Annotated in this window: 45 protein-coding genes and 1 pseudogene (2 of these 46 running past the window's edge); 25 read left to right on the top strand and 21 right to left on the bottom strand. The window is 66.8% G+C overall.

All coding sequences use genetic code 11. The annotated features are described in order from the left end of the window. Positions 1-539, bottom strand: partial view of a hypothetical protein gene (locus tag ACXJLH_RS09065; protein WP_457443542.1) — the 5' portion only. The gene continues 337 nt to the left of window position 1, outside the view; 539 of the gene's 876 nt are visible here — the first part of the coding sequence; its start codon is at positions 537-539; the stop codon falls past the left edge of the window. A 63-nt stretch (positions 540-602) separates the two neighbouring features. Between ACXJLH_RS09065 and ppk1 the strand changes: the two genes are divergently transcribed. Together ppk1 and sixA are read left to right on the top strand one after the other, a co-directional pair. Beyond that, positions 603-2,663 carry a polyphosphate kinase 1 gene (gene ppk1 / locus ACXJLH_RS09060; protein WP_457443540.1) on the top strand — a complete coding sequence of 687 codons (2,061 nt, stop codon included), beginning with the start codon at positions 603-605 and terminating at the stop codon, positions 2,661-2,663. A 7-nt stretch (positions 2,664-2,670) separates the two neighbouring features. Continuing rightward, positions 2,671-3,132: a phosphohistidine phosphatase SixA gene (gene sixA, locus ACXJLH_RS09055; RefSeq protein WP_056198599.1), complete on the top strand. Its 462-nt coding sequence runs from the start codon at positions 2,671-2,673 to the stop codon at positions 3,130-3,132. Here sixA and ACXJLH_RS09050 read toward each other — a convergent pair. The 3 genes from ACXJLH_RS09050 to ACXJLH_RS09040 are packed head-to-tail and all read right to left on the bottom strand — an operon-like array spanning position 3,129 to position 5,590. Beyond that, positions 3,129-3,533 (bottom strand): GFA family protein, encoded by a 405-nt coding sequence (locus ACXJLH_RS09050; RefSeq protein WP_056198595.1) that lies wholly within the window; start codon positions 3,531-3,533, stop codon positions 3,129-3,131. The genes sixA and ACXJLH_RS09050 overlap by 4 nt on opposite strands. Positions 3,534-3,578: 45 nt before the next feature. Then, on the bottom strand, positions 3,579-4,103 hold the full coding sequence (locus ACXJLH_RS09045) for a hypothetical protein (RefSeq protein WP_457349456.1): 525 nt from the start codon (positions 4,101-4,103) through the stop codon (positions 3,579-3,581). Then, positions 4,100-5,590, bottom strand: a complete 1,491-nt coding sequence (locus ACXJLH_RS09040) for a Ppx/GppA phosphatase family protein (RefSeq protein WP_056198589.1) — start codon at positions 5,588-5,590, stop codon at positions 4,100-4,102. The genes ACXJLH_RS09045 and ACXJLH_RS09040 overlap by 4 nt, the downstream gene beginning before the upstream one ends. Before the next feature lie 62 nt (positions 5,591-5,652). Here ACXJLH_RS09040 and ACXJLH_RS09035 point away from each other — a divergent pair, with 62 nt between their 5' ends. The 7 genes from ACXJLH_RS09035 (at position 5,653) to ACXJLH_RS09005 (ending at position 24,921) form a co-directional block, all read left to right on the top strand. Beyond that, entirely contained in the window at positions 5,653-6,513 is an 861-nt protein-coding gene (locus tag ACXJLH_RS09035) for a dienelactone hydrolase family protein (protein WP_457443538.1), read from the top strand. Positions 6,514-6,582: 69 nt separating this feature from the next. Next, positions 6,583-7,365: a ZIP family metal transporter gene (locus tag ACXJLH_RS09030; RefSeq protein WP_056198584.1), complete on the top strand. Its 783-nt coding sequence runs from the start codon at positions 6,583-6,585 to the stop codon at positions 7,363-7,365. Beyond that, on the top strand, positions 7,352-8,398 hold the full coding sequence (locus ACXJLH_RS09025; protein WP_457443536.1) for a helix-turn-helix domain-containing protein: 1,047 nt from the start codon (positions 7,352-7,354) through the stop codon (positions 8,396-8,398). Before ACXJLH_RS09030 ends, ACXJLH_RS09025 begins: the two co-directional genes overlap by 14 nt. 96 nt (positions 8,399-8,494) lie before the next feature. Next, positions 8,495-9,529 carry an alpha/beta hydrolase family protein gene (locus ACXJLH_RS09020; RefSeq protein ID WP_457443535.1) on the top strand — a complete coding sequence of 345 codons (1,035 nt, stop codon included), beginning with the start codon at positions 8,495-8,497 and terminating at the stop codon, positions 9,527-9,529. 75 nt (positions 9,530-9,604) lie between these two features. After that, positions 9,605-23,683 carry a hypothetical protein gene (locus tag ACXJLH_RS09015; RefSeq protein ID WP_457443533.1) on the top strand — a complete coding sequence of 4,693 codons (14,079 nt, stop codon included), beginning with the start codon at positions 9,605-9,607 and terminating at the stop codon, positions 23,681-23,683. Between the two features lie 13 nt (positions 23,684-23,696). Next, entirely contained in the window at positions 23,697-23,912 is a 216-nt protein-coding gene (locus ACXJLH_RS09010) for a zf-TFIIB domain-containing protein (RefSeq protein WP_457443531.1), read from the top strand. A gap of 130 nt (positions 23,913-24,042) precedes the next feature. Further along, positions 24,043-24,921 carry a transposase gene (locus ACXJLH_RS09005; RefSeq protein ID WP_457443529.1) on the top strand — a complete coding sequence of 293 codons (879 nt, stop codon included), beginning with the start codon at positions 24,043-24,045 and terminating at the stop codon, positions 24,919-24,921. A 19-nt stretch (positions 24,922-24,940) separates the two neighbouring features. Here the strand turns inward: ACXJLH_RS09005 and ACXJLH_RS09000 are convergent. The 6 genes and pseudogenes from ACXJLH_RS09000 to ACXJLH_RS08975 form a co-directional block, all read right to left on the bottom strand. Continuing rightward, positions 24,941-25,536: pseudogene (locus ACXJLH_RS09000) on the bottom strand (transposase); the annotation flags it as partial. Between the two features lie 113 nt (positions 25,537-25,649). Continuing rightward, on the bottom strand, positions 25,650-26,072 hold the full coding sequence (gene trxC, locus ACXJLH_RS08995) for a thioredoxin TrxC (RefSeq protein ID WP_457443527.1): 423 nt from the start codon (positions 26,070-26,072) through the stop codon (positions 25,650-25,652). A gap of 134 nt (positions 26,073-26,206) precedes the next feature. Next, positions 26,207-26,641, bottom strand: coding sequence for a universal stress protein (locus ACXJLH_RS08990; RefSeq protein WP_056198567.1), 435 nt, complete (start codon positions 26,639-26,641; stop codon positions 26,207-26,209). A gap of 90 nt (positions 26,642-26,731) precedes the next feature. Beyond that, entirely contained in the window at positions 26,732-27,568 is an 837-nt protein-coding gene (locus ACXJLH_RS08985) for a sulfurtransferase (protein ID WP_457443525.1), read from the bottom strand. Further along, a complete protein-coding gene (locus tag ACXJLH_RS08980; protein ID WP_056199684.1) occupies positions 27,565-28,449 on the bottom strand; it encodes a DMT family transporter in 885 nt (294 codons plus the stop codon). Before ACXJLH_RS08980 ends, ACXJLH_RS08985 begins: the two co-directional genes overlap by 4 nt. 19 nt (positions 28,450-28,468) lie before the next feature. Beyond that, positions 28,469-29,683 (bottom strand): aromatic ring-hydroxylating oxygenase subunit alpha, encoded by a 1,215-nt coding sequence (locus ACXJLH_RS08975; protein WP_457443523.1) that lies wholly within the window; start codon positions 29,681-29,683, stop codon positions 28,469-28,471. A 235-nt stretch (positions 29,684-29,918) separates the two neighbouring features. On the opposite strand from ACXJLH_RS08975, the gene xseB reads away from it, so the two are divergent. The 3 genes from xseB to dxs are packed head-to-tail and all read left to right on the top strand — an operon-like array spanning position 29,919 to position 32,967. Then, positions 29,919-30,179: an exodeoxyribonuclease VII small subunit gene (xseB, locus tag ACXJLH_RS08970; RefSeq protein WP_056198557.1), complete on the top strand. Its 261-nt coding sequence runs from the start codon at positions 29,919-29,921 to the stop codon at positions 30,177-30,179. After that, the gene (locus ACXJLH_RS08965; protein ID WP_056198553.1) at positions 30,176-31,063 is read left to right on the top strand and encodes a polyprenyl synthetase family protein; all 888 of its coding nucleotides are present in this window, start codon (positions 30,176-30,178) and stop codon (positions 31,061-31,063) included. The genes xseB and ACXJLH_RS08965 overlap by 4 nt, the downstream gene beginning before the upstream one ends. Before the next feature lie 11 nt (positions 31,064-31,074). Then, positions 31,075-32,967, top strand: a complete 1,893-nt coding sequence (dxs, locus tag ACXJLH_RS08960; RefSeq protein WP_457390239.1) for a 1-deoxy-D-xylulose-5-phosphate synthase — start codon at positions 31,075-31,077, stop codon at positions 32,965-32,967. Here the strand turns inward: dxs and ACXJLH_RS08955 are convergent. After that, entirely contained in the window at positions 32,918-33,823 is a 906-nt protein-coding gene (locus tag ACXJLH_RS08955) for a LysR family transcriptional regulator (RefSeq protein WP_457443521.1), read from the bottom strand. The genes dxs and ACXJLH_RS08955 overlap by 50 nt on opposite strands. Positions 33,824-33,893: 70 nt before the next feature. On the opposite strand from ACXJLH_RS08955, the gene lysA reads away from it, so the two are divergent. The 5 genes from lysA (at position 33,894) to ACXJLH_RS08930 (ending at position 39,818) form a co-directional block, all read left to right on the top strand. Next, positions 33,894-35,129, top strand: a complete 1,236-nt coding sequence (gene lysA, locus ACXJLH_RS08950) for a diaminopimelate decarboxylase (RefSeq protein WP_457443519.1) — start codon at positions 33,894-33,896, stop codon at positions 35,127-35,129. Between the two features lie 48 nt (positions 35,130-35,177). Continuing rightward, the gene (locus ACXJLH_RS08945) at positions 35,178-36,308 is read left to right on the top strand and encodes an HD domain-containing phosphohydrolase (RefSeq protein ID WP_457443517.1); all 1,131 of its coding nucleotides are present in this window, start codon (positions 35,178-35,180) and stop codon (positions 36,306-36,308) included. Between the two features lie 117 nt (positions 36,309-36,425). Then, a complete protein-coding gene (gene ahpC, locus ACXJLH_RS08940; RefSeq protein WP_056198538.1) occupies positions 36,426-36,989 on the top strand; it encodes an alkyl hydroperoxide reductase subunit C in 564 nt (187 codons plus the stop codon). A 140-nt stretch (positions 36,990-37,129) separates the two neighbouring features. After that, positions 37,130-38,686 (top strand): alkyl hydroperoxide reductase subunit F, encoded by a 1,557-nt coding sequence (gene ahpF, locus ACXJLH_RS08935; RefSeq protein WP_457443515.1) that lies wholly within the window; start codon positions 37,130-37,132, stop codon positions 38,684-38,686. 58 nt (positions 38,687-38,744) lie between these two features. Further along, a complete protein-coding gene (locus tag ACXJLH_RS08930) occupies positions 38,745-39,818 on the top strand; it encodes a hypothetical protein (RefSeq protein ID WP_457443513.1) in 1,074 nt (357 codons plus the stop codon). Here ACXJLH_RS08930 and rarD read toward each other — a convergent pair. After that, complete coding sequence (gene rarD, locus ACXJLH_RS08925; RefSeq protein ID WP_457443511.1) at positions 39,733-40,614, bottom strand: EamA family transporter RarD; 882 nt, start codon at positions 40,612-40,614, stop codon at positions 39,733-39,735. The two genes, ACXJLH_RS08930 and rarD, sit on opposite strands and share 86 nt — an antisense overlap. 89 nt (positions 40,615-40,703) lie before the next feature. On the opposite strand from rarD, the gene ACXJLH_RS08920 reads away from it, so the two are divergent. Continuing rightward, the gene (locus ACXJLH_RS08920; RefSeq protein WP_056198526.1) at positions 40,704-40,973 is read left to right on the top strand and encodes a MoaD/ThiS family protein; all 270 of its coding nucleotides are present in this window, start codon (positions 40,704-40,706) and stop codon (positions 40,971-40,973) included. Positions 40,974-40,976: 3 nt separating this feature from the next. After that, entirely contained in the window at positions 40,977-42,047 is a 1,071-nt protein-coding gene (locus ACXJLH_RS08915) for a WD40/YVTN/BNR-like repeat-containing protein (RefSeq protein ID WP_457443508.1), read from the top strand. Here ACXJLH_RS08915 and ACXJLH_RS08910 read toward each other — a convergent pair whose 3' ends face one another. Then, on the bottom strand, positions 42,048-42,914 hold the full coding sequence (locus tag ACXJLH_RS08910) for an ADP-polyphosphate phosphotransferase (protein WP_457443506.1): 867 nt from the start codon (positions 42,912-42,914) through the stop codon (positions 42,048-42,050). 99 nt (positions 42,915-43,013) lie between these two features. Here ACXJLH_RS08910 and ACXJLH_RS08905 point away from each other — a divergent pair, with 99 nt between their 5' ends. Both ACXJLH_RS08905 and ACXJLH_RS08900 read left to right on the top strand, forming a co-directional pair. Next, the gene (locus ACXJLH_RS08905; protein WP_457443504.1) at positions 43,014-44,945 is read left to right on the top strand and encodes a CocE/NonD family hydrolase; all 1,932 of its coding nucleotides are present in this window, start codon (positions 43,014-43,016) and stop codon (positions 44,943-44,945) included. 53 nt (positions 44,946-44,998) lie between these two features. Continuing rightward, entirely contained in the window at positions 44,999-45,745 is a 747-nt protein-coding gene (locus ACXJLH_RS08900) for a substrate-binding periplasmic protein (protein ID WP_457324179.1), read from the top strand. 31 nt (positions 45,746-45,776) lie between these two features. Here the strand turns inward: ACXJLH_RS08900 and ACXJLH_RS08895 are convergent, their stop codons facing one another. The 5 genes from ACXJLH_RS08895 to ACXJLH_RS08875 all read right to left on the bottom strand — a co-directional run bounded on the left by ACXJLH_RS08895 (position 45,777) and on the right by ACXJLH_RS08875 (position 51,344). Continuing rightward, positions 45,777-46,775, bottom strand: coding sequence for a zinc-dependent alcohol dehydrogenase family protein (locus tag ACXJLH_RS08895; protein WP_457443502.1), 999 nt, complete (start codon positions 46,773-46,775; stop codon positions 45,777-45,779). An 80-nt stretch (positions 46,776-46,855) separates the two neighbouring features. Continuing rightward, positions 46,856-47,560: a pseudouridine synthase gene (locus tag ACXJLH_RS08890; protein WP_457443500.1), complete on the bottom strand. Its 705-nt coding sequence runs from the start codon at positions 47,558-47,560 to the stop codon at positions 46,856-46,858. After that, positions 47,557-47,970, bottom strand: coding sequence for a YchJ family protein (locus ACXJLH_RS08885; protein ID WP_457443499.1), 414 nt, complete (start codon positions 47,968-47,970; stop codon positions 47,557-47,559). The genes ACXJLH_RS08890 and ACXJLH_RS08885 overlap by 4 nt, the downstream gene beginning before the upstream one ends. After that, the gene (locus ACXJLH_RS08880; RefSeq protein ID WP_457443497.1) at positions 47,874-50,243 is read right to left on the bottom strand and encodes a putative bifunctional diguanylate cyclase/phosphodiesterase; all 2,370 of its coding nucleotides are present in this window, start codon (positions 50,241-50,243) and stop codon (positions 47,874-47,876) included. The genes ACXJLH_RS08885 and ACXJLH_RS08880 overlap by 97 nt, the downstream gene beginning before the upstream one ends. A 156-nt stretch (positions 50,244-50,399) precedes the next feature. Next, positions 50,400-51,344, bottom strand: coding sequence for a bifunctional helix-turn-helix transcriptional regulator/GNAT family N-acetyltransferase (locus tag ACXJLH_RS08875; RefSeq protein WP_457443495.1), 945 nt, complete (start codon positions 51,342-51,344; stop codon positions 50,400-50,402). A 93-nt stretch (positions 51,345-51,437) separates the two neighbouring features. Between ACXJLH_RS08875 and ACXJLH_RS08870 the strand changes: the two genes are divergently transcribed. Continuing rightward, complete coding sequence (locus ACXJLH_RS08870; protein ID WP_394326334.1) at positions 51,438-51,698, top strand: hypothetical protein; 261 nt, start codon at positions 51,438-51,440, stop codon at positions 51,696-51,698. 2 nt (positions 51,699-51,700) lie between these two features. Here ACXJLH_RS08870 and ACXJLH_RS08865 read toward each other — a convergent pair whose 3' ends face one another. After that, positions 51,701-52,438 (bottom strand): DUF481 domain-containing protein, encoded by a 738-nt coding sequence (locus ACXJLH_RS08865; protein WP_457443493.1) that lies wholly within the window; start codon positions 52,436-52,438, stop codon positions 51,701-51,703. A 105-nt stretch (positions 52,439-52,543) separates the two neighbouring features. Here ACXJLH_RS08865 and ACXJLH_RS08860 point away from each other — a divergent pair, with 105 nt between their 5' ends. Then, positions 52,544-54,931 carry a UvrD-helicase domain-containing protein gene (locus tag ACXJLH_RS08860; protein WP_457443491.1) on the top strand — a complete coding sequence of 796 codons (2,388 nt, stop codon included), beginning with the start codon at positions 52,544-52,546 and terminating at the stop codon, positions 54,929-54,931. Between the two features lie 151 nt (positions 54,932-55,082). Here ACXJLH_RS08860 and ACXJLH_RS08855 read toward each other — a convergent pair whose 3' ends face one another. Beyond that, complete coding sequence (locus ACXJLH_RS08855; RefSeq protein WP_056198489.1) at positions 55,083-55,895, bottom strand: class I SAM-dependent methyltransferase; 813 nt, start codon at positions 55,893-55,895, stop codon at positions 55,083-55,085. Between the two features lie 65 nt (positions 55,896-55,960). Here ACXJLH_RS08855 and ACXJLH_RS08850 point away from each other — a divergent pair, with 65 nt between their 5' ends. Beyond that, positions 55,961-56,383 carry a PaaI family thioesterase gene (locus ACXJLH_RS08850; RefSeq protein WP_457443489.1) on the top strand — a complete coding sequence of 141 codons (423 nt, stop codon included), beginning with the start codon at positions 55,961-55,963 and terminating at the stop codon, positions 56,381-56,383. 17 nt (positions 56,384-56,400) lie between these two features. Here ACXJLH_RS08850 and lgt read toward each other — a convergent pair whose 3' ends face one another. Beyond that, entirely contained in the window at positions 56,401-57,327 is a 927-nt protein-coding gene (gene lgt / locus ACXJLH_RS08845) for a prolipoprotein diacylglyceryl transferase (protein ID WP_457443487.1), read from the bottom strand. Positions 57,328-57,530: 203 nt separating this feature from the next. On the opposite strand from lgt, the gene ACXJLH_RS08840 reads away from it, so the two are divergent. After that, a protein-coding gene (locus ACXJLH_RS08840; RefSeq protein ID WP_082567421.1) for an HPF/RaiA family ribosome-associated protein crosses the window boundary here: on the top strand, positions 57,531-57,671 show its 5' end (the start). 264 nt of this gene lie beyond the right edge of the window; only the first 141 of its 405 coding nucleotides appear in the window; its start codon is at positions 57,531-57,533; the stop codon falls past the right edge of the window.

Here is a 57,671-nt window from a genome sequence, read left to right as displayed (position 1 = left end):
AGCATCTGGGCCTCGTTCTGCCAGCGGCGCAGCACGCGGCTTTGCGGCAGCCAGGGCTCGATGGGCCGGCCGCCGGCGCGCTCGATGCTGGCAGCGCGCAGGTCATCCAGCGCTGTGGTGTGGCCGATGGCCCAGTGCGTGGCGTCCATCAGCCGCCATTGCCAGCCTTCGGACTCGGGCCAGAGTTCGCGCAGCAGCGCCGTGAAGCGCGCCGCGTCGGATTCGGACAGCCGCAGCGCCGCGGGCGGCAGCACATCGACGCCATCGCTGCCGACGGCCAGGTGCACGGGGCTCATCAGCGCCCAGGCCAGTTCGGGCCCGGCCTCGACGGCCCAGGCCGCGGCGCTTGGCTCGGCTTGCTGGCGCAGCGCTGCCAGCGCGATGTGATGCGGCGGCTGCGGCGATAGCTCGTCGCTCCCCCAGGTCTCGGCCGGAGTGAGCCGGTTCAGCTGCGCAGCCAGGTTGGGCAGGGGCAGGGTGCCGAAGGCATGCCGCGCGGCTTCGTCCAGCGCGCTGGCATGGGGGATCATCAGGTGCATGGGCCTGGATTATCCCGGGGGCATTTCAAGCCGTTGTCACACAAGCTTCATACACTTTTCTTCATGACCGACCCGACCCCGCTGAAGCTGCTCAACCGTGAGCAGGCCATTCTTGAATTCAATCGTCGCGTCCTTGCCCAGGCCCAGCGTGAAGATGTGCCGCTGCTGGAGCGGCTGCGCTATGTCTGCATCGTGTCGAGCAACCTGGACGAATTCTTCGAGGTGCGCTTTGCCGACATGCTGGAGGCCGTGCGCGATCCGCTCAGCACCGTGACAAGCCAGGACGTCGAACGCGTCGGCCGCGCGGCGCACACGCTGATCGACGAGCAATACCTGATCTTCAACGAGCAGCTCACGCCGCTGCTGCGCAAGCGACGCATCGTCGTGCTCAACCACGCCGACCGCGACGAGCCGCAGCGGCACTGGGTGGCCAAGTATTTCGAGCGCGAGGTCAGGCCGCTGCTGGTGCCCGTGGGCCTGGACCCGGCCCACCCCTTCCCTCAGGTGGCCAACAAGTCGCTGCACTTCATCATGCGGCTGTCCGGCAAGGACGCCTTCGGCCGCGACAACCGCATTGCCATCGTCAAGGTGCCGCGCGTGCTGCCGCGCGTCATCAAGCTGCCGGCCAACCTGAGCGACGGCCGCCAGGCCTTCGTGCTGCTGACCAGCGTCATCCGCGCCCACCTGGAAGATCTCTTTCCCGGCCGCAAGGTCGAGGCCTTCTCGCAGTTCCGCGTCACACGCGATTCCGACCTGGAAGTGGATGAGGAGGAGATCGCCAATCTGCGCCACGCGCTGCGCTCCGGGCTGACGACGCGCCATTTCGGCCGCGCGGTGCGGCTGGAGGTGGTCAACACCTGCCCGGCCGAGCTGTCGGAATTCCTGCTCGAGCAGTTCGGCCTGCCGAATGCGGCGCTCTACCGCGTCAACGGCCCCGTCAATCTGGTGCGGCTGAACGAGCTGATCGACCAGACCGACGCGCCGCCGCTGCGCTTCACGCCCTTTGAACCGGCCTGGCCGACCGGCCGGCTGCCGCGCCACAAGTCCATCTTCGAGAAGCTCAAGAAGGGCGATGTGCTGCTGCACCATCCCTTTGAAAGTTTCGACCCCGTCGTGCAGATGCTGCGCGAGGCGGTGGTCGACCCCGAGGTGCTGGCCATCAAGCAGACCATCTACCGCACCGGCGCCAAGTCGGAGCTGATGGACCTGCTGATCGAGGCGGCGCGGCGTGGCAAGGAGGTCATGGCCGTCGTGGAGCTGAAGGCGCGCTTCGACGAGGAAGCCAACATCAACTGGGCCGAGCGGCTGGAGGCCGTCGGCGCCCAGGTCGTCTACGGCATCGTCGGCTACAAGACCCACGCCAAGCTGCTGCTGATCACACGGCGCGAGAACGGCAAGCTGCGCCGCTACGGCCACATCTCCACCGGCAACTACAACCCCAAGACGGCGCGCCTGTACACCGACCTCGGCCTGCTGACGGCCGATGCCGACCTGACGGCCGATGCCGATTCGGTGTTTCGCCAGCTCGCGTCCCTGGGTAAATTCAAGGCGCTGCGACGCATGCTGCTGGCGCCCTTCAACATGCACAGCCGCATGCTGGAGCTGCTGGCCCAGGTGGAGGCCGCGGCCCTGGCCGGCTACAAGGGCGCGCGCGTCGTCGTGAAGATCAACGCGCTGACCGATGCCGAGCTCATCCACGGCCTGCTGCGCACGGCCCAGGCCGGCGCCAAGGTCGACCTCATCGTGCGCGGCGCCTGCATGCTGCCGCCGGGCCTGCCGGGCATCAGCGACAACATCGTCGTGCGCTCCGTCGTCGGGCGCTTCCTGGAACACACGCGGGTGCTGTATTTCCGCTGGGCAGAGGGCACCGAGGCTGACCCTGGCGAGGCGCTCTTCCTGTCCAGCGCCGACTGGATGAGCCGCAACATGTTCCGCCGCATCGAGGTGGCCTGGCCGGTGCAGGACGCGCGCCTGCGCCAGCGCATCGTCGACGAGGCGCTGCAGCCCTATCTGCACGACACCATGGACGCCTGGCAGCTCGGCCCGGATGGCCGCTCGGCGCGCATCAGCGACAGCGGCGTCAGCGCCCAGCAGGCCCTGATGCGGCGCTATTCAGAAGGGTAGACCCGCCATGGACCTGATCCTGTGGCGCCACGCCGAAGCCGAAGTCATCGCCCCTGGCCAGGATGACCTGCAGCGCGCGCTGACCCCCAAGGGCGAGCGCCAGGCCCGGCGCATGGCGGCCTGGCTCAACCATCGCCTGGCCGCGACGACGCGCGTGCTCGTCAGCCCTGCGCTGCGCTGCCGGCAAACGGCCGAGGCGCTGGGCCGCGAGGTGCGCATCCTGCCGTCGATTGCGCCCGATGCGCCGATCTCGGCCCTCATCGAGGCCTCGCGCTGGCCCAAGTCGGTTGAGCCGGTGCTGATCTGCGGCCACCAGCCGACGCTGGGCCTATTGGCTGCCCATTTGCTGGCCGGCGTGGACCAGGAGTGGGCCGTCAAGAAGGGCGCCGTGTGGTGGCTGCGCTGGCGCCAGCGCGACGGCGAACCCGAGGTGACACTGCACGCCGTCCAGGGGCCCGACGCGCTTTAGAGGTGACGAACCTCTTCGGGCTTGTTCCACCAGTTGTTGTGCAGCCCGTCGTAGTACTGCACCGGCGCCGCGACCAGCTCCTCGGCCGGCACATCATCGAGGCAATTCACCTTGACCGACACGAAGGCGCCGCCGACCTGTTCGATGTAGCCGTGACCATAGGAGCGCACGCCGCAGGTCTTGCAGAACAGGTTGTGCACGCTGTTCGAGCCGAACTGGTAGTCGCTCTGCGCGTCCTCGCCGGCCAGCAGCCGGAAGGCGTCGGGCTTGACGCTGGCGCTCCAGTTGCGCGTCTTGAAGCAGATCGAACAGTTGCAGCGGCCGGTGCCGGCGGCGAGGTCGAGGTCGACTTCGAAGCGCACGGCCTTGCAATGGCAGCTGCCGGTATAGGTCTTGAGCATGGCGGTCTCCGGGTGTGGAGCCGGCATGTTCGCTCAGTCGTGCTGTCAGCGGCTGGCAGCAGAGGCTGGTGCCGCTGGCGGAGTGAGGACGACGCGCACGCGCGAGCCCGTGCGCGGCACATGGCCCATCAGTTCCTGGCGCTGCCAGGCATAGAACTCGGCGATGCGCAGCTTGGCCGGGGGCTGTTTCCAGCTGCCGCGCCAGTGCACGGTCCAGACGTACTCCGGCAGATAGCCGGCAGCGTCGATGCGCATCAGCGTGTCCATGTAGGCGTTGGACTTGGGCGCCTTTTGCAGCAGCTCCCGCCAGATGACGAGCAGCGTCCGGCGCGCGGTCATCTCACCTTCGAAGCTGGGTTCCAGGATGCCCAGCGGTGCCTGTGCCAGCGCACCGCTCTGGCTGGCCCAGTTGGCCAGACCGACGCCATAGGCCAGCCAGACGACGCTTTCGGTGGGGTCGTCCGACGAGTCGATTTCGATCGCGGTCGATTTGCCGGCGTCTTCGCCCCAGGCGGGCAGCGCGACGCAGAGCGCCGCGAGGCAGGCGAGCAGCCGGCGACGCGAGCTCACGCCACGACGAGTTCGAGCAGCCCGCTGCGGGCCCAGGTCTCGGCCTCTTCCTTCAGCAGGAAGCGCGTGCGCGCTTGGCCGGCCGACCCGCCCTTGGGCAGTTGCAGCGTGAGCCGCTTGCCGTCGCGCGCCAGTCCGGGGCTGCCTGGTGCCTCCGTGCGGGCATGGCAGAGGATGACGGCCAGACGCAGCGCAATGAGCTGGTCCAGCAAGCTGGGATCGCTCAGCTGCGCTTCCAGCTTGCGCAGGCCACCGCGCTGGCCCAGGGCCAGGCCCGCCAGCCGCTGCAACTGGTTGGTTGAGAAGCCCGCCGCGTCGACATGGGCGATGACATAGGCGCTGTGGCGGTGGTGGTCGTGGTGGGAGACCAGCATGCCAACTTCATGCAGGGCCGCGGCCCAGCTCAACTCGCGCAGCAGCTCAGGCGCGGGCTTGAGCGTGAGCTGGTGGTAGAACAGCTCGGCCTGGCTGGCCACACGCTCGGCCTGCGCCATGTCCACGGCAAAGCGCTCCTGCAGCTCGGCGACGGAGTCCGCCCGCGGGTCGCGCGCGCCGCTGGGCTGCAGGCGCTCTACCAGATCGAAAATGACGCCCTGGCGCAGCGCGCCCTTGGTGGGCAGCAGCTCCTCGATGCCGAACTGGTTCAGCAGCGTGTAGAGGATGCACAGGCCACCGGCGACGACAGGACGGCGGTCGTCCTTGAGCCCAGGCAGTTGCAGCTTGTCCTGCGAGCCGGCCGCCAGGCATTGGGCGATGCACCAGCGCAGCGCGTCCGGCGTGATGCGGCCGTCGGTCTTGCCGCTGGCTGCCAGGATCTGCGACACCGCGCCAACCGTACCCGAGGAACCCAGGGCTTCCTGCCAGAGCTCGGGGCGGAACAGCGTCAGCGCTTCTTCCAGCTCGGCGCCGGCAGCCACCTGGGCGGCGCGGAAGGCCTCGGCCGTGTAGCGGCCGTCGGCGAAGAAGCGCACCGACAGCCCGACGCTGCCAACGCCGAAGGACTCGGCCAGCAGCGGCTTGCGGCCGCGGCCCAGGATCATCTCGGTGGAGCGGCCGCCGATGTCGATGACCAGGCGGGGCTTGTCGGAGGGCTGCAGCCGGGCGACGCCGGCAAAGATCAGCCGCGCTTCCTCGCGGCCGGCAATGACCTCGATGGGATGGCCAAGCACGGCCTGGGCGCGGGCCAGGAAGGCGTTGCGGTTGCGCGCCTCGCGCAGGGTCTGCGTCGCAACGGCGCGGATGCGTTCGGGCGCGATGCCGACGAGCTGCTCGCCGAAGCCCTGCAGGCAATTCAGGCCGCGCTGCATGGCCTCTTCGGTCAGCATGCCCTGTGCGTCCAGGCCGGCGCCCAGGCGCACGGCCTCCTTGATGTAGCTGACGCGCTGGTAGCGCTCGCCCGACAACCGGGCCAACTCCAGGCGGAAGCTGTTGGAGCCGATGTCGATGGAGGCCCAGATTCGGCCGGCTGGATCAGGGCGCGTCGTCATGGCGGCGGATTGTCGGGGCAAAATTTGACGCTCCCTTCGTATCTCACCCTGGAGCCCCCACCTTGAAAGACGAGATCGACAGCCTCGCGCCGTCCCGCGACTTCAGCCGCCGCAGCTTTGTGCAGACGACGGTGGGTAGCGGCTTCGCGGCCGCCGTGCTGCCGGTGACGGCCCAGACGATCTCCACCGACACGGCGGGCCTGGAGGCGGGTCCGGTCAGCATCCCCGTGGGCGATTTCCAGATGCCGGCCTATCGCGCCGCGCCGGCGGGCAAGAAGAACCTGCCGGTCGTGCTGGTGGCCTGCGAGATCTTCGGCGTGCATGAGCACATCGCGGACGTCTGCCGGCGGCTGGCCAAGCAGGGCTACCTGGCCATCGCGCCCGAGCTGTTCGCCCGCCACGGCGATGCCGGCGCCTACACCGACATTCCCAAGCTGGTCAGCGAGGTCGTCGCCAAGGCGGCCGACGCCCAGGTCAACGGCGACCTGGACGCCACGGTCGCCTGGGCGGCGGCGAACGGCGGTGATCCCGCCAAGCTGGCCATCACCGGCTTTTGCTGGGGTGGGCGCACGACCTGGTCCTATGCGGCCCACAACCCCAGGCTGACGGCTGCAGCCGCCTGGTACGGCCCGGTGGCACGCAACTACAAAGCTGGCGACAAGACTGTCGTCGAGCGCGCCGCGAGCATCAAGGCGCCGGTGCTGGCGCTGTACGGCGCGGCCGATGGCGGCATCCCGGTCGAGACGCTGACCCAGCTCGAAGCCGCGCTCAAGGCGGCGGGCAACACGAAATGCGAGTTCGTCGTCTACCCCGACACGCCGCACGGCTTCTATGCCGACTACCGCCCCAGCTACCGCAAGGCCGCGGCCGACGACGCCTGGGCGCGGGCATTGGCCTGGTTCAAGAAATGTGGTGTGGCTTGACCCGTCTGCTACGCTGACCGCCCTCGGGCCGCAGTCCATGGCTGTGGCCCGTTGCTTTTGCCTGATTCCATGACCCTTCTCTACATCGTGCTCGCCACCTTCGCGGGCGGGCTGCTGTCGGTGCTCGTTGCCGCGAGCCTGACCGTCGGCGTGCTGACCCGCCTCGTCAAGAGCCTCGTCAGCCTGTCGGCCGGCATCCTGCTGGGCACGTCGCTGCTGAACGTGCTGCCCGAGGCCTTCGAGAGCCACACGGCCAAACCGCAGGTGCTGTTCGCCGTGCTGCTGGGCGGCCTGCTGTTCTTCTGGCTGCTGGAGAAGGTGGAGCTTTACCGCCACGTCCACCATCACGAGGGCGACGGCCACCATCACCACCACCACTTCGACGCCGAGCAGGCCGGCCGCGGCGGCCTGACCGTGCTGGTGGGCGACAGCATCCACAACTTCTGCGACGGCGCCATCATCGCGGCCGCCTTCCTGGCCGACACGCGGCTGGGCTTCGCCACGGCGCTGGCCATCGTCGCCCACGAGATCCCGCAGGAGGTGGGCGACTACATCGTGCTGCTCAACGCCGGCTTCAGCCGCGGCAAGGCGCTGCTGTTCAACGCGATCTCGGGCATGGCGGCGGTCGTCGGCGGCGTGCTGGGCTACTTCCTGATCGGCGGCTTTGAGGGTGTGCTGCCCTATCTGCTGGTGCTGGCGTCCAGCAGCTTCATCTACATCTCGGTGGCCGACCTGCTGCCCCAGCTGCAGCAGCGCCTGGCCTGGCGCGAAACCTTTGCCCAGGTCGCGTGGCTGGGCGTGGGCCTGGGCGTGGCCTTCGCGGTGTCCCAGCTGCTGCATGGCACTCATTGACGCAGGGCTGCGCGGCGCGCTGGTTGCCGTGCTGATCCTCGTGGTGCTGGTGCTGCTGCCGCATTGGCGGCATGCACGGCACGCCGATCTCGTGCGCACAGGCATTGCGCTGTCGCTGTCCTCCGCCGTGCAGGCGGTTTCCGCCTCGCCCTGGGTTGAACACGAGCTGCGCTGCGCCGTCCAGGCGCCTGGCATCGGCATCTCGCTCGGTTCCGCCGTGCTGTTCTGGCTGTTCGCGCGCGCTGTCTTCGAGGACGGCTTTCGTCTGCGCGCCTGGCATGGCGTGCTGTGGGCCGCCGTTGCGCTGTTCGGCGCGACGATCTGTCTGTGGTGGGGTTGGTGGCCCGCCTTCGTGCTGTTGCGGGCCTTGCCCATCGCTTTCGCGGCACTGGGCCTGGCCGCCGTGGTGGGCCCATGGCGGGTGGATCTGGTTGAGAAGCGCCGGCGCCTGCGCGGCCTCGTCGTCGGTGGTGGCGCAAGCTATGCCGTCGTCATGGTGGCCCTGCGCATCGGCTCACCGAACGGCACGTTGAGCGGTGCCGCGGCACTTGGCGACGTGGCCATGATGCTGACGCTGACCAGCCTCGTCGCCTGGCAACTGTTGCGCCCGCGCGTGTCGGGCCTGTGGGACGAAGACGTCGCGCCGCCGCCACCTCCCGCGCTGCCGGCCGAGGACCCGCAGGACCGGGCGTTAGCCGCCGCGCTGGCCAGGCTGATGGGCGAGGGCCGCGGCTACGCACAGGAGGGTTTGAGCCTGGCCAGCCTGGCCGAACAGCTCGGCACGCCGGAGTACCGGCTGCGCCGCGTCATCAACCAGGGCCTGGGCCACCGCAACTTCAACGCCTTCGTCAACGGCCTGCGCCTGCTTGAGGCCAAGCGCCGCCTGGCCGACCCGACCGAGCGCGGCCTGCCGGTGCTGACCATCGCGCTGGACGTGGGCTTTGGCTCCATCGGCCCCTTCAACCGCGCCTTCAAGGCCGATACCGGCCTGACGCCCACCGAATTCCGCCAGAAAGCGCTGGCCGATTCTTAAAAAGCAGCGCCGAAACCTGCAAAGCGCGGGTTTCGGTCAGACATAGCGGGCAGGGTGGCCGAGGCTGAGGGCTTCTCAACTTCCGAGGAGCCAGCCATGTTCTTCCGCTTCCTGCTCACCAGCCTGGCGCTGAGTGCCTCCGCGCACGCCGCCACCGTCGGCACACTGACTCTGCCCGCCGACGATGACGGCGGCGCCGTCACGCTGTTCTATCCCACCGCCGCCGCCGGCCGCCCTGAAACGCGCGGCGACCTGCAGCTGATGCTGGCACCCGACGCGCCACCGGCCTCCGGCAATGGCCGCCTCATCGCCATCTCGCACGGCTCGGGCGGCGGCCCCTGGGTGCACACGACCCTGGCCAAGGCCCTCGTCGAGGCCGGTTTCACGGTCGTGCTGCCCCTGCACCGAGGCGACAACTGGACCGACCCCGGCCGCCCCGGCCCCGACAGCTGGAAGCAGCGCCCCGCCGAGATCAGCCATGCCATCGACCGCGTTGCCGCCGACCCACGCTTTGCCGGCCTGAAGCTGGACCGCGTCGGCGGCTTCGGCATGTCGGCCGGCGGCCACACCATGCTCAGCCTGGCCGGCGGGGCCTGGTCGCCCGAGCGCTTTCGTGCTCATTGCGAGAAGGACCTGGCGGAAGACTTCTACAGCTGCATCGGCCTGGCCACGCGGCTGACCGGCGGCGCGCTTGACGGCCTCAAGCTCTGGGTGGCCCGGCACGTGCTCGACTGGAAGTTCCGTGACGCGACGCCGCAGGTCCACAACGACCCGCGCATCGCCGCCGTCGTGGCTGGTGTGCCGGCGGCAGCTGACTTCGATCTGGCGACCCTCGCCAAGCCGCGCGTGCCACTGGGCCTGATCACCGCCGACGGCGACCGCTGGCTGCTGCCGCGCTTTCACAGCGACCCGTTGATCGCCGCCTGCCAGGGCTGCGAGTTGATCGCTGCGCTGCCGGGCGCCGGCCATGGCGCCTTGCTTGCACCGCCGCCAACACCCGGCAACCTTGGCCGCCTGGAATGCGACCTGCTGTGTGACCCGCCGGGGTTTGATCGATCGGTGACGACTGCGTTGTGGTTGGGCCGAACGGTGGGCTTCTTTCGCAGACATTTGCTTGGCACCGAAGTGTGACTATTTGAAACGGAAGCTAAACAACCGGACTCATCCCTGGATTACCTAAGTAATACCGATCCTTGGGAGAGAGACATGGTTTCAGTGGTCACCGGCAGTGGTAACGGTTTGGTCAACACGTCCAAGGACGTGTTGGGCGGGGCGGGCGGGATGGGACAGGCCGCCACGGGGCGTGCCGGCGAACAGATCACCGTCAATGCAGCCAACGGCAACCTCGTCATCCAGGACCGCGACGAATACCTGGTGGGCGTCGGTCCGGACGTCGACCTGCTCCGTACCTACAACAGCCAGGGCGGCTGGGACGGCGATAACGGGGATGGCTGGCGCGTCGGCTACTACCGGCGCGTGTCGGGGCGCGTGGGCACCGTCAACACCGCCGGCAGCAGCATCAAGCGCACCGATGCGGACGGCCATGAGGCGTCGTACTCCTTCGACACCGCCACCGGCAAGTACCTCACGGCCGAGGGCTCGGGCCAGTTCGACAGCCTGAGCTACGGCGCCGGTGTCTGGACCTGGACCGATGGCGACACCGGCACGGCAGAAACCTACGCCAATGTCGACGGGGAGATCTACCGGCTCTCACAGGTCAGCGACGCCCAAGGCAACCTGGTCAAGGTTGACTACGACGGCGGCGGCCTGATTAGCAGCCTGTCCACCTTCAAGGCTGGCAGCTCAACGGCCGACGAAGTGGTGACGCTGAACTACACCGGCACGCAGCTGTCCAAGATCACCACCAGCTACAAGGATGCGCAGGGCGCGCAACAGACGCGCAGCGTCACCAGCTACGGCTACACCGGTGGACGGCTCAGCCTGGTCACCACCGACCTGACGCCCGAAGACACCACCGACAGCAGCACCTACACGGTCAGCTACGGCTACGACACCAACGGCCGGCTGCAGACCCTCACTCAAAAGGATGGCAACACACAGACCATCGACTACTGGCCCGACAGCCGCGTCAAGTCCATCACGGACGATCAGAACCGCAAGACCGGCTTCGTCTACGACACCACCAACCGCACCACCACGGTGACCGATGCCCTGGGCCAGGTCACCACGCTCAAATACCTCAGCGGCGTCAACAGCGGCCAGCTGGAAGAGATCAGCGGCGCACTGCTCGGCGGTGCAAGCTTCAAGCAAAGCTACACCTATGACAACGGCGACGTGCTGACCAGCACCAACGCCAAGAGCGAAGTCACGACCTACGAGTACGCCGGCGCCGGCAAGCTGGCACGCCGGACCGATGCGGCGGGCAACGTGCTGGAGCGCACCTACACCAGCACGGGCCTGCTCGCCACAGAGACGACCTACACCGTTGCCGACCCGGACGGCGTCGCCGGCCCGCTCAAGGCCAGCGGTGCGCGCACCACCCAGTACATCTACGACACGACGCAAATCGCCAAGCGGCGCCTGGCCTATGTGCTGGGCCTGCAGGGCGAAGTGACACGCTACGTCTACAACGGCTGGGGGCTGCTCGCACGCCAGGTGCAGTACACAGCTGCTGTTTTCAGCGACCCCAATCCCAGCTTCACTTCGCTCGAGAGCTGGGTGAACGGTCCCCAGGCGCAGAGCCTGGATCGCCAGATCGTCGAGTTCGACTACGACCTGCGCGGCCAGGTGAAGGAGCAGCGCCGCTACACGACGATGGCCCTGTCCAACGGCGTTGCCACGCCCGGCGGGGCGATCAAGACATTCACCAGCTACGACGCTTTTGGCCGGCTGCTCTCCAGCAAGGACACGAACAGCAACGGCACCACCTATCTTTACGACGGGCTGAACCGCGTGACCAAAAGCGTGGACGCGAACGCCGCGATCACGCTCTATACCTACGCTGATTCGGATCGCAAGACCTCCGTCAAGCTGGACAACGGCCTGACCACGGTGCAGATCTTCGACACGATGGGCCGCCTCGTGTCCAACGACGTGCTCGGCGCCGTCAGCCAGACGGCGCTGGGCGCCACCAAGTACTTCTATGACTCGGTGGGTCAGCTGCGCCGCGTGCAGGACGCCACCAGCGTCTCCAGTCACACCTTGTACGACGTCAGCGGTCGCAAGAGCGCCGACATCGCCGCCAACGGCCAGCTCACCGAATACCTCTACGACGGCGCGGGCCGGCTGATCCAGACGGTGGCCTACGCCACGCTGGTGAGCGAAGCCACGCGGGCCAGCTTGAGCGACGCCCAGGGCCAACCCACCGCCAAGACGGTGGCAGACGTCCGTCCCGCGGTCGATGCAACGAATGACCGCGTCACGACCTTCTACTACGACGCCGCCGGCCGGCTGGCCGGCACGCTGGACGCCGACGGCTACCTGACCGAGAACAAGTACGACGGCACCTCGGCGCTGACGGCCCAGACCCGCTATGCCACCGCCGTGGCCGTCACGCGCCTGGATGCAACCCAGGGCACCACGCGCACCAGTGGTCCGTCCATGTCAGCGCCCACGGCAGACGCCGCGCGGGACCGCACGACACGCAACCTGTACGACGCCACGGGGCGCCTTGCCGCGCGGGTAGACGGCGACGGCGGCCTCACCGTCTGGAAGTACGACGCGGCGGGCAACACGCTCTCGCAGCTGCGTCGCTCCGCCCTTCTGAGCGATGCACAGCGTGCCAATCCTTCGCTGGCCGACTTGCAAGCCCTCGCGCCATTGAGTGACGACGAGTTCACTCAATGGGTCTATGACACAGCGGGCCGCCAAATCGCCCAAGTCAATGCCGAGGGTTACCTCACGGAGTACAAGTTCGATACCGCTGGCCGGCCCGCTGGAAGCACCAGCTACCTCACCCAGGCCATCAAGCCTGTGATCAGTGGGAGCCCAGCAAGTTTGAAGTTGTTCAAGACCGGCGACCTCACCGATGCCTTGCGGACCTCGTTGAGCAGTCCCAAGTTGCCCCTGTCCACCAGCAAGACGTACAACAACCGGGGTTTGCTTGAGCAGGAGACGGCAGCGGACGGCACCGTCACCTTCTACGACTACGACAGCCTGCAGCGCCTGAAATCCACCACGCTGGCCAAGGGCTCGGGCGAGGAGCGCAAGCAGAACATCGGCTACGACGACTGGGGCCGCGTGCAGAGCACGCAGATCGAAGGCGATGCCACAAGCACCACTTCCACCTACGACGCTGCAGGCCGCCGAACCAGCGTGACCGATGCGCGCGGCAACAAGACCTTCTTCTACTACGACGCGCAAGGCCGTCAGGTCTACGCCATCCTGCGCGACCCGATCAAGGGTGGCGAGGTCACGGAGACGATCTACAGCAATTTCAGTGAAGTGCAGGCCACGGTCACGCACAGCCAGCGACTCTCGGTGGCCGACGCCACCGGTCTGGTAGGTGGCAAAGCTGACACAGCGGTTGTGAGCCGTGCGCCTGCAGCTGACATCTCGCTGTCAAGCGCGATTGCCGCGCTGAACAACGCCAACCTGGACAACCGCAGTGCGGTGACCTTCAACCAGCGCGGCCTCATCCAGCAGGCCATTGATGCGCTGGGCAACAAGGCCGACTACAGCTACAACGCCTTCGGCCAGCTCAGCAAAGAGATCCGYGACATCGATCCTGTGGGCACCGCCAACGCGCGCCGCCTCACGCTGGACTATGGCTACGACCGGCGCGGCAACGCCACTCGAACCGAACGCRGCGGCCCGGGGCTGGCAAGCGCCGTGATCACGGGCGCGACCTTCGACGCWCTCGGTCGGCTCTACAACACCACCGACGAACTCAACCGGATCACTCAGTACACCTATCTGCGCGACGGTGGCACTGGCCGCAAGATCACGATTGCCGGGCCGGCCGGCACCACATCGACCACGTACGACGCGCTGGATCGAACGGTCACCCGTGTTGATCGCACCATCAGCACCGTCACCTACACCCATGACGCCGTCAATCGCAAGCTGACGGTAAAGACGGCGGCAGGTATCCAAACCGTCACCGAGTACAACCGCCACGGTCAGGTCTACAAAGTCACCGACGGCGCCGGGGCGACCACCACCTACACCTACGACGCCCACGGCAACCTGCTCACCGTGACGGATGCGCTCGGCAACGTCACGCAGAACGGCTACGACGCCAACGACAACCTCATCCAGGTCGTTCAAGGACTGAAGGCCAATGCCGGCGGCGCCCCGATCAATGACGGGACCGCCAGCACGACGAGCTACAGCTTCGACGCCGCCAACCGCGTGCTGATACAGACGGTGGACCCGCTGGTCAACAACGGTGTGGGGCTGAACCTGCAGACCCGCTACGAGTACGACGGACAGGGGCGCAAGCTCAAGATCACCGACCCTCGCGGCACCGTCACAACGCAGGTCTTCAACGCCAGGGGTGAACTTGCCGACGTCATCGTCGACGACGTGACCGGCGGGCTCAAGCTCAAGACCAGCTACAGCTACGACGCCCAGAGCCGAGTGCTCACCGTCATCGACGGAGCCGGCACGACCTCCGCCCGCAAGGTGGCCTATGCATACGACATCCTGGGCCGACGCACGTCCGAGACCGTCGACCCCGACGGGCTGAAACTCAAGACCAGCTACGAGTACGACGCGGCCGGGCGCCTGCTGTTGAAGCGTGACTCGCAGAACAACGTCACCGCCCGCTATAGCTACGACAACGCCGACCGGCTGCGCTACAGCGTCGACGCCCTTGGTGCCGCCACGCGATATGACTACGACGGTGAAGGCCGTGTCACGGCCATCCGGGCCTATGCCACAACGCTGGCGGCGGGCTGGGCCAGCAAGACCTACGACGAACTGCGTACTGCGCTGGACATATTGAGCGCCGGCCCGGCCGAACAGCTCAGCATCAATTCTTACGACGGCGATGGCCGTTTGATCTACAGCGTCGACGCCCTGGGGCAGGTCACGGAACGCAAGTACGACGGCGCCAACCGGGTCGTGTCGGAACGCCGGTACGAGCAGATCATCACCGGGGTCAGTGTGGGCATGTCGGCCTCCACGATCTATGGAAAGCTGGTCAAGGTCGATGCCAAGGATCATGTCACCCGCTACGCCTACGACAAGGTTGGCAATCAGCGGTTCGTCGTCAATGCAGAAGGTTTCGTGAGCGAGCGGCGCTATGACGCGGCAGGCCGGACGGAAGCGAGCGTGGAGCATGAGCAGCCTTGGACCTGGAGCGTCGGCACCGTGCCAAGCGAGGCTGACCTCGCGGCGATCTATTCGCCAACCAAACGCGAGTTCAACAAGGACATGGACGGGCTCGGCGGCTCCGTCGGTATCTGGGAAGCCGGGCGGCTCAAGCTGGTCAGCGAGCCCTTGCCGAACGGCGGCTATGCGCTCATGACCAGCCCAAAGCAGATGCCGGTGGGGTCTGTACTCAAACTCGACTATCAGCCGGTTCACCTCCAGCAGACGACGCACATCATGCTCAAGGATGGGGCTGGTGGTATGAGCCGAGCGGCCCTGATTTTCAAGAACAACGGCCACGTCTATACCCAGTGCCGACAGCTACCCGCCGGAACGTTTGTGGAGGTGGACATCGGGGTCTACGTTCCGGGCAAGACGTACAGCATCGAGATGGAGTCAACCGCCACCGGCGCGCGCGTCTTTGTCTATGAAAAAGGCACGTCGCGCGCCAGTGGCTTGGCGGCAACGATTGTCGAGCCGACGACGGACTGGCAGTCCGTTCGGGTTGAGTTTGCCGTCTCGCGTGCCTCAGACCTGCCAGCAGGTCAAACGATCAGCTACGTCGACAACGTCGAGGAGATCCCGCCGCTCAAAGGCCGCGTTACTCAATTTGCCTACGACGCAGCGGGCCGCCAGCGCTTTGCGGTTGACGCGGAAGGCTATGTCACCGAGACGCGCTACGACGACGCCAACGCCCGCACGACGGCACTGCGCTATGCCAGCCGTCTGAGTGGCAGCGGCAGCTACACGCCTGCTGCCTTTGCCCCCGTGCTGAACACGTTGACGGCTGCACTTCCGGGTCTGGGTGCGGCGACCAGCGTCATCCGTGAACTCGACCGCGCCGGGCGATTGAGCGTTCAGACAGACGGCAATGGCGTGCAGACCCAGTTCACTTACGACGCCGCCGGTCGCCTGGAGAGCGAGGTCCTGGCTAGCAACGTGGTAGGGCAAGCCAGCACGACACGCTACGGCTACAACGGCGCCGGCCAACGCATCTCGATCACCCGCGCCGACGGCACGGCGCTGGCCAGCACCACGCGCTACGAATACGACGCCCAGGGCCGCCTGTGGCGCGAGATCGACCCCCGCGGCGTCGCGCTGGCCGAAGGCACCGGCGCCTGGGAACAGGCCGAGCGCGCGCGGCTGGGCTACGCCGCCGACCTCTCCACCCTGGCCGCCGATGCCAAGGCCGCGGCGCAAACCGCGCTGCGCAAGCTCTACACCACCGACTACGGCTACGACGCCGCCGGCCGCGTCACGACAGTCACCGACGCGCTGGGCGGCGTCACCGCGACGGACTACGACGCCTTCGGCCGCGCCAGCGTCATCACCGATGCGCGCGGCTTCAAGCGCTACCAGGTCTACGACAAGACCGGGCGCCTGCTGCAGACCGTCGATGCACAGCGCTACCTCACCGCCTATGGCTACGACGCCTTCGGCAACCTCACCAGCAGCCTGCGCGTGGACGCCAAAGTGCAAGGCACGCTCTCGGGCGGCCAAGCCGTCGTTCTGGCCACCGCGGCGCAGGCCAATGGGGCCTACGTGCTCACCGCCGCCACGGCAGACGCCCTCACGAGCCGCACCTACGACCGCAACGGCCGCCTGCTCCAGGAGACCGACGCCGAGAACTACGTCGAGGGTACCGATGTGCTGGACGCATACGGCCAGCGCCTGAGCGTCAAGAACAAGCTCGGCGCCACCGTCACCTACACCTACGACCGCCTCGGGCGCCTGCTCACCGAAACCCTGCCCGTGCAGGCCAAGGACGGCACCGGCGCGCTCAAGGCCGTCGTCAACGAATACCAGTACGACAGCCGCGGCAACCGCATCACCAGTATCGAAGCCAAGGGCCTGCCGGAACAGCGCACCACGCAGATGGCCTACGACGCCAACGACCGCCTGGTCCGGCGCATCGGCATGGGCTACACGGCCACCGCCGCCGACGGCAGCACCAGCACCGTCACGCCGGCCGACGCGATGCGCTACGACGCCCGCGGCAACGTCATCGAGCAGGTCAGCCACGGCCAGCTCCAGGCCGACGGCCTCACCGTCAGCGGCGGCAGGCGCTCCGTGGCCTGGTACGACGCGCTCGACCAAAAGACGCTGGAGATCAGCGCCGACCGCGTCGCCTCGCGCGCCAGCTACGACGCCGCGGGCAACCAGGTCGTGCAAACCGTCTACGCCACGCGCATCGCCGACGGCGTGACCCTCGACCCGGTGGGCAGCGCGCCCGCGGTCACCGCCGACACCGCCAACGACCGCACGCTACGCACGCTGTACGACGCGCTCAGCCGCAAGACGCAGACCTCGCTGGACAGCCTCTACGCCTGGAGCAGCGGTGACGGCAACACCGCCTTCGTCATCAGCGGCCTGACGCCGCAGAACACGGTGCTGCAGAGCTTCTTCTACGACGCGGTGGGCAACCTCACCGAGCGCAAGGATGGGCGGAACAACTCCAGCTTCGAGTACTTCGACGGCAACGGCCGGCGGACCCTGTCCATCGACGCCGGCGGCGCGGCCATCGCGTGGGAGTACGGCCACGCAGGCAACGTCGCCACCAAACAAACCCGCTACGCCGCGATGCTGCCGGGCGGCTACGCCCGCCAGGCCGACAAGCTGGCCAGCGCCGGCGCCACCAACGACCCGACGCAGCTCATCCCCGTCATCGCCGGGCAGAACGTACCTGTGGGTGAGCAAAACCGCATCACCGAGGTCAGCCTGGACCGGCTGGACCGCGTCACGGAGCAGCGCCTCTTGAACGTGGCGCAGGACACCGTCGACGCCAGCGGCACCCGCACGCAGAACACGACGACCGCCATCACCCGCTACCAGTACAACGGCCTGGGCGCCGTCACGCAGACCCAGGCGCTGGCCACGGAGGTCGGCACGACCCTGACCTGGGAGCAGACCGACATCAGCTACGACGGCCTGAACCGCGAGACACACCGCGAGGCGCCGGGGTATGTGGACTACCTGAACGCCAACGTCCGCCCGACCACCGACACCGAGTACGACGGCCTGGGGCAGGTCAAGCGGCGCATCCAGCGCGGCAAGGACACCACCGTCGAGACGGACGACCGCATCACGCTCAGCGGCTACGACGCCAACGGCCTGCTCGTGCAGACGACGGACGCCGCCGGCGCCATCACGACCTATGCCTACGACGCCAACGGCAACCTCGCCCGGCGCGTGAACAAGGACGTGCGCCGCTCGGACAGTACCGCCAGCGCCCCCAAGCTGCGCGACATCATCACCAGCTACGAGTTCGACGCGGCCGGGCGCATCGTCGTGGAAAAGCACTGGGAGAGCGACAAGGTCGCCGCGGCCGAGACCCGCAAGACCCGCTACAACGCCTTCGGCGAGTTCAGCGCCAAGGGCATCGGCGACGGCTGGGAGGAGTTTGCCGAATACTCCACGCTGGGCAAGGTCGTGAAGACGAATTCGGGCGACGGGGCGATCAAGTTCTACGTCTATGACGCCAACGGCAACATGACCCGCGAGATTCGCGGCAATGGCGATGCGACCTACAAGGTGGCCGGGCTGGACGTGGCCATCGACCTGCGCAGCCTCACCCTGCAGCAGGCCACCTCCGGCAAGCGCAACCCCGCCGACACCGTCACCTTGCCGCTGTATTCGCGGGTCTCCGTCTACAACTCCCGCAACCTCATCACCCAGACCATTGATCCGCAGATCGATGTGCTCAAGAGCGCGGTGACGATGAGCAGCCTGTATGACCAATCCTGGGTTCCGGCTTGGCAGCCCATGCAGCCGGCGAATCTGCAAGCAGGGAATGTAATTCCGCTGGGAACATTCACGACAATCAGTGGATCAGCGCCGAGGATTAATTTCCAGCTGGATGCTGGAGATTGGTTTGACTTCTCCACGGGAACCAACCCATGGGCACCATTGGCGAGCAACCCTAAAAGTCAAGGTGGCGCGTTTTCAATTAACTTGGAGTCATACAAAGGTACGGGTCTTCATACATTCTTTTATACCAGGGGCACATCTATTTTCAATCTAGGGGCGCCCACAGTAAATGGCGTGGGGTGCAGCGTAAAAAGCCAGGGCGCCGGCCAATTTAGCGTCGACAACCAAGGCAACATAACCATTGTTTCTCATTCGCTCACACTTCCCGCGGGGGGATATCCCGCTGGCACGGATCGTAATCGTGTGGCCGTCAATTTTCAGGACCCGGTTGGGTTCGGAAAAGATGCGGACTATCAATTCTCATTAAGTACTAACGGTTCCAGCTACACCGATCTTGGTCGGTATACATGTTTGCAGCTCGGTACCAGCCCAAATTGCCCAGCTGCGGTAGACCTCTCTTCATACAGGCCAGCCAGCGGATCCGTCGTGCTTTTCTTGAAGTATGAATACTTCAGATGGCCCTACACGGCAGGGACCCTGCGCCTGCGCCTTTATGCTGACGGCACCTTATCGCAGGAAACGAATTACGCGGATCCTAATGCCATGCCGCTTGAGTTTTATGTCAAGGGCAGAAACATCCCCCAGGCGCAATTGTGGATAAACGGGCAATGGCGCGTGGCTACCGGTACATATCAGCCGCCCCAGAACGGGCAGGACGGCTATACATGGTTCTCCATAGATGGCCGTGGTCTGGTTTCTCCTGGCAATACTTACGCCTATCGGCTGTATCCAAAAACAAGCGCGGGCTATACCTACCTGAATGAAACCAACGAGGAGCTGCTGCAAGACGGCCAGATCGCCATTGACGGGTCTGGTGGAACCCGAATCCAACAACTAATTGCGGTACTCGCCAACCAACCCAGCGTCACCATCAAACGCTTCCAATCCTTCAACGCCTTCGGCGACGTGGTGGAAGAACGCGACGAACGCGTGGCCGAGCGGATGCTTGCGGCCATCAACGACGACCGCAAGAGCAAGAACCAATCCGCGCTGACCGCCCTGACCGCCGACCAACTTGCCAGCGCCAAGACCACGCTGCAATACAACACCCTGGGCCAGCTCGTCGCCAAGCTCGACCCCGAGACCTTCGTCACCGCAGAAAACGGCTATCGCTACCGGGCCCGCCCCGAGACCCGGTTCGGCTACGACCTGCTGGGCCGGCACACCACCATGCTGGATGCCAATGGCAACTTGAGCCGCGTGCAATACCTGGCCGGCAGCCGCGGCGACGACGCCCGGGTCGTGAGCGAATTCGATGCCGCCGGCGGCAACGCCGACGCGTACAACGCCACTGGTGGCGGCATCCGCACGAGCCAGTACGACATCTTCGGTGACGCCCGCAAGGTCACCGACGCTGAAGGCGCCGTCACCGAACGCAGCTTCGACAAGCGCGGCCTGCTCACCATCGTCACCCGCAAGGGTGTACAGCGCCTGGCCAACGCCACCAGCGACACCCTCGCCACCGGCCGCGACCTCAGCGACAGCTACGCCTACGACGAACTCGGCCAGCGCCTGACCGCCACCAACGCGCTGGCCATCACCACCCGCACCGACTACGACGCCCTGCAGCGCGTCGTGCAGACCGTCTCCGGCAACGGCTTCGTCACGGGCTACACCTACGAGCTGCGCCAGGCTGGCGCCAGCGGCATCGCCAGCCTGGCTGGCGCCGGCGGCGCGGCCACCACCACCGGCGGCTACGTGCGCACCACGCTGCAGGCTGACGGCCGCAGCCTCATCGACAAGGTCGACTACTTCGGCCACACCACATGGCACCAGGACCTCAGCGGCGCGCAGTTCACCTACACCTTCAACAGCGCCGCCCAGCTCATCAAGCAGACCAGCACCGTGCACACGGGCCAGAGCACCAGCCAGAACGTCGACTACACCTACTACGCCAACGGCGCCATCCGCTCCTTCACCGACAACACGCAAGGCATCACCAGCGAGTACGCCTACGACAACGCCGGCAACCGCGTCGCCGAAGGCACCTTCAGCCTCGTCAACGGCACCAAGACGACCGCCTACCAAAATGCCACCATCACCTACGACGAGTTGAACCGCATCTCGCGGGTGCGCGACGCCAACTTCTTCGACGTGGCCTACGAGTTCGACGCTGTCGGCAACCGCCGCCGCATCACCGCCACCTACTGGGATGGCCTGGCGGGGTTGCTGGGCGGCGGCACGCAGGACTACTGGTACGCCTACGACAAGCTCAACCGCTTCACGGTCAGCAAGGGACGCCTGGAAACTTCCGTCGGCGTGGCCACGACGGCGCGGGGCACCAGCACAGGCGACACCGGCATCGTCATCAAGCGCGGCACCGAGGGCACGCTGCTGGGCTACGACAAGGTCAGTCAGCGCCGCTTGGCCACCTATAACGACCCTTACCTAGTCGCCGGCGCCCAAACCGTCAGCGAAACCTATACCTACAGCCAGGACGGCTACCTGCTGACCACCGCGCAAACCACCGCGTACATCAACGGTCTTGTTGCCACGCGCAAGGTCGATGACGTGGGCCGCACCACGCTGCTCACCGACATCTTCAACCATCAGTCCACCCAAAGCACCTACGACAACGACAACCGGCTGCTCACCCAGAGCTTCGTGGGCGACATCCGCAACCTCAGCGACACGAGCAAGAACTACACCGTCACCTACAGCTACTACAAGGACAAGACCGACAGCGCAACCAGCCAAACGGGCTCCGGGGCGCTGGCCAGCGTCTTCCAGCAGCCTGCGGCCACCGGCGCCAATGCCTTTGCGACCACCACCACCTACAAGTACGACTACTGGGACGACACCAAGCAGTCCATCATCACAAAGTACACGGCCAACCAAAACACGGCCAGCACCCTCAAGTACGACGTCAACGGCCACCTCAAGAGCAACACCGACGCCGGCACCGGCCAGACCCAGAGCTACCGCACTAACGCCAACGGCCAGGTGCTGCAGCGCACCAGCGGTTCGATGGCGCATTACTTCTACTACGCCGACGGCCGCCGCATCGGCGACGTGGGCAACACGCCCGAAGACAAGCTGCGCGTGAGCTACGCCGAGCAACTGCACCGCAAGGGCATCCCCGAGACAGCCGACCAGCGCCGCGAGCGCTACAAGCGCCCCAGCCCCGTCACCAGCGCCGACTTCGACCAGAACTACGAGCCCATCAACGACAGCTACCCCGGCAGCGCCGCCGGCAGCTACACCGTGCGCCAGGATGGCGAGACGCTGCGCAGCATCGCGCAGTCGCTGTGGGGTGATTCCAGCCTCTGGTACCTCATCGCCGAGGCCAACGGCCTGCTGGGCGACGGCGCGCAACAAATGGGCCGAGTGCTGGTGATTCCCAACAAGGTCACCAACATCCACAACAACAGCCAGACCTGGCGGCCCTACAGCGCCGGCGAGGCCATCGGGGCGGTGGACCCGAACTGGTCCGAGGCCAATATGGCGGGGTTCGAGAGCTTGAGACAGGCGATCCAGCGCTCCATCGGCATCGCGATGAACAACATAGCTACCAGCAACTGGCTCATGCAGATGACCGAGCAGGCGGCGTCAATGGCTTCGTCCAACTTGAACTTCTTCTACGCGATGAAGGGAATCGACGCTCGCCTGGATGCAGCAAAAACGGCTGCTGAAAATGCTCGCGCGGCGAGGAACCGCAGCTTGCTCAACGAAGCCGAGCGAGCCTCGGATCCAGCTCGCTTCACTTCGCCAGCGACTGAAGTGTTGAAGAGCAGCTACAGCTTCCTGGCACGGCCGGGGCAGCAGTTGGCCGGATTGGGTGGTGTGAGCGTGGGGAGTCTCAGCGTCGAAGCGCTGGGGTGGGGCGCCGTCGCACAAGGAGCATTTGGCAATGCAATCGGTGAAAGCCTCGCAAGCTCCGGTGGCGTGGACTGGAGCAAGGCGCCAGACCAATCCGACGCGGAAACGGCCAGGCTGAATCGCTATGAAGCTGCGGCTGCCGCCAGTGATTCGTCTCGGATGATTGGCGGCTATGACTTCGGCGCGTCGCAGAGGTACTTCGACAGCGTGGCTGGCGATTCCGGTGTGCGGGTGGCCGATGCCAGCAAGGACGCCGCACAGCTGCGAGTGCTGCAGCTGGAGCGAAACATCAGAGAGTTGAAGGCGCTGCAGTCGAGCACGAGTTCGGCTGCGAGAGCCGCCACGGCGTCTGGCGGCAGCGCTGGCGCAGGCGGCGACCGCCTGGTCCTCGACCGCGCCGAAATCTTGATGGAGCAGGACACGACAAGGTATCTAAGCGCTGACGCTCCTGTCGTGGTCCGCCTGCCTCAAGAGGTGTTTGATATCGCCGCGGGCGTTGGCGACCTTGCGACCGCAGGGCTGTTTGGCCTGGCCGACATGACCGTCCTGCCGTTGGCAGACACGGTTCAGGCTGGCCTGAAATTCCTGCACGGCTCGGTCACTGGCGACTTCCAGCCGCTGACCTCGTTGAGCAGCTTCAGCGCACCTAACGCAGGCACGTGGGACGGCTTGAAGTCCACCGGGGCGAACGTCTTCAATGTCTCGCCGCTGGGCATGGTCTATCACTCGTACACCGGGGCTAGAGACACAACCACAGCGCTCATTAACGGCGACCTGCGCCGGGCCACGAGCAGCGGGCTGGGGCTGGGGCTGAACTTTGCTGCTGCGCGTGGCGCCGGGATGGGTGACTACGGCTTCACCATCACAGACGTGCGTGGTGCTGGGATAGGGCGCCTCAGCCAAGCAGGTGCAATTGGCATTAAGTTCGGAAAGCTCACTTTTGACAAATCAACCCAAACGTGGACTACGCCCGCAGGTCTGAACTACGGTCAGGGATCAATTCACGGCAATCGAGTGAAGCATGTGCTTGATCACGCGCAGCCGAATCCAAGCAAACCAGTACACAGTATATTCAACGTGGGAAAAAACGAGGTGATTGGACTTGTGGATGAAGCGTGGCTGGCACGAGGAAGTCCACTTCCACATGATCCGGCGGCCTATGTTATCCCCATGGGAAGAATAATTGGAACGGCAGGTGAAATGAGTATCAAAATCATTGTTCGCCCTGGAACCGCGAATATCGTTACCGCACATCCACTTTAAAGGAGTGAAAAAAATGTTATGCCCGCGCTGTCAGCAAGGATCTGTTGTCGAGGCCCGTGTCAGGAAAACCGGAGTGGTGCTTCATTTGTGCGAAGAATGCGAAGCAACATGGTTTTCGCCGGAAGAGGTGGACAAAGCGTCTTTTGTTGATTTTGAAACATACATGAAAGGAGAGGGTTTGCATCCTCTGTGGAATGAATTGACGCTTGCTGAAAATCGCCCCAAATGAGGCTGAGCGCCTTGTATTTTCTGATTGGTAATGGACAAATTCGCGGTTCGGGGTCCGGTTCGGGGTCGCGGTTCGGGGTCAGGTCTTAACTTTTAACCCCTTCTTGCTTTTTCTGACATAGAGTCAGCGCATGTCCCGCCCGCTGCGCATTGAGTTCCCTGGCGCGCTGTATCACGTCACGGCGCGGGGGGATCGGCGGGAAGACATCTTTGCCGACGACACCGACCGCGCTCGCTTGATGGCCGTGGTGGCACAGGGCCTGGGGCGCTTTGACGCCCAGTTGCTGTCGTATTGCCTGATGAGCAACCACTATCACTTCGTGGTGCACACCCAGGTGGCCAATTTGTCGTTGTTGATGCGGCACATCAATGGCGTGTACTCCCAGGCGTTCAACCGCCGGCACGGCAAGGTGGGGCACCTGTTCCAAGGCCGCTTCAAGGCGATCCTGGTGGACCGGGAGGCCTATCTGCTGGAGGTGTGCCGCTATGTGGAGTTGAACCCGGTGCGTGCGGGTATGGTGGCCGGGCCGGCTGATTGGCCCTGGTCCAGCTACCGCGCGCATGTGGGCCAAGCCGCCAGCTCCGCGTGGCTGGACACCCCGGGCCTGCACGGCTATCTGCTGGGCCAAGATCCTGCATCGCCGGCCGACGTCAAGCGAGCGCAGCGCCTGTACGCGGAACTGGTGGTCGCGGGGCAAGGCGTGCCGCTCTGGGACGAAGGGTTGAACCGGCAGATCTACCTTGGCGACGACGAATTCGTACAGCGCATGTTGGATGCTGCTGCGCCGAGCGCGCGACGCAGCCCCGAAGTCCCCAAACCGCAGCGCCATGTGCCCCGGACGCTGGAGCAATGGTTGAAGCAGTGCGCCAGCCGCGAAGAGGCACTGCGCCGCGCGCATACAGAAAGCGGGCTGTCCATGACCGCCCTGGCCGCAAAACTGGGTGTCAGCGTGGCTCGGGTGAGTCAATTGATCGCCAGGGCGGAGAGGCAGTTAAAAGTTAAGACTTGACCCCGATTTCGTGGGCCAGTTGCTTGGGCTGGCGAAGCTTGGCGGCCTTGTTCCGTTTGGGCCTTTTGAGCCGCAGCGACAGCCCTTCGTCCCGGTAGAGGCGGTACACGCGCTTGACGTTGTCGGGGTGGCCTTCGCGGCGCAGCAGCACGTGCACCCGGCGATAGCCGTAGTGCACGCGTGTGCTGGTGATCTCCTTGATGCGCATGCGCAGCGCGGACTCGTCCTTCTTGACCGGCTTGTAGAAGAAGCTGCCCTGCGAGACGTTGGTCACGTGCATGGCGTTGCGCTGGCTGCAGCCGAACAGTCGCATCAACTCCGGCACCAGCTCGCGGCGTCGCGAAGGCCCTAGACTTTTTTTTGGACGATGTGCTGCAGCATGGCCTTGTCCAGGCTCAGGTCCGCAACGATCTGCTTGAGCTTGCGGTTCTCCTCCTCGAGCTGGCGCATGCGGCGCAACTCGGACGGGCCCACTCCGGCGTACTTCTGGCGCCACTTGTAGAACGTGGCGCTACTGATGCCCATCTTGCGGCAGACCTCCTCGACGCTGATGCCCAGCTCAGCTTGCTTCAGCGCGTAGGCCATCTGCTCTTCAGTGAACTTGCTCTTCCTCATGGCATGAACTCCTGGCCCATTCAAGGACCTCTTCATGCCGGTCGATTCTGTTACCGAACGGTACGGGATCCTGGGACAGGGTCAACAACTCCAGGGCTCAGCCCTCTGTGACGTTAGGGCAGGGCGCCGTCCACCCAGGCGCCCAACTGGGCAGCCGTCATCGCACCGCTCTGCCGCCCAACCTCACGGCCGCCAACAAACAGAACGGTCGTCGGAATGCTGCGGATCTGCAGGCTGGCGCTGGTGCGCTGCGCTGCATCGCTGTCCACCTTGACGAAGCGGATGTCCGGCCGGTTGGCGGCGAGTTGCTCGAAGTGCGGCGCATAGGAGCGGCACGGTCCGCACCAAGCGGCCCAGAAGTCCACCAGCACCGGCGCCTCGGTGCCCTGGAGGTAGGGGCCGAGGTCAGCATCACTCAGCGCCACGGGCTTGCGCGGCGCAACGGGGCCGCCGCAGCGCCCGCAGGTGGGATCGTCGGCCAGGCGTTCGTCGGGCACGCGGTTGCGGGTTCCACATTGGGGGCAGACGAGCAGCATGGGGTGAATTTAGTCCACCGGACTGGGTGTGGCTGCGTGCGCGCCGCCGCATGCCCGAGTAGGCCTCGCCTGACAGCGAAAGCTCAATGCCGCGCCTGGTTGCGGCTCAGCGCCACCTCAAAACCGCTCGACGCCTATTTGACGATCAGCACCGGCGTTTCAATATGCGACAGCACCTTCTGCGCCTCGCTGCCCAGCAGCAGGGCCGCGAAGCCCTTGCGGCCGTGCGAGGCCATGACGATGAGGTCCACGTTCTCGGCCTTGGCGTGGTCGACGATGGCCTCCCAGGCGTGCAGGGCTTCGGTGGTGTGCCCGCGGCAGGACAGGCCCTGTGCCGCTGCGGCCGCGCTGACGGCCTCGACGCGCTGGGTGGCGACGCGCAGTTGCGCGTCGATGAACTCCTGCGGCGGCACGGGCTGGATCTCGGAGACGGCGCTGTACGGGAAGGGCTCCATGACGCTGAGCGTCAACAGCTGGGCGCCGTGAATCTTGGCGAGCTGGATGGCGGTGTCCACCGCGTGGGCGGTGATGTCGGAGCCGTCAGTGGGGACGAGGATGCGCTTGAACATTCGGTCCTCCAGTCGTTGCGAAGAACCACAGTGTGGCCGATCAGGCGCTGGAATGCTTGTCGGAGATCAAGCCTTTGCTCATCCCTTGGCCTAACCTTTAGCGATAGGCCGGGCCGGGTCTGATGACCATTCGCTCCAGGAGCCGGGGTAAAGCAGGCTGTCGCCCAAGCCGGCGTGGGCCATGGCCAACAGGTTGTGACAGGCGGTGACTCCGGAGCCGCATTGCTGGACCACCGCGCCGGCACTGTGCGGTGCCAGCAAGGCCTGGAACTCGGCACGCAGTTGGGCCGCAGGCTTGAAGCGGCCGTCGGCGCCGAGGTTGTCCTTGAAGAAGCGGTTACTGGCGCCGGGAATGTGGCCGGCGGCCTTGTCCAGCGGCTCGACCTCGCCACGGAAGCGCTCGGCGGCGCGGGCGTCGATGAGGCGGACGTTGCCGAGCTTCTTGAGCAGCGTGGCGGCGTCGATCTGGCCGACCAGGGGCTGGCCGGGTTGCCAATCGGTGGGCGCTTCAGTTGGGACATCCGCCGTCATTTCGCCGTCCCAGGCGCCGTCGAGCACGGCCACCTCGGCGTGGCCCAGCCAGCGCAGCATCCACCAGATGTGGGCGGCGTAGGGGCCGCCCTGGCGGTCATAGGCGACAACCTGGCGGCCGGCGCTCAGGCCCAGGCGGCGCATCAACGCGGCGAAATCCTCGCGCTCTGGCAGCGGGTGGCGGCCACGGAAGGACCCGTCGGGGCCGGTCTTGTCGCCGCAGAGGTCACGGTCCAGGTGCAGGTAGAAGGCGCCGGGGATGTGGCCGGCCGCGTAGGCGCGCTCGCCGGCGTCGGTGTCGGCGAGGTCGAAGCTGCCTTCGAGGATCAGCGGCGGCTCGGGGGACTGAAGCAGCGCGCGCAGCTCGGCGGGGGTGATCAGCGTGGTGTGGCTCATGACTCAGCAGGGTTGAACTGGCTGTCTTTTGGCGGCGGGGCGACCTTGGAGCGCAGCAGCGTCGCCGCAAGGCCGGCGCCGATGATGAGCAGCATGCCGAAGGTGGCGTGCCAGGTCAGCGGGTCCTTGAACAGCAGCATGCCGTAGATGAAGGAGAAGACGATGCCCAGGTATTGCAGGCAGGCGTTCACCAGCGGGCGGCCGATGGAGTAGGCGCGCGTCAGGCACACCTGGGCGGTGGTGGCCAGCACGCCGACGGCGAGGAGCAGAAACGCGCCCCACAGCGTGTGACTTTGCAAGCCGCCCTGGGTCACGGCCGTGATGACGGCGCCGGCCACGCAGCCGCCGACCGAGAAGTAGAAGACGATGCGCAACTCGGGCTCGCCGACGCGGCCCAGGGCCGTGACCTGCAGATAGGCCATCGCGGCGATCATGCCGGACAGCAGGCCGGCCAGGCCGTACCAGAGCTGCTGCTGGTCCAGCGTCGGGCGCAGGATCAGCGCGACGCCGACGAAGCCCAGCAGCACCGAAGCCATCAGCCGCCAGTCCAGCCGCTGGGCACCCATCAGCACGGCGCCGCCGAGTAGGAAGAGGGCCATCCAGACCGAGGACATGTAGTTCAGCGTCATCGCCGTGGCCAGCGGCAGGTGGCTGATGGCGTAGAACCACAGGCACAGCGAGGTGACGCCGGAGATGCTGCGCCACAGATGCATGCCGGGTAGGCGGGTCTTGAGGCTCAAGCCCTGGCGGTGCGACAGCAGGGCCATCATCACGGAGCCGACCAGGCCGCGGTACATGACGATCTCGCTGGCCGCGTAGAACTCGCTGGCCAGCTTGACGCAGACGCCCATGGTGGCGAACAACAGCGTCGCCGCGACCATGAGCACCGAGGCTGGCACGTCAGGCTTCTTTGCTGGTGCTGGATGCGGCCGTCGTGTCTGACCCAGTGACTGCCGCAGAACCGGCTTCGCTGGGCTGCTGGCAGTGCCCCCTTGAGGGGGCTGGCGAAGCCAGCAGGGGGTGGGACCGATACCATTCATGGAAGTGCTGCATGCCGTCTTCCATCGGGCTTTGGTAGGGGCCGGTCTCGTTGTCGCCACGCATCATCAGCGCCTTGCGGCCGGCATCCATGCGCTCGGCGATCTCGTCGTCCTCCACGCAGGTTTCCATGTAGGCGGCCTGGTGGGCCTCGACGAAGTCGCGCTCGAAAGCGGCGATCTCCTCGGGGTAGTAGAACTCGACGAGGTTGACGGTCTTCTGCGGCGACACCGGGTGCAGCGTCGACACGACCAGCACATGCGGGTACCACTCGACCATGATGTGCGGGTAGTAGGTCAGCCAGATCGCGCCGGCCTCGGGCGGGCGGCCTTCGCGGAACTTCAGCAGTTGGTCGTGCCAGCGCTGGTAGACCGGCGAGCCGGGGCGCTCCAGGTCCTTGTGCACGCCGACAGTCTGCACCGAATGGTGCTTGCCGAACTCCCAGGCCAGGTCGTCGCAGCTGACAAAGCCACCCAGGCCCGGGTGGAAGGGGCCGACGTGGTAGTCCTCAAGGTAGACCTCGATGAAGGTCTTCCAGTTGTAGTTGCACTCGTGGACCTGGACCTTGTCGAGCACATAGCCGGAGAAGTCCAGCTGCGCCCGCGGGCCCAGCTTGCTCAGCTCGGCGGCGACGTCATGGCCGTTGTCCTCGAACAGCAGGCCGTTCCATTCCCGCAGCGGGTAGCGGTTCAGGTTCAGGCAGGGGTCTTCGGCAAAGTGCGGCGCACCGATCAACTCGCCCTGATGTGAATATGTCCAGCGGTGCAGCGGGCAGACGATGTTGGCCTGGGTGTTGCCGCGACCCTTGAGCATCAGCGCCTGGCGGTGGCGGCAGACGTTGGAGATCAGCTCGATCCCCTGGCTTGAGCGCACCAATGCCCGGCCTTCGCCTTCCTGCGGCAGGGCGTAGTGGTCACCGATTTCGGGGACGGCCAGTGCATGGCCGACGTAGCGGGGCCCTCGCTGGAAGATGCTGGCCTGCTCGCGCTGGAACAGATCGGGGTCGAAATAGGCGCTCACCGGGAGCTGGGTCTGGCTGCGTTTGAGCGCCGAGACGGGAAGACTCAGGTCGGACATGATCCAGGCGGGTCTTTCAGGCGGGTAGAGGTGCTGCGTCCCTCCGGCGCATCTCGGGGCTGCCGAGTCGGCCAGGTTGCTAGGTGTGAAAAGGGGAGCTCGAAGGCACGCGCGTGCGCGCTCGAGCGAGAGGTCCGGGATTCTACGCATGCCCGCGTCCTCCGTCCGACGGTTACGTCCGCATGCACCAAGCTGAGGAAACCCGCTGACTACAATTGCTGTTTCGCGTTTTGAAATGACCAAGTCCTCTCCCCGCACCAAGGCCGCCTCGAGCGACGGCGATGCCGACCTCAGCTACGAGCAGGCGCTCGACGAGCTGGAGCGCATGGTGGCGGCCATGGAGGGGCAACAGCTGCCGCTGGACCAACTTCTGCACAGCTACAAGCGGGGCGCCGAGTTGCTGGCTCTGTGCCGCGGGCGGCTGCAGGCGGTGGAACAGCAGGTCAAGCTGCTGGACGGCGCCGAACTGAAGGCCTGGGAGGGCCCCGAATCTTGAATGCACAGGACTTTGACCGCTGGGTGCAGGCGTCTTTGAACGCCTTCGAAGCGGCGCTGGATGATCTCGTGCCCGCTGCCGCGCCCGCAGGCCTCGGCGAGGCGATGCGCTATGCGGTGCTGGGCGGTGGCAAGCGCCTGCGCCCGCTGTTGGTGCTGGCGAGTTGCGCGGCCGTGGGCGGCGACAGCTTTGCGGCCATGCGCGCAGCCTGCTCGGTCGAACTCATCCACGCCTATTCGCTGGTGCATGACGACATGCCCTGCATGGACAACGACGTCATGCGCCGCGGCAAGCCGACGACGCACGTCGCCTTCGGCGAAGCCCAGGCCATGCTGGCGGGCGACGCGATGCAGGCCCTCGCCTTCGAGGTGCTGACGCCGGACACGGGCATTGCTCCCGCCCTGCAGGCGCGGTTGTGCTCGCTGCTGGCCCGCTCGGCCGGCCACGACGGCATGGCCGGCGGCCAGGCCATCGACCTGGCCAGCATTGGCAAGCGACTGGACGAAACCACGCTACGCGACATGCACCGCCGCAAGACTGGTGTGCTGCTGCAGGCCAGCGTTCTGATGGGCGCGGCCTGCGGGTCGGTGTCGACGCAGGCGACCCAGTCGCTGTCCGACTACGGCGCGGCGCTTGGCCTGGCCTTCCAGGTTGTCGACGACATCCTCGACGTGACCCAGGATTCCGAAGTGCTGGGCAAGACGGCCGGCAAGGACCAGGATGCCAACAAGCCGACCTACGTCAGCGTGCTCGGCCTGAACGCGGCACGCGCCCTGGCTCAAGCGCTGCGCGCCGAAGCCAAGGCGGCCCTGGCCGCCAGCGGCCTGGCCGATGTGAGCCACCTCAGCCTGCTGGCCGACTCCGTTGTAGAGCGGGACAACTAAAGAGGACCGCCATGGAATACACGCTGCTCAAAGGCATCGACAGCCCGGCCGACCTGCGCCGCCTGCCGCGCACCGAACTGCGCAAGCTGGCCGACGAGGTGCGCGCCTTCGTGCTGGAGAGCGTCTCCAAGACTGGCGGCCACCTCGGCTCCAACCTTGGCACGGTCGAGCTGACCGTGGCCCTGCATTACGTGTTCAACACACCGGACGACCGGCTGGTGTGGGACGTGGGCCACCAGACCTATCCGCACAAGGTGCTGACCGGCCGGCGTGACCGCATGCCGGGCCTGCGCCAGATCGGTGGCATCAGCGGCTTCCCGCGCCGTGACGAGAGCGAGTACGACACCTTCGGCACCGGCCATTCGTCGACCAGCATCTCGGCGGCCCACGGCATGGCCATGGCCTTCAAGCTCAGGGGCGAAGACCGCCGCGCCGTGGCCATCATCGGCGACGGCTCGATGACGGCCGGCATGGCCTTCGAGGCGCTGAACAACGCCGGCGTGGCCCATGGCGGCCTGATGGGCGACCTGCTCGTCATCCTGAACGACAACGACATGTCCATCAGCCCGCCGGTCGGCGCGCTGAACAAATACCTCGCGCGGCTGATGAGCGGCAGCTTCTACGCCGCCGCCCGCGAAAGCGCCAAGAGCGTGTTGAAGAACACGCCGCTCTACGAGTTCGCGCGCAAGTTCGAGGAGCACACCAAGGGCATGGTCGTGCCGGGCACCATCTTCGAGGAGTTCGGCTTCAACTATGTCGGCCCCATCGACGGACACGACCTGGACTCGCTGATCCCGACACTCGAGAACCTGCGCGAGAAGAAGGGCCCGCAGTTCCTGCACATCGTCACCAAGAAGGGTGCAGGCTACAAGCTGGCCGAGAACGACCCGGTCAAGTACCACGCCGCCTCGGGCAAGTTCGACCCGGCAGTGGGCTTCGTCAAGCCGGCCACGCCGCCCAAGACGACCTTCACGCAGGTCTTCGGCGACTGGCTGTGCGACATGGCCGAGGCCGATCCGCGGCTGGTGGCCATCACGCCCGCGATGCGCGAGGGCTCCGGCATGGTGGAGTTCCACAAGCGCTTCCCGCAGCGCTATCACGACGTCGGCATCGCCGAGCAGCACTCGGTCACCTTCGCCGCGGGCCTGGCCTGCGAAGGCATCAAGCCGGTCGTCGCAATCTATTCGACCTTCCTGCAGCGCGCCTATGACCAGCTGATCCATGACGTCGCCATCCAGAACCTGCCCGTGCTGTTCGCGCTGGACCGCGCCGGCCTGGTGGGTGCTGACGGCGCCACGCATGCCGGCAACTACGACATCGCCTACACGCGCTGCATCCCCAACATGGCCGTGCTGACGCCGGCCGATGAAGACGAATGCCGCCAGGCGCTGTACACCGGCTTCATGCACAACGGGCCGGTGACGGTGCGCTACCCGCGCGGCGCGGGCGTTGGCGTCGTGCCTGTCAAAGCCATGACGGCCCAGGCCTGGGGCAAGGGTGAAGTGCGTCGGCAGGGCCAGCGCATCGCGATCCTGGCCTTTGGCACGCTGCTCTATCCCGCGCTGGAAGTGGCCGAGCGCCTGGACGCGACCGTGGCCAATATGCGCTTCGTCAAGCCGCTGGATGCTGAGCTCGTTGCCGAACTGGCGCGCACGCATGACGTCATCGTCACCGTCGAGGATGGCTGCATCATGGGCGGCGCCGGAAGCGCCGTCGTCGAGGCGTTGAACGCCGCCGGCCTCGGCGTGCCGGTGCTGCAGCTCGGCCTGCCCGACGAGTTCGTCGAGCACGGCGACCCGGCCAAGCTGATGAGCCTGTGTGGCCTGGACGCCGCCGGCATCGAGGCCAGCATCGTCAAGCGCTTCGGGACGAAGCCGACGGTCGTGCGCGCCGCAGCGCGCTGAGCAGGTCTTCGATCAAGGGCTGCGCCGGCCGATGCAGCGGGATCAGTGCGCTGACCCGGTAGGGAATCGACACCGACAGTGGCCGCACGACCAGGTCGGATCCCGCACAGGCCGCTGCCGTCAGCGGGTTCACGATGGCCACGCCCAGCCCGGTCCGCACCAGTTCGCAAACGGCCACGGCGCTGTGCGTCTGCACGCGCAAACGGCGCTGGATGCCCGCGGCATCGAAGCGCGCATCGATCTCGCGCCGATAGGGGTCGTCCTCGGCGAGGCTGATGAAGTGCTGGCCTGCGAAATCCTTCAGCGCCAGCCGCTTGCGCGACGCTAGTGCGTGGTCGGCCGGCAGCACGGCCACTTCGTCCGCCTCCAGCACCGGCTCGACGCGCACGCCAGGCAAGGGCGTCGCCTGTTCGGCCAAACCGAGGTCGAAGCGCTGCTCGCTGATCCAGGCATCCAGCAGCGGCGGTTCGGCTGGTGTGATGGACACGCGTGCCGACGGGTTGGCGGCCAGCAGTTGATTCAAGGCGCCGGGCAGCAGCGCGTGGCTCAGCGCGGGCAGGCTGAGCAGGCTCAGCTCGGCATCCTCCGAGCGGCCCAGCGCCTCGGCCCGCTCGATGACGCGCGCCAGGCCCTGGAAGCTGCGTTCCACCTCATCGAACAGTGCACGTGCCCTCGCCGTGGCCTTGAGGCGGCCGCGCTCGCGCTCGAACAGGGCATAGCCCAGGAGATGCTCGAGCCGGGCGAGGTCGCGGCTCAGGGTCGGTTGCGAGGTGTGCAGCAGCGCGGCGGCGCCGGTGACGCTGCCCGCCGTCATGACAGCGCGGAAGACTTCGATGTGGCGGTGCTGAATATCCATATCAGGATTGAATTGTCGCTGCACAAATTTCAATTTGATTGAATGGGTCGCCGCGGGCATGCTTCGATCCATGACCAAGCCCCTTCCTGCCGCCCTGAACCCCGCCCGCCTGCAAGCTCTCGCCGCCGGGCACGGCACGCCGCTGTGGGTCTATGACGCCGCCACCATCCGCGAGCGCGCCGCGTCGCTGAAGCGCTTCGACGTCGTGCGCTTTGCGCAGAAGGCCTGCTCCAACATCCACATCCTGAAGCTGCTGCGCGAGGCCGGCGTCAAGGTCGACTCGGTGTCGCGCGGCGAGATCCTGCGCGCGTTGGCGGCAGGCTACGAAGCTGGTGGTGACGAGATCGTCTTCACCGCCGACCTGTTGGACCACGCCACGCTGGCAACGGTTGTCGAGCACCGCATCCCGGTCAACGCCGGCTCCATCGACATGCTCGATCAGCTCGGCGCCGCTTCGCCCGGCCATGCGGTCTGGCTGCGCATCAACCCGGGCTTCGGCCATGGCCACAGCCACAAGACCAACACCGGCGGCGAGCACAGCAAGCACGGCATCTGGCATGCGGACCTGGGCGCGGCGCTGGCAGCAATAAGCCGCCATGGGCTCAAGCTGGTCGGCCTGCACATGCACATTGGTTCGGGCGTGGACTACGAGCATCTGGCCCAGGTCGGCCAGGCCATGGTCGGTCTGGTGCGCGAAACGGTCGCGGCCGGGCATGACCTGCACGCGATCTCGGCCGGCGGTGGCCTGTCGATTCCCTACCGCGATGGCGATGCGCGCATCGACGTGGCTCACTATTTCGGCCTCTGGGACGCCGCCCGCCGCGAGGCGGAGACCTTGGTGGGCCATGCGCTGAAGCTGGAGCTGGAGCCGGGTCGCTACCTCGTCGCCGAGAGCGCTGTGCTTCTGGCCGAGGTGAGGGCGGTCAAGAACGCTGGCGCCAACCGTTTCGTGCTGGTGGATGCGGGCTTCAATGAGCTGATGCGCCCGGCCATGTACGGCGCCTTCCATGCCATGAGCCTGCTCGGCGCCAGCGGCCCCGAGCAGCCCACCGTCGTGGCCGGCCCGCTGTGCGAGTCCGGCGATGTGTTCACGCAAGGCCCGGGCGGCGAGGTGCTGACGCGCGACCTGCCGGCAGCAAGCGTTGGCGACCTGCTCGTCATCCACGACGCGGGTGCCTATGGCGCCTCCATGTCCAGCAACTACAACAGTCGGCCGCTGGCGGCAGAGGTGCTGGTGGACGGCGACACGACCCGCCTGATCCGCCGTCGCCAGACTGTCGAGGAGCTGCTGGCGCTGGAAACCTGAGCGTTTCTCCGCTGCGGCGGCGCGTGCAAGTCCGGAGATCATCCGGCCATGAAACTCGTCCCCATCCAGCAGGTTGCCGGTCACATCAAGGCCGGGGCGCCCCTGCCTTTCGGGGTGCGTGATGCCGAGGGCAAGCTGCTGCTGGCCAAGGGCCAGCCGGTGCCCAACGAGCAGATGCGCGAGGCGCTGCTGAACCGCGGCGTGTTCGTCGACATGGAGGAAGTGCGCGACGCCTCGGCGCGCAGCAGCGATGGCGGTGCGGGCAGCGAGGACTTCTTCGGCCGCTGGGAGGCGATGCAGACGCGGTTGTCCGTACTGCTGCGCACGCCGCAGGAAACCCTCTTCCTGCCACGCGTCAAGGAATGCGCCGGCCAGCTGATCGCCTGGACCGAGCGTTTCCCTGACCAACTGCTCTTCGTCGTCATCCAGCACGACCACAGCCGCCACGAGGTCTACGGACTGGCCCATTTGCTGCACACGGCCGCTGTCGCCGCGCTGCTGGCGCGCCGCCTCTCATGGACGCCGGAGCGCCAGAAGAGCCTCGTTGGCGCCGCGCTGACGATGAATCTCTCCATCATCGACCTGCAGGGGCGCCTGGCCTCGCGTGGCGGCAAGCTGGCACCACCCCAGCGCGCGGCCATCGACCGCCATCCTGACGAAGCCGTGGCCTGGCTGCGCAACGCCGGCCTGGACGATGCGCAATGGCTGGCTGCGGTGGCCCAGCACCATGAGCAGCCGGGCGGCGGTGGCTATCCGCAAGGCTTGGCCGAGCCCGACGAGGCGGCCCAGCTGCTGCGCCTCGTCGACATCTTCCTGGCCAAGCTTGCCAGCCGCGGCGGCCGCGCAGGCATGCCGGCACCGCAGGCGGCCAAGTCGCTTTACACCGGCAGCAATGGCCATCGCTTTGCAGCGCTGCTGGTCAAGGAGGTCGGCATGTTCCCGCCCGGCACCCTGGTCAAGCTCGCCAGCGGCGAGATCGCGGTGGCGGTGCGCCGCGGTACATCAGGCAACACTCCCATCGTCAGCGCCGTTATGAATCGTCATGGGGATGCCTTAGGCTCTCCCGTCAGGCGTGACACGGCGGTGGCCGAGCATGCGATCACGGGTCTGGTGGCCGCGCAGGTACTGCGCGTGAAGCTCAGCCCGCACCAGCTCTACGACCGCCGCTACGAAGCCTGAGCGTCCGGCCTCATAGGCTGGATCAATGATGTCGATTTGATAAATGTTTTCTACTGAAAACTCATCTTCGATATAGTTCTACCTATCCCATCAACCAGCGCCCTACGGAGCTTTCGAATGTCCCTGATCAACACCCAAGTCCAGCCTTTCAAGACCGAAGCCTTCCACAACGGCAAGTTCATCACCGTTAGCGACGAAACCCTGAAGGGCAAGTGGTCCGTGCTGATCTTCATGCCGGCCGCTTTCACGTTCAACTGCCCGACCGAAGTCGAAGACGCGGCCGACAGCTACGCCGAGTTCCAGAAGATGGGCGCCGAGGTCTACATCGTCACGACCGACACCCACTTCTCGCACAAGGTGTGGCACGAGACCTCGCCGGCCGTCGGCAAGGCCAAGTTCCCGCTGGTGGGCGACCCGACCCACACGCTGACCAATGCCTTCGGCGTGCACATCCCCGAAGAAGGCCTGGCACTGCGCGGCACCTTCGTCATCAACCCGGACGGCGTCATCAAGACCGCCGAGATCCACTCCAACGAGATCGCCCGTGACGTGTCGGAAACGCTGCGCAAGCTGAAGGCTGCCCAGTACACCGCCGCCCACCCCGGCCAGGTCTGCCCGGCCAAGTGGAAGGAAGGCGCTGCCACGATCGCCCCGAGCCTGGATCTCGTCGGCAAGATCTAAACAGCCATGCTGTTCGTCAGGAACCCGGGAGGGTTCCTGCCTTCTGCAGAACCAGACAGGTTCTGCTGAAAGGGCCTCCGGCATCGGGGACCCTTTCAGCAGTGGCCCGCCCCGCCACGCCTCACTGAAAGGACACCACCATGTTGGACGCCGCACTCAAGACCCAGCTCCAGGGCTACCTGGACCACGTCAAGGTCCCCTTCGAGATCATTGCTTCGCTGGACAACTCCAAGTCCAGCGACGAGATGCGCGAGCTGCTCGAAGAGATCGCCGGCATGCACGACAAGATTTCGCTGCGTACCGACGGTGTCGACACCCGCACGCCGTCATTCCTGCTGCGCCGCACCGGCACAGAGCAATCGCTGCGCTTTGCCGCCATCCCGCTGGGCCATGAGTTCACGTCGTTGGTGCTCGCGCTGCTCTGGACCGGCGGTCATCCGCCGAAGGTCGAGCAGGCGCAGATCGACGCCGTCAAGGCGCTGGACCTGGATCTCGACTTCGAGATCTACATGAGCCTGACCTGCCACAACTGCCCGGACGTCGTGCAGGCGCTGTCGCTGATGGCCATCGTCAACCCGCGCATCCGCACCACCGTCATCGACGGTGGCCTGTTCCAGAGCGAGGTCGAGGCGCGCGACATCATGGCCGTGCCGGCCGTGTGGCTGAACGGCCAGCCTTTTGCCTCGGGCCGCATGTCGCTCGAGGAGATCGTCGCCAAGCTCGACACCGGTGCCGCCGTGCGCGACGCCAAGAAGCTGGATGCCGAGGAGCCCTACGACATGCTCATCATCGGCGGCGGCCCGGCCGGCGCCGCAGCGGCCGTGTACGCAGCGCGCAAGGGCATCCGCACGGGCGTCGCCGCTGAGCGCTTCGGCGGCCAGGTCAATGACACGCTGGGCATCGAGAACTACATCTCCGTGTCGGTGACCGACGGGCCGAAGTTCGCCGCCGCGTTGGAAGGCCACGTCAAGGACTACCAGGTCGACATTCACAACCTGCAGCGCGCGGAGAAGCTGACGCCGGCTGCGCAACCCGGTGGCTTCGTCGAGGTCGAGCTGGCCAACGGCGCCAAGCTCAAGGGCAAGACCGTCATCCTGTCCACCGGCGCGCGCTGGCGCAACGTCGGCGTGCCCGGCGAGGCCGAGTACAAGAACAAGGGTGTGGCCTATTGCCCGCACTGCGATGGCCCGCTGTTCAAGGGCAAGCCGGTCGCGGTCATCGGCGGCGGCAACTCCGGCGTCGAGGCGGCCATCGATCTGGCCGGCATCGTCAAGCACGTGACGCTGGTCGAGTTCGGCGCCGAACTGCGCGCCGATGCGGTGCTCGTCAAGAAGCTGCAGAGCCTGCCCAACGTCACCATCATCGTGAACGCGCAGACGACCGAGTTCACGGGTGGCAGCAATGGCAAGCTCGACGGCCTGAACTACACCGACCGCATCAGCGGCGAGAGCAAGCGCGTCGAGGTCGACGGCTGCTTTGTGCAGATCGGCTTGGTGCCCAACACCGAGTGGCTGCGCGGCACGCTGGAGCTCAGCAAGCACGGCGAGATCATCGTGGACGCCAAGGGCGCCACCTCGCTGCCCGGCGTGTTCGCCGCCGGTGATGTGACGACCGTGCCCTTCAAGCAGATCATCATCGCCGCCGGCGATGGTGCGAAGGCGGCGTTGGGTGCCTTCGACTTCCTGATGCGCAGCTGACGCCGGTCCGCCTAGACTGCCTCCCCAGCGCCCGCCAAGCGGCGCACAGGGAGTGCAGATGAAGGAAGGACTGCTGATCGCTCAGGCGGTGTTGCTTTGCGTGCTGCCGGGAATTCTTCTTGCGCTGTTCCTTCGTGAGCGGCGCCTGAAGAACCTGCAGAACAGGTTGCTGGATGAAGTGCTGCCGAAACTCGCGCCCCAGCAGCGCTGGTTTCGCGTCAATCTGGCACGCCCCGCCTACTTCGCGCGGCGCATGCGGATATTTGGCTTCGAGGCCAAGGGCCTGCTGATTGACCAAGGCGATTTGCTGCGCATCGTGGCGGTGCAACCCGACGGCGGGCGGCTGGAGCAACTGGTGACCAAGACGCCGGATGCTGTCCGATGGCGGGGCAACGTCGGGATACGGTCCGCCAACCTGCACTGGTTGGAACTGGGCAACGGTTCCGACTCGATCATGGCCTCGGCCGACACCGGCATGAACGCGGTGGCCTCCCGAGAGGCCACTGCCGACATCATGCGCAACTTGTTGCCTCAGCAGCCACTCGATGCCTCGGCTTTGGCGGACTTTGCGCTAGAAAAGCATCCGGGGGCACTTGCCGCCACCCTGAGCTCTCTGGTGCTGATGGTCGCCGCACTCGTCGACCTCACGATCACGGAGCATCAACTGTTGCAGCCACGCAGTCTGTTCTTCCTTGGATTGGTTGCCGTGCCGCTGGGCTTGTTTATCTATCTGCTGCTGGCGCGGCGCAAAGTGCCTGCCCGGGAGGCCTGGGCGCTCAGCGGCCTGATGGTCTGTGGGTTGGCGATCGCTGCGCCGGGTACCGCGATGCGGCTGGATCAATGGCTCTCCGGCGGCGCCCTTGCGACGCCCTACCGGCTGGTTTCCGGCGCTCGCCTCGAACCCGTCGAGCCCGGTCCGCCCGAGGTCACGCTGAACCATGTGCGCGAGTACTGGGCCCAGTTCGAGCCCGGCTCCGTCCATGAACTGGATATCGTGCACGGCCCTCTGGGCATCTGGCAGCTGGACCGCAGCCGCCTCAACGCACTCACGCGGGAGTGGTATCGGCGCGAGGACGACGCCACGCCAGCCGCAAGCCGTCCAGCGAGTACAGCGCCAACGCCGCCCAGATGAAGCCAAAGGCGATCAGCCGGCTCGCGTCCATCGGCTCATGGAACAGGAACACGCCCAGCAGGAACTGCAGCGACGGCGACACATACTGAACGACGCCCAGCGTTGCCAGCGGCAGGCGCCGCGCGCCGGCCGCGAACAGCAGCAGGCTGCCGGCCGTCACGGGCCCGGTGCCGATCAGCCAGGCCCAGTCCACGGCCGTCTGGCCAGCCATGCTGCCGTCCTGCGACCACCAGATCAGCCCGGCCGCAGCCAGCGGCGCAAGGATCAGCGTCTCCAGCGTCAGGCCTTCGATGGCACCGAGGGCGGCCGTCTTGCGCATCAGCCCGTAGAGGCCAAAGCTGACCGCCAGCACCAGGGCCACCCAGGGCAGCTTGCCGCCTGCCACCGTCAGCCACAGCACGCCGATGGCCGCCAACCCCACGGCCAGCCACTGGATGGGCCGCGGCCGTTCGTGCAGCACCGCAAAGCCCAGCGCGACGTTGACCAGCGGGTTGATGAAGTAGCCCAGGCTGGCGTCGATGACATGGCCATGGCCGACAGCCCAGACATAGGTCAGCCAGTTGATGGCGATCAGCGTGGCCGACAGCGCAAAGCGCCGCCAGGTCGCCGCGCTGACGTCCTTCAGCCAGGACAGATTGCGCGTCACCAGCAGCACGACGGCCACGAAGGCCAGCGACCACAACGTGCGGTGGGCCACGATCTGCAGCGCGGGGATGGAAGCGATCTGGCGGAAGTAGAGCGGGAACAACCCCCAGCTCAGATAGGCGCCGAGGGCGAAGAGGACACCGGAATTCATCGGCCGCATTCTGTCCGTGCGGGTAAGCCCGGGGATATTTGAGGGATACGAGGTCGTCGAATTCGATGGCCGTCGTTCGTCGTGCATCCATGGCCCTTGTCGAATTCACCCCCCAACTGCGCCGCTTCGTGGACGCGCCTTCCTGCCAATGCGAGGCGTCCACGCTGGGCGAAGCCCTGCATGCCGCCTTTGCCGAGCAGCCGCGGCTGCGGGGCTACATCCTCGACGAGCAGGGCCATCTGCGCGTCAACGTGGTCGTCTTCATCGACGGCAAACGGGCGCGCGACCTGCGCGGCCTGAGCGACCCGCTGCGGTCGGACAGTCGCATCCATGTCCTGCAAGCACTCTCTGGAGGTTGAACCATGACAGACCGCGCCTGGGCCGCGACCCGCAAAGGCCTTTTCGAGCTGCGCCGCCGTGCCGGCACCTGGCATATCGAGAACCTCAGCTTCGTGGCCGACCCGGTCACCATGCTGCTGCCGCCCGACGCCTCGGGCTTCATGCTGGCCGGCCTCAACCTGGGCCACTTCGGCGCCAAGCTGCAGGCAAGCGACGACGCCGGCAAGACCTGGTGCGAGGTCACGGCGCCGAGCTTTCCGGCCCAGCCCGAAGGCGCGGAAGGTCCGGCCTGGAAGCTGGAGCAGGTGTTCTCGCTGGAGCGCTCGGGCGACGCCATCTGGTGCGGCAGCATTCCCGGCGGCCTGTTCGTCAGCCGCGACCGCGGCGAGAGCTGGCAGCTCAGCGAGGCGCTGTGGCAGGACCCGCGCCGCCTGCAGTGGATGGGCGGCGGCAACCCGGCGCCGGCCCTGCATTCCATCTGCCCCCACCCGGCCAAGCCGGAGGAGTTGCTGGTGGGCGTGTCCTGCGGCGGCGCCTGGCGCACCACCGATGGCGGGAGCAGCTGGGGCCTGCGCGCCAAGGGCATGCGGGCCGACTTCATGCCGCCCGAGCTGGCCGGCGACGAGAACTCGCAGGACCCGCACCTGATCACCCGCTGCCGTGCCGAGCCTGATGTGCTCTGGTGCCAGCACCACTGCGGCATCTTCCGCAGCAGCGACAACGGCGCGACGTGGGAAGAGCTGCAGGCCCAGCCGTCCAGCTTCGGTTTCGCCGTCGCCGCGCATCCGGCCGACCCGCAGACGGCCTGGTTCGTGCCCGCCGTCAAGGACGAACGCCGCATCCCTGTCGACGGCGCCCTGTGCGTGACCCGCACGCGCGACGGCGGCAAGAGCTTTGACGTGTTGCGTGCCGGCCTGCCGCAACAGCATTGCTACGACCTGATCTACCGCCACGGCCTGGCGGTGGACGACGCGGGTGAGCAGTTGATGATGGGCTCGACGACCGGCGGCCTGTGGGCGAGCGGCGACGCGGGCGACAGCTGGCAGGCCGTGTCGGCCCACCTGCCGCCCGTCTACGCCGTCAAGTTCGGCTGATCACGCCTTCAGCCGCTTGCGGATTGCCGCCAGCTCGACGGCGTCGAGGGTGGGCTCGGGGTAGCTCATCTTCAGCGCCGTGAGCGTGTCGACAATGACCTGGGACACGATCAGGCGTGCGTTGCGCTTGTCGTCCGCCGGCACCACATGCCAGGGTGCCTCCTCGCTGCTGGTCGCGCCCAGCATCTCGCCATAGGCCTGCATGTACTTGGGCCAGAGCTCGCGCTCGGCCATGTCGTCGGCCGTGAACTTCCAGTTCTTGGCCGGGTCTTCCAGCCGCGCCAGGAAGCGCTGGCGCTGCTCCTCCTTGGACAGATGCAGGAAGAACTTCAGCACCCGCGTGCCGTTGCGGTGCAGGTGCTGCTCCAGGTTGTTGATCGACGCATAGCGGTCGGCCCAGACCTTGGGTGCCCGCACCGCCTCCTTGGGCAGCGACTGCGCCGCCAGGATCTCCGGGTGCACGCGCACGATCAACACCTCCTCGTAGTAGGAGCGGTTGAAGATGCCGATGCGCCCGCGCTCGGGCAGGCACTGCGTGGTGCGCCACAGGAAGTCGTGATCCAGCTCCTGGGCGCTGGGATGCTTGAAGCTGAACACCTGGCAGCCCTGCGGGTTCACGCCCGACATCACATGCTTGATGACGCCGTCCTTGCCCGCCGCGTCCATGGCCTGGAAGACCAGCAGCAGCGAGTAGCGGTTGTGCGCATACAGCAGGTTCTGCAACTCGCTGAGCCGCTCGACCTGGGCGCCCAGCCGCTGTTCGTAGTCGCCCTTGTCGCTGTACAGCGGGTCGACGGCCGTGGCCCAGTGCTTGAGCTTGACCTTCTGGCCGGGCGCAACTCGGTAGGCCTGGGTGTCGATCTTCATGGCGGAGCCTCCTGCAGCCTGACGAGCCGCCAGCCTAACGCCACGCTCCTCCCGGTCGGTGTCAGACTTCGCCCCTCCTTCAACCCGCCGTTGCCGACGATGCTGCTGTTGCGCGCCTCCTTCCTGTTGCTGCTGGGCCTGACCGGCCTGGCGGTCCAAGCCGCCGACGAGGAGAACAAGCCGCCGGCCTACGAGCCGCGCGAGCACTACACCAAGTACGAGTACCGCGTGCCGGTGCGCGACGGCAGGAAGCTCTTCACCGCCGTCTATGTGCCCAAGGACCAGAGCCGGCGCTACCCCTTCCTGATGGTGCGCACGCCTTATGGCTGCGGGCCCTACGGCGTGGACCGCGATGGCATCAAGGGCCTCGCGCCGAACGAGGAGTTCCTGAAGGCCGGCTACATCTTTGTCTGCCAGGACGTGCGCGGCCGCAACATGTCGGAAGGCGAGTTCATCGAGATGACGCCGCACAAGCCCGTCAAGAAGAGCGTGGCTGACGTCGATGAAAGCTCTGACACCCACGACAGCGTGCAGTGGCTGCTGGACCGCATTTCCGGCAACAACGGCCGCGTCGGCCTCTGGGGCGTGTCCTACCCGGGCTTCTACACCTCGGCCTCCATCATCGACTCGCATCCGGCCATCAAGGCCGCGTCGCCGCAGGCGCCCATTGCCGACCTCTTCAAGGGCGACGACAGCTATCACGGTGGGGCCTTCATGCTGGCGGCCAACTTCGGCTTCTACACCGGCTTCAAGCCGCAGCAGGCACCGGTGCCACCGCCCAAGCAATGGCCGCAGTTCGACTGGGGCACGCTGGACGGCTACGAGTTCTACCTGCAGCACGGCAACCTCGACGCGCTGGCGCAGCGGCTGGCCAAGGACGGCGGCCCCAACCCCTACTTCGACGTGCAGCTGGAGCATGACCGCTACGACGAGTTCTGGAAGTCCCGCGCCATCACGCCCCATCTGAAGAACATCCGCGCCGCCGTGTTGACGGTCGGCGGCTGGTTCGACGCCGAGGACCTGGCCGGCCCGCTGGCCACCTTCCGCGCGATCGCTGGGCAGAGCCCTGCCACCGACAACCGCCTCGTCATGGGCCCCTGGGTGCATGGCGGCTGGGTCGGCGCGCCGGGGCGGCAGCTGGGCCGCGTGCAGTTCCAGCAGCCCACCGCCGAGCAGTTCCAGAAGGAGGTGCTGCTGCCCTTCTTCGAGCAGCATCTGCGAGAGGTCGCACCCAAGGCACCCATTGCGAAGGCCACCGTCTTCGAGACCGGCACCAACGTCTGGCGCCGCTACGACGCCTGGCCGCCCAGGCAAGCGCAGGCCCGCACCCTCTACTTCGCACCCGGCGGCAAGCTCAGCTTTGCGCCGCCCGACGCGACCGAGCCCGCTTTCGATGCCTGGGTCAGTGACCCCAACAAGCCCGTGCCCTACATCGGCTATGCGAGCTTGGGCGTGCCGCAGGAATACATGGTCAGCGACCAGCGCTTTGCGGCCACCCGGCCGGACGTGCTGACCTTCCGCAGCGACGTGCTGGAGGAGGACATCACCATCGTCGGCCCCATCGTCGCGCGCCTGTTCGCCTCGACGACGGGCAGCGACGCCGACTGGGTCGTCAAGCTCATCGACGTCTACCCCGCCGAACTGGAGGAGGAGGCCGCGAAGAAGCGCAAGCCGCGCACCGAGGACGTCGAACCGCCCGAGGCACCGCTCGGTGGCTACCAGCAGCTGGTGCGCGGCGACCCATTGCGCGGGCGCTTTCGCAACAGCTTCGAGGCGCCCGAGGCCATGGTGCCGGGCCGCGTCGAAGAGCTGCGCGTTGGGCTGCAGGACATCAACCACAGCTTTCGCCGCGGCCACCGCATCATGGTGCAGGTTCAGAGCAGCTGGTTCCCGCTCATCGATCGCAACCCGCAGACCTTCGTGCCCATCCGCAGCGCGAAGCCCGAGGACTTCCAGGCCGCGACGCAGAAGCTCTACCGCTGGCGCGGCCAGGCCTCGGGGCTGGACATCAGGGTGCTGGAGCCGCACTGATGCCACCGTGCGGGACTATCCTCAGTCGCTAGCCGCCAAGGACCAGAGCCGAGATGTTCCGACGACTGCTGCTTGCGCTGATGCTGTTCACGCCGCTGCTGGCCCAGGCGGCCTGCACGCGGCCGTTGCGCGTGCCCTTTGAGGACTGGCGGCCCTATTCCTTCATGGCCGACGGCCATCACACCGGCCTGGAGACCGAGTTGCTGGCCGCCGTGGCCAAGGAGGCCGGCTGCCGCGTCAGCTATGTGCGCGAAGTGCCGCGCAACCGCCGCCTGCCCATGCTGCTCGCGGGGGAACTCGATGTGCTGATCGCTGCGACGCCGCGCTCTGACGCCGCCTGGTACACGCGCGCCTATCGCGACGAGGTGCTGGGCGTGTTCATGCGTGCCGACGAGGCCCGCATGGACGTGCATTCGCTGGATGAACTGCTGCGCGCCAACCTGCGCCTCGTTACCCACCGCGGGCCGGCCCTGGTGCCCATCATCAACGACTTCAAGGCCCATGGCCTGCTGACCTGGTTCGAGGAGTACGCCAAGGGCGTGCAGCTGATGCAGATCGGCCGCGGCGACGTGCTGCTCGGTGACAGCGTCGCCATCGCCTTTGCTGCGCGCGCCGCCGACGTGCCTCTCATCGAGCTGCCCATCCACCTGCTGCGCGACCCCGTCACCTACAAGCTCAGCCGCAAGTCGCTGACCGAGGCCGACCTGCGCGCCTTCAACCAGGCCATCCAACGCCTGGAGTCGCGTGGTGAGCTGCAGCGCATCCGCGCGCGCTGGCTGGGCTCGGTGCCGAGACGCTAGAGGACGGTGTCCGCCGCGGCTCAGTGGGGACTCAATGCCTGGGCACGACAAGGATCTTGCCGTCGCGCTCGCCGGTTGCGGCCGCGGCAATCGCCTCCTTGATTTGCTCGACGGGATAGGTCGCGTGGATGCGCGCCTTCAGTTGGCCGGTGGCGAGCAGCTTGGTCAGCTCGCCATAAAGCGCCATCTGCGCCTCGCGCGATGCGACGCGGAACCACTTGGCCAGCCAGAAGCCCCGCAGCGTCAGGTCGTTGAAGACGAAGGACTGCGGCGACACCACGCAAGGCTCGCCGCTCATCAGCCCGTAATTGACGACGGTGCCGCCCTCGGCGACGCAACTCGCCAGCCGGTTGGTCGCCTTGCCGCCGACGGCGTCGATGCCCAGGCGGATAGGCGCGCCCGATACGGCCTCCTTGACGCGCTTGGCCAGGTCGTCGCCATCCACCAGCACCACATCGCCGCCGTCCGCCTTCACGACCGCTGCCGCGCCCTCGCGCCGCACGATGTTGACGGTGCGCAGGCCGCGCAGCTTGGCGAGCTGCGTGAGGTAGCCGCCCACGCCCGAGTTGGCGACGTTCTGGATGACCCAGTCGCCCGGCTGCAGCGTGACGAACTCCGACAGCATCAGCGAGGCCGTGGCCGGGTTGACGGTCAGCATGGACAACTGCTGCGCATCGGCGCCAGCGGGCAGGGGCACCAGGCGCTTGGCGTCGGCGACGAGATGGCTGGCCCAGGTGCCGCTGCCGGCGGGCAGCAGAACCGTCTGGCCCGCACTCAGATGAGTCACACCCTCGCCGACGGCCACAACGCGGCCCACGCCCTCGCTGCCGCCCACTGCCGGCAGCGGCGGCAGGATGCCGTAGCCACCGGTCAGCATCAGCACGTCCGACGGGTTGATGGGTGCGGCCAGCACAGCGACGAGGGCCTGGCCGGCGCTGGGTGCGGGCGGCTCGAAGGGCAGGGCCCCGATGACGTCCTGCGGCACCGGCCCGCGTTGTTCGTATTGCGCCTTGATGCCCTGGATCGTCATGCCGGTCTCCTGCTATTGGATGGAACGGTCGATTCTGAGCCCGCCCGGGGCGTCGCGGCATCGCCGACGCGACAGGGGCTTCAATCAGTCCAGTCCCTGTCAATGCCGGGCCAGGTGGCGCCCGGTTGCGCCTCCAATTGCAGTGGCGATCCAGTGACCGGGTGAACCAGCTTCAGCTCGCGCGCATGCAGCCACAGCCGCTGTGTGCCCAGGAATGCTGCGACAGCTCGATTGAGCGGCCCCTTGCCATGCGTCGCATCGCCGAGGATGGGATGGGCGATGTGCTTCAGATGGCGGCGGATCTGGTGGCGGCGGCCTTGCAACGGTTCGGCTTCGAGCAGGGCGACGCGGGTGGTGGGGAAGCGCGGGTCGGTGGCCAGTGCCCACTCGATGCGCTCCAGCACGCGCCAGCGGGTCTGCGCTGCCAGCATCGCCTGCCCCGCCGACGGCTGCTCAGGGTCGCGCGCCAGCGGGTGATCGACCAGACCTTCGTCAGCACCGGGCCAGCCGCGCACAAGAGCGAGATAGCGCTTGTCCATCAGCCCCTGCTCGAACATCGCGCCGAGCAGCGAGGCAACCTCGGCCGACAGCGCAAACAGCAGCACGCCCGAGGTGCCTCGGTCCAGCCGGTGCACGGGCCAGACGGTGCGGCCGAGCTGGTCGCGCAGCAGCTGCAGCGCGGCCTCATCCTCGTGGGCCGCGAGCTGGGTGCGGTGCACCAGCAGGCCGGCCGGCTTGTCGATGGCGACCAGGTGCTCGTCCTGATAAAGCAGGGTCAGAGTCAATTTTTAAGGTCGCCGCTCAGTTCGCCGTCCAGATAGAACCACGCGCCGTTCTCGCGCACGAAGCGGCCGACTTCATGCAGCCGATGCGCCCGGCCGCCGAGCTTGCTGCGTGCGACGAACTCGACGCTGCCGTGGTCGGCGTCCGGCATCGCGGTGCGCTTCACGTCCAGGCCCAGCCATTTCAGCCCCGGCTCGGGCGCCTCCAGATCGGCAGGCCGCGTGCTCGCATGCCAGCTCGCCAGCAGATAGTCGCGCAGGTCCAGCACGAAGGCCGAGTAGCGCGAGCGCATCAGCGCCTCGGGCGTGGCTGCGGTCAGGCCCTGGCCAGCCTCAAAGGCCTTGTGCAGGGCGCCGCAGCAGTGGGCATAGGCGGCACGGCGACCGCAGGGGCAGGGCATGGAGGTTTCCATGCCGGCACTCTAGCGGGGGTATCAGCGGCCGAGCGGCCGTCGAGAAAAGACTCGATGAGCCTTGGCAAAGGCAGGGGCCGGCCGAGCAGATAGCCCTGGCCAAAGGCGCAGCCGCATTGGCCCAGCACTTCGAGCTGGTCTGCGCTCTCGATGCCCTCGGCAATGACCTCCAGCTGCAGGTGCCGGCCGAGGTCGACGATGGTCTGGGCAATGGCGCGGTCACGCTCGCCCGTGGCTAGGTCGCGCACGAAGCTGCGGTCGATCTTCAGCGAGCTGATGGGCAGGCTTTTCAGCATGGCCAGCGACGAATGGCCCATGCCGAAGTCATCCAGCGAGATCTCGAAGCCGATCTCGCGCAGCTGGTGCATGACGCGCCTGACCTGCTCGGGCTGGCGCATCAGCATGCCCTCGGTGAGCTCCAGCACCACCTGCGAGGCCGGCACTTCGAGCCCGGTCGACATGGCGCCGAGCATCTCGGGCAGGGCGCTGCTCGTGAACTCGGACGCCGCCATGTTGACGTGGACCTTGAGCTTCTGCAGTGCGGTGCCCTTGAGAGAGGCCAGGTCGCGCAGGGCCTGGCCCAGCACCCAGCGGCCGATGTCGACGATAAGGTCGCTCTGCTCGGCGATCGGAATGAACACGTCCGGCGGCACCGTCGTGCCATCGGGCTTGTGCCAGCGGATCAGCGCCTCCGCGCCATGCAGGGCGCCCGTGGCGATGTCGACGATGGGCTGGTAGACCAGGCGCAGCTGCCCGGTCTGCAGCGCCTCGTGCAGCTCGGTCTCGATGGACAGGCGCTGCGCCAGCTTGGCGCGCTGCTGGGCCAAGGTGTCGGGGCTGCTGGTCGAGAAGACATTGCTGCCGTTGCGGCCGTTCTGCTTGACGCGGTACATGGCCGCGTCGGCGCTGCGCAGCAGCTCGGGGCCGGTCTGGCCGTTCTCGGGAAAGCGGCTGACGCCAATGCTGGCCGACACGGTCAGCGCCACACCCTCGTAGCTGATGGGGCGGCTGGCGGCGGCAAGCACGGCATCGGCCAGGGCCGCCAGCGCCTGCTCGTCGCCGCTGTCAGGCACCAGCACCGCAAACTCGTCGCCGCCCAGGCGGCCGACGCGGGCCGGCGGCGGCGCCAGCTCGCGCAGCCGCTGCGCAAATGCCTGCAGCACCGCATTGCCGGCCTCGTGGCCGAAGGCGTCGTTGATGGGCTTGAAACGGTCGAGGTCGATGAACATCAGCGCAAAGCGGCGACCCTGTCGGTGGCTCAACGCGCAATGGCGATTCAGCTGGGCGTAAAAGTGGGCGCGGTTGTCCAGCTCGGTCATCTCGTCGATCTGGGCCAGGCGGTGGATGACGGCCTCGGTCTCCAGGCGTTGGGCGGTCTGGGCGATCAGCGCGCCGATGGTGGCCGAGACCTTGGGCAGCTGCGCCTCGGGCTGGCGGGCCAGGCTGCTGTAGAACTCCAGCACGCCGGGGCGGTGGCGTTCGCCGTTGTCCGACACATAGGTGACCGGGAACACATAGCCCGACCACAGCCCGCACATCTGCGCGCTGCCACGGCGCAGGAAGCGCGGGTCGGTGCTCATGTCCTCCACCCACTCGGCGCTGCCCGTGGCCCAGACACGGCCGACCAGGCCCTCGCCGGGCGCCATCTTCAGTGTCGAGCTCACCGCGCTGAATTGTTCGAGCCGGGCGTCGGGTTGGTGCCAGAAGTGCCGGCAATGCAGGCGGCCGCCGCCGTCCTCCATGTTCCAGTAGGCGCCCCACTCCCAGCCGAGGTTGCGGCAGATCAGCTGGATGACGTTGCTGATCGCATCCTCCAGCGTGTGGGTGCCGATCAGGTATTCCGTCAACGCATAGCCCAGGCGCTCGCGCACGGCCGCGTGGGTGAGGGCGGTCACGTCCTGCAGCAGGCCGTGGCGCCAGCGAGGGTGCGCCGGGTCGGGGGGCAGTGGCGTCACGCGCAGCCAGCGCAGGCCGCGGGCCAGGCCGATGACGCGGATGTCCAGTGGGAGCTGGGGCTGGGCGCCGGTCCAGAGCCGGATCAATTCCGGCAGATCGTCCTCGACGACATGGCCCAGGCAGACGCCCAGGCCGCTGGCCGAACGGGTCGGCATCTCCAGGTATTCGGCCGCCGTGGGTGACAGATGGGTGACGCCGGTCTGCGGGTCGTACCACCATTGGCCGAAGCCGGCGGCCTGTTCCAGGTGCTGAGGGCAGGCGGCAACGGGTGCGGGAAGTTGTCGCGGCGGCCCGAACTGCGTGGATGCGGCCGGCATGCTGACTTCCCGATTGCTTGTCATGGGCGGTCACAGCGCAAATCGCATGCCAGCACGGGACCGGTCCGGAATGCGCAGAACCGCACAGCGGCGGCGGAGGCCGCGGTCGGGAGCCCCGCAAGTGTGCAACGGCCCGCACAGGGCTGGTGCGAGGCGCTAGAGGGTCAGCTCCCAGCTCTCGCTGATGACGTCCTGGCCAAAGCTGTTCAAGGGCTCGCTGTGCACCAGCCGGTAGCCCTCGGCCGCGTAGATGGCGCGGGCGGCGGTCAATGCGCTCTGCGTCCACAACTCGATGTGCTTGTAGCGGGCGGCGCGGGCGAAGTCGCTGCACTGGCGAACCAGGAGCTTGCCCAGGCCGAGGCCCCGCGCATGGGGCTCCAGCAGCAGCAGGCGCAGCTTGGCGACGCCGGGGCGCGGCTTGCCGGTGGCCCCATCTTGAGATTCATCGCGTGCCTGCACGAGCATCACGCAGCCCAGGCGCTCGGTGCCGCGCGCGGCGATCCAGCAGGCCTCGCGTTGGGGCTGGAAGCGGTCGACGAAGTCGGCGCAGATGCGCGCCACCAGCGCCTCGAAGCGCACGTCCAGGCCGTACTCGGCGGCGTAGAAAGCGCCATGCCGCTCGACGATCCAGCCCAGGTCGCCTGGTTGGGGGGAGCGCAGCTCAACGGCTGCCGTGGCGTCGGGCTCCAGCACGGCCTGGATGCGCGACATCGAGCCCAGCAGCGCGTGGCGTTGTGTTGCCGACAGCGGCGCGAGCATGGCCTGGGCCTTGGCCGTGCCCTCGCGGTCCAGCGGCACGAAGGCGCGCTTGCCGGCGGGGCTGAGCTTGAGCAGTGTCTGGCGGCCGTCGCTGGGATGGGCCTGGCTGGCCAGCAGGCCGCGGTTCTTCAATCCGCGCAGCAGCCGGCTCATATAGCCAGCGTCCAGCTGCAGGCTCTTGCTGAGCGCCGAGGCGCTGATCGGCGCGTGATGCGCCAGTTCCCACATCAGCCGGGCCTCCGGCAGCGTGAAGTCGCTGTCCAGCTTCGGCGCCAGCACGCCGATGCGGCGCGTATAGAAGCGATTGAAGGCGCGGACGTCCAGGGCTTGATCGGCGGTCATGGGCCATCATCTTCAAAATACTTGCTTTTGGCAATCAATTGCCGAGCCGCTACGCTGCGGCCTTCAACGCAGACGGAGACGCGCTTGGGCATCGTGGTGTATTGGCTGGAAGGTGAGGGCGAAGAGGCGACCCCGGTCTGCCAGTTCTTCAGCAGCAAGGAGCTGACGCAGGCCCTGGCCTGGGCCGAGGACCGGCGCAGGGCAGGGCATCGCCACGTCAGCATCTCAACCGAGCTGGATGAAAGCGTGGGCCGGCCGGGCGTGGCCGCGGTCGAAGGCGGGCGAACGCCGGACGGCGAGACCTATGAATGGTCCAAGGCCGGGCGGGCCGGCAAGGTGCGCAAAGGCCGTTGAGGTCAAAACTTGTAGCCGAAGCCCACGGTCAGCAGGTTATCCGTCTTCTTGGTGCCCGCGGGCACGTGGCCGGTGTAGCGGCTGGACAGGCCGGCGTTGAGCGTCCAGCCGGCGATGATCTGCGTGGCCAGCCCGGCGTCGAAGGTGGCGCGGTTGCCGAGGTCGCCGCCGCCGGGGTAGTAGACGAGGCGCTGCTTCAGCGTCGTCGTCTCGCTGACCTTGTGGCTGGACTCTTCGCCGAACAGCACTTGCGCGCCATTGGCCTCGCTGCCGTCCGTCAGGCGGGTGGCGGTGTAGCCGAGACCGCTGAAGACGTCCCAGCTGTTGGCATCGTCCTTCACCAGGTGGTAGCCCGCGCCGCCGTTGAGGCTGTAGCGGTCGCGCACGCCGCCGGCCTTGTTGGTTTCGCCTTCCGCGCCGCCAAAGGAGAACCACTGCGGGCCGAGGTTGAAGTCGTAGCGGCCGCCCAGGCGCAACAGGTCGGCGGTGGTGGTGTCGACGCCCGCGTTCTTGTTGCGGCCGTAGTTGGCGATGCCGTAGAGGCTGAGCTTGTCTTCGGCCGTCGCGACGCTGGCATCCGCATTGGCGGCCAATGTGCGGCTGCTGCTGTTGCCGCTGGCCAGTGCGCCGGAGACGCTGAGCCCGCCGTGCCATTTGCCGTCGGGCGTGTCTTGGGCCAGCGTGGCCTGCGAGGCGAGGGTGAGGGCGATGGTGCCGAGGGCGAGAGTGAGACGTTGCATTCCGAAAGTGCTTTAGGGGAAAACCAGAAGTATCCCCAACGACCCCGCACGGTCAGCGGCGGGCGCCGGCCAGGCTGTAACGAGGGGCTTCCCTAGAATGCCGGGATGACTTCTTCCCCTGTCGACGCTGTGGTCGACGCTGCTTCCAGCCCCCTGCTGCGCAACCTCAACCCCGAACAACTCGCCGCAGTGACCGCGGCGCCGGAACCCGCGCTGATCCTGGCCGGTGCCGGCTCGGGCAAGACCCGTGTGCTGACGACCCGCATCGCCTGGCTGCTGCAGACCGGCCAGGTCAGCCCGGGCGGCATCATGGCCGTGACCTTCACGAACAAGGCCGCCAAGGAGATGCTGACGCGTCTCTCGACCATGCTGCCCTTCAATGTGCGCGGCATGTGGATAGGCACCTTCCACGGCCTGTGCAACCGCTTCCTGCGTGCGCACTGGAAGCTGGCCAATCTGCCCCAGGCCTTCCAGATCCTGGACGCCAGCGACACGACCTCGGCCGTCAAGCGTGTCATCAAGGCGATGAAGCTCGACGAGGAGCGCTTTGTGCCCAAGCAGGTCGGCTGGTTCATTGCCGGCCGCAAGGAAGACGCCCAGCGCCCCGGCGACGTGGAGCAGCGTGACGAGCAGACCAAGACCCTCGTCGAGATCTACGCCAACTACGAGGACCAGTGCCAGCGCGAGGGCGTCGTGGACTTCGCCGAGCTGATGCTGCGCAGCTATGAACTGCTGCGCGACAACGCCTCGGTGCGCGAGCACTATCAGCACCGCTTTCGCCACATCCTGGTCGACGAGTTCCAGGACACCAACAAGCTGCAGTACGCCTGGCTGAAGATGTTCGCGCCGCCGGGCTTGGACAACGGCCAGAGCATCCTGGCGGTGGGCGACGACGACCAGAGCATCTATGCCTTTCGCGGTGCCCGCGTCGGCAACATGGCCGATTTCGAACGCGAGTACCGCGTCAGACGAGTCATCAAGCTGGAGCAGAACTACCGCAGCTTCGGCCACATCCTGGACGCCGCCAACGAGCTGATCAGCCGCAACAGCCAGCGCCTGGGCAAGACGCTGCGCACCGACGCCGGCCTGGGCGACCCGATTCGCGTGCAGGAGTCGCCGAGCGACTTCGCCGAGGCGCAGTGGGTCATCGAGGAGATCCAGAGCCTGCACCGCGGCGGCATGGACCGGCAGGAGATTGCCATCCTCTACCGCAGCAATGCGCAGTCGCGGGTCATCGAGTCGGCGTTGTTCAACTCGGGCATCCCGTATCGCGTCTATGGCGGCCTGCGCTTCTTCGAGCGCGCCGAGGTCAAGCATGCGCTGGCCTATCTGCGCCTGCTGGAGAACCCGAGCGACGACACGAGCTTCCTGCGCGTCGTCAACTTTCCGACGCGCGGCATCGGCGCCAAGACGCTGGAGAACCTGCAGGACGCCGCCAAGGCCAGCGGCCGCAGCCTCTACCAGAGCGTGGGCGCCATCACCGGCAAGGGCGGCGCCAATCTGGTCGCCTTCACCAACCTGATCGACTCGACGCGCAACCTGACGCAAGGCATGACGCTGCGCGAGATCATCGAGCAGGTGCTGGAGACCTCGGGCCTGCTGGACTTCTACCGCACCGACAAGGACGGCGCCGAGCGGCTGGAGAACCTGGACGAACTGATCAACGCCGCCGAGGCCTTCGTCATGCAGGAGGGCTTCGGCAAGAACGCCGTCGGCCTGCCGGTGGACGAAGTGGCTCCGAGCGTGCAGTCCACGGGCACGCCGGGCTCGGTGCCCGACGCGGAGACGGGCGAGATCATGTCGCCGCTGGTGGCCTTCCTGACGCATGCCTCGCTGGAGGCCGGTGACAACCAGGCCCAGGCGGGCCAGGATGCCGTGCAGCTGATGACCGTTCACTCGGCCAAGGGCCTGGAGTTCGACGCCGTCTTCATCACGGGCCTGGAAGAAGGGCTGTTCCCGCACGAGAACTCGATGTCCGACCATGACGGGTTGGAGGAAGAGCGCCGCCTCATGTACGTGGCCATCACGCGGGCCCGCAAGAAGCTGTCACTGAGTTTCTGCCAGACCCGCATGCTGCATGGCCAGACGCGTTATCACATCAAGAGTCGCTTCTTCGACGAGCTGCCCGAGGAAGCGCTGAAGTGGCTGACGCCGCGCAACCAGGGCTTCGGCTCCGGCTTTGCGCGCGAGTATCAGCAGGCCTGGCAGCGGGGCTCGGGGCTCAAGGGCATGGTGGGCGCGGGCAATGTGCCCAATCGTGGAGAAAGGGCCGCCTGGGTGGAGCCGCCCGTGCCGGCCAGCATGAAGCAGAAGGTGTCCGAGGAGCACGGCGGCCTGCGCGTGGGCAAGGGGGTCTTCCACAACAAGTTCGGCGAAGGCGTGCTGCTGACGCTGGAGGGCTCGGGCACGGATGCGCGGGCGCAGGTCAACTTCGGCCGGCATGGCACGAAGTGGCTGGCTCTTTCAGTTGCGAAGCTCACTCCAATAGACTGAGTCGGCGGGATCTTCGGGCCGAGCGCTGGGCCGCTCCCGAGCCGGCCCGGTTGGCGATGTGCTCGCGGCTCGATGCCGCGAGCATCGCCGTCCCCTCGGGGGACCGACCAGACTCGCGCGCGTTCAGCGCTGCGAGGTTGGGCGAGGGGCTTCAGTGCCCCACGATGACCACGTGGGCCTGCATGCGCGAGTCGATGGCGCCGACACCGAAGCGGTCGGCGATGGCGCGGGCCGCGAGGGCCGTCATCTCGGGCAGGCGGCCCGGCGCGCGCTTCTCGATCTCGGCGCGCAACGGCGTGCCCTGGCAGAAGCCCAGGGCGGGCTGGGAAGGTGACTCCGCGCAGGCGCGCAGCGGCAGCGTGACGAAGTCCGCCTCGTGCTCGAAGCCGGCGTCGCTGAGCTCCTGGCGCAGCGCGTGGATGTCGTGGCAGCCGTGCGGCGCGCGAGCGAGGAAGCGCGGCGGGTCGTCCGGGAAGGCCTGGGCCAGGGCCTGCGTGATCGTCTCGGCCAGCTCATTGCTGTCGAGGTGATCCCAGACGTTGAAGAGGAACACGCCGTCGGCCCTGAGCACGCGGCGGATCTCGGCAAAGGCGCGCGGCCGGTCGGCGAAGAGGCTGACGCCGAACTGGCAGGCGACGAGGTCGAAGCTCTCGTCGGCAAAGGGCAACTGCGCTGCATCGGCCAACCGCCACTCGACGGGCCTGTCTGTGCCACGGGTGGCAGCCATGTCCAGCATGGTGGCGTTGAGTTCGCTGGCCACAATGTCGACGTTGTCGGGCAGCTCGCCGACGAGATGGCGCGTCAGCACGCCGGTGCCTGCAGAGATCTCCAGCAACCGCCCCGGGCGCAACGCAGCTGCCCGCGCGGCCAGGTCCTCGGCATAGGGATCGAAGAGCATGGGCACCAGATAGTGCTCATGGAGTTGGGGGATGGAGCCAGTGAAGCCCCGGTCGGCGAGGTTCATGCGGGTCATTCTGGACGCGGTGCTAGGCTGGCGGCCGCTTCCCTCGCAATTGCTTGCAAAACGCCATGTCTGAACACCGCCCCTCACATGCGGAGCTAGTGGCCTTTCTGAAGGCCGAGTTCCCGCAGAACCGCTGCACGCTGGAGGAGGTGGACGAGGACGGCAGCGTCGTCGTCGCCCATCCGGTGGGCGAGCACGAGCTCCGCCCCGGCAACACGGTGTCGGGCCCAGTCATGATGACGCTGGCCGACGTGGCCCTCTACCTCGCCATCCTGGCGCGCATCGGCATCGTGCCGCTCGCGGTTACGACGAATCTCTCGATCAACTTCCTGCGCAAGCCGCGCGCCGACCGGCGGGTGGTGGCGCGTTGCCGGCTGATGAAGCTGGGCAAGTCGCTGGCCGTGGGCGAGGTGTGGATCTTCTCGGAGGGCGAGGACGAGCCGGTGGCGCACGCGACGGGGACGTATGCGATTCCGCGTGAGCGCTGACGTGCACGGCGTTCCAGCTACTTTGGAGCAGTCTTGCTGCACGCGCGAATCATGAGCACTACGCCCAGCAGCACGAACGGAACGCTGAGCCACTGGCCGACGGAGAAGACTGCGCCGGCTTCGTATACCGCCTGCGGTGTCTTCCAGGTCTCGATCACCGCTCGTGCACCGAAGACTAGCGCGAGGAACAGGCCCGTGAGGCAGCCCGGCTTTTGCAACGCTGCGTGCCGGCGCGCGGCGATTCGAAGTGCTACGAGCACCAGCAGGTAGGCCACCGCCTCGTACAACTGCACAGGATGACGCGGGCTGGCGTCGACGCGGCTAAACACCACGCCCCAGCGCCCGGAGGTGGGATTGCCGACGATCTCCGAGTTCAAGAAGTTGGCCGTGCGAATGAGGGCCGCACCAAACGCCGCGGCAAATGTCGTCGCATCGAGCAATGACAGGAGTGGCAAGCCCGGTGCATACCGTGGCAGGCCCCAGCACAGCGCAACGACCAAGCCTACCGCGCCGCCGTGGCTGGCCATCCCACCCTCCCAGATCGCCAGGATCCTGAGGGGATGAGAAAGGTAGGACGCTGGGTCGTAGAAGAGGCAGTGAGCCAGGCGGGCGCCGAGCATGGTGCCCAGCAGCGCCCACACGACGAGGGTAGACACGTCAACGTCATGCCACCCCATCGCCGCGAGCCGGCGACGCACGCTGAATTCGGCGCCGAAGAAGGCGACCGCCCAACAAATGCCGTACCAGTGGATCTGTAGCGGACCGATGGCGAACGCGATGGGGTCAAACTGCCAGTGAAGGATGAGCGAGTCGTGCATGTTCTGGGAAAGCAGGCTACCTGAAACCGGCGCGTCGCTTGCCGCGTCTGGCGTAGCTGAGTCCCAGCGCATGCGTTCCATCGGGTCCAGCGTGGCCCGGACCTTGCCGCGCTGGCCGGCAGTCATGCGCGTTTGGTCCGGCAGGGCGTTTGAAACTTACGTCGCCCTATTGCCTATCCCATTGCCGCTGACGCCGCCGTGTGTGCGAGTTCAGTCCAGCAGGTTATCCGCCGCCGCCATGCTCGGACTTCGTTCGGCCAGGCGCCCTACGGCATGCCGCTTGCCCCTTGGTTTCAAGCGCGCGACTTCCGTACGCCGAAAGGAATGCAATGCAGGTGCAAATCGAGACCGACAACCACGTAGAGGGCCGTGAGAAGCTGATTGAGCATGTCGAGAGCGTGATCCGCGGCGCGGTCGACCACTACAAGGGCCAGGTGACGCATGTGGAGGCGCATCTGGGCGACATGAAC

The sequence above is a fragment of the Roseateles sp. P5_E4 genome (assembly GCF_054049255.1).
This window is presented reverse-complemented; position numbering and strand designations above follow the sequence as displayed.

Excerpts from the sequence above, each read along its gene's own strand:
- ppk1 (WP_457443540.1), top strand. The coding sequence starts at position 603 with ATGACCGACCCGACCCCGCTGAAGCTGCTCAACCGTGAGCAGGCCATT.
- sixA (WP_056198599.1), top strand. The coding sequence starts at position 2,671 with ATGGACCTGATCCTGTGGCGCCACGCCGAAGCCGAAGTCATCGCCCCT.
- ACXJLH_RS09050 (WP_056198595.1), bottom strand. The coding sequence starts at position 3,533 with ATGCTCAAGACCTATACCGGCAGCTGCCATTGCAAGGCCGTGCGCTTC.
- ACXJLH_RS09040 (WP_056198589.1), bottom strand. The coding sequence starts at position 5,590 with ATGACGACGCGCCCTGATCCAGCCGGCCGAATCTGGGCCTCCATCGAC.
- ACXJLH_RS09030 (WP_056198584.1), top strand. The coding sequence starts at position 6,583 with ATGACCCTTCTCTACATCGTGCTCGCCACCTTCGCGGGCGGGCTGCTG.
- ACXJLH_RS09025 (WP_457443536.1), top strand. The coding sequence starts at position 7,352 with ATGGCACTCATTGACGCAGGGCTGCGCGGCGCGCTGGTTGCCGTGCTG.
- ACXJLH_RS09020 (WP_457443535.1), top strand. The coding sequence starts at position 8,495 with ATGTTCTTCCGCTTCCTGCTCACCAGCCTGGCGCTGAGTGCCTCCGCG.
- ACXJLH_RS09010 (WP_457443531.1), top strand. The coding sequence starts at position 23,697 with ATGTTATGCCCGCGCTGTCAGCAAGGATCTGTTGTCGAGGCCCGTGTC.
- ACXJLH_RS09005 (WP_457443529.1), top strand. The coding sequence starts at position 24,043 with ATGTCCCGCCCGCTGCGCATTGAGTTCCCTGGCGCGCTGTATCACGTC.
- trxC (WP_457443527.1), bottom strand. The coding sequence starts at position 26,072 with ATGCTGCTCGTCTGCCCCCAATGTGGAACCCGCAACCGCGTGCCCGAC.
- ACXJLH_RS08990 (WP_056198567.1), bottom strand. The coding sequence starts at position 26,641 with ATGTTCAAGCGCATCCTCGTCCCCACTGACGGCTCCGACATCACCGCC.
- ACXJLH_RS08985 (WP_457443525.1), bottom strand. The coding sequence starts at position 27,568 with ATGAGCCACACCACGCTGATCACCCCCGCCGAGCTGCGCGCGCTGCTT.
- ACXJLH_RS08980 (WP_056199684.1), bottom strand. The coding sequence starts at position 28,449 with ATGGTCGCGGCGACGCTGTTGTTCGCCACCATGGGCGTCTGCGTCAAG.
- ACXJLH_RS08975 (WP_457443523.1), bottom strand. The coding sequence starts at position 29,683 with ATGTCCGACCTGAGTCTTCCCGTCTCGGCGCTCAAACGCAGCCAGACC.
- xseB (WP_056198557.1), top strand. The coding sequence starts at position 29,919 with ATGACCAAGTCCTCTCCCCGCACCAAGGCCGCCTCGAGCGACGGCGAT.
- dxs (WP_457390239.1), top strand. The coding sequence starts at position 31,075 with ATGGAATACACGCTGCTCAAAGGCATCGACAGCCCGGCCGACCTGCGC.
- ACXJLH_RS08955 (WP_457443521.1), bottom strand. The coding sequence starts at position 33,823 with ATGGATATTCAGCACCGCCACATCGAAGTCTTCCGCGCTGTCATGACG.
- lysA (WP_457443519.1), top strand. The coding sequence starts at position 33,894 with ATGACCAAGCCCCTTCCTGCCGCCCTGAACCCCGCCCGCCTGCAAGCT.
- ACXJLH_RS08945 (WP_457443517.1), top strand. The coding sequence starts at position 35,178 with ATGAAACTCGTCCCCATCCAGCAGGTTGCCGGTCACATCAAGGCCGGG.
- ahpC (WP_056198538.1), top strand. The coding sequence starts at position 36,426 with ATGTCCCTGATCAACACCCAAGTCCAGCCTTTCAAGACCGAAGCCTTC.
- ahpF (WP_457443515.1), top strand. The coding sequence starts at position 37,130 with ATGTTGGACGCCGCACTCAAGACCCAGCTCCAGGGCTACCTGGACCAC.
- ACXJLH_RS08930 (WP_457443513.1), top strand. The coding sequence starts at position 38,745 with ATGAAGGAAGGACTGCTGATCGCTCAGGCGGTGTTGCTTTGCGTGCTG.
- rarD (WP_457443511.1), bottom strand. The coding sequence starts at position 40,614 with ATGAATTCCGGTGTCCTCTTCGCCCTCGGCGCCTATCTGAGCTGGGGG.
- ACXJLH_RS08920 (WP_056198526.1), top strand. The coding sequence starts at position 40,704 with ATGGCCCTTGTCGAATTCACCCCCCAACTGCGCCGCTTCGTGGACGCG.
- ACXJLH_RS08915 (WP_457443508.1), top strand. The coding sequence starts at position 40,977 with ATGACAGACCGCGCCTGGGCCGCGACCCGCAAAGGCCTTTTCGAGCTG.
- ACXJLH_RS08910 (WP_457443506.1), bottom strand. The coding sequence starts at position 42,914 with ATGAAGATCGACACCCAGGCCTACCGAGTTGCGCCCGGCCAGAAGGTC.
- ACXJLH_RS08905 (WP_457443504.1), top strand. The coding sequence starts at position 43,014 with ATGCTGCTGTTGCGCGCCTCCTTCCTGTTGCTGCTGGGCCTGACCGGC.
- ACXJLH_RS08900 (WP_457324179.1), top strand. The coding sequence starts at position 44,999 with ATGTTCCGACGACTGCTGCTTGCGCTGATGCTGTTCACGCCGCTGCTG.
- ACXJLH_RS08895 (WP_457443502.1), bottom strand. The coding sequence starts at position 46,775 with ATGACGATCCAGGGCATCAAGGCGCAATACGAACAACGCGGGCCGGTG.
- ACXJLH_RS08885 (WP_457443499.1), bottom strand. The coding sequence starts at position 47,970 with ATGGAAACCTCCATGCCCTGCCCCTGCGGTCGCCGTGCCGCCTATGCC.
- ACXJLH_RS08880 (WP_457443497.1), bottom strand. The coding sequence starts at position 50,243 with ATGCCGGCCGCATCCACGCAGTTCGGGCCGCCGCGACAACTTCCCGCA.
- ACXJLH_RS08875 (WP_457443495.1), bottom strand. The coding sequence starts at position 51,344 with ATGACCGCCGATCAAGCCCTGGACGTCCGCGCCTTCAATCGCTTCTAT.
- ACXJLH_RS08865 (WP_457443493.1), bottom strand. The coding sequence starts at position 52,438 with ATGCAACGTCTCACTCTCGCCCTCGGCACCATCGCCCTCACCCTCGCC.
- ACXJLH_RS08860 (WP_457443491.1), top strand. The coding sequence starts at position 52,544 with ATGACTTCTTCCCCTGTCGACGCTGTGGTCGACGCTGCTTCCAGCCCC.
- ACXJLH_RS08855 (WP_056198489.1), bottom strand. The coding sequence starts at position 55,895 with ATGAACCTCGCCGACCGGGGCTTCACTGGCTCCATCCCCCAACTCCAT.
- ACXJLH_RS08850 (WP_457443489.1), top strand. The coding sequence starts at position 55,961 with ATGTCTGAACACCGCCCCTCACATGCGGAGCTAGTGGCCTTTCTGAAG.
- lgt (WP_457443487.1), bottom strand. The coding sequence starts at position 57,327 with ATGACTGCCGGCCAGCGCGGCAAGGTCCGGGCCACGCTGGACCCGATG.